Source organism: Streptomyces sp. NPDC034037 (assembly GCF_055575715.1).
Window position 1 is genome coordinate 164,534 of the sequence record NZ_JBVISC010000004.1, and the last position, 56,159, is coordinate 220,692.

The 56,159-nt window shown below is 73.5% G+C and carries 50 protein-coding genes (1 of these 50 cut by a window edge); 22 read left to right on the top strand and 28 right to left on the bottom strand.

The features are described 5' to 3' along the window. Window positions 1–16 precede the first annotated feature (16 nt). Together ACZ516_RS16010 and ACZ516_RS16015 are read left to right on the top strand one after the other, a co-directional pair. Entirely contained in the window at window positions 17–229 is a 213-nt protein-coding gene (locus tag ACZ516_RS16010; protein ID WP_358697075.1) for a hypothetical protein, read from the top strand. After that, window positions 226–453, top strand: a complete 228-nt coding sequence (locus ACZ516_RS16015) for a hypothetical protein (RefSeq protein ID WP_358587241.1) — start codon at window positions 226–228, stop codon at window positions 451–453. Before ACZ516_RS16010 ends, ACZ516_RS16015 begins: the two co-directional genes overlap by 4 nt. Before the next feature lie 16 nt (window positions 454–469). On the opposite strand, the gene ACZ516_RS16020 is transcribed toward ACZ516_RS16015, so the two are convergent. The 4 genes from ACZ516_RS16020 to ACZ516_RS16035 form a co-directional block, all read right to left on the bottom strand. Next, complete coding sequence (locus tag ACZ516_RS16020; RefSeq protein WP_358587243.1) at window positions 470–739, bottom strand: type II toxin-antitoxin system RelE family toxin; 270 nt, start codon at window positions 737–739, stop codon at window positions 470–472. Continuing rightward, window positions 736–1,017, bottom strand: a complete 282-nt coding sequence (locus ACZ516_RS16025; protein WP_361083770.1) for a type II toxin-antitoxin system Phd/YefM family antitoxin — start codon at window positions 1,015–1,017, stop codon at window positions 736–738. Before ACZ516_RS16025 ends, ACZ516_RS16020 begins: the two co-directional genes overlap by 4 nt. 59 nt (window positions 1,018–1,076) lie before the next feature. Next, window positions 1,077–2,018, bottom strand: a complete 942-nt coding sequence (gene murQ / locus ACZ516_RS16030) for an N-acetylmuramic acid 6-phosphate etherase (RefSeq protein WP_358587248.1) — start codon at window positions 2,016–2,018, stop codon at window positions 1,077–1,079. A gap of 89 nt (window positions 2,019–2,107) precedes the next feature. Continuing rightward, window positions 2,108–3,040: a MurR/RpiR family transcriptional regulator gene (locus ACZ516_RS16035; protein ID WP_358587250.1), complete on the bottom strand. Its 933-nt coding sequence runs from the start codon at window positions 3,038–3,040 to the stop codon at window positions 2,108–2,110. Window positions 3,041–3,173: 133 nt separating this feature from the next. Between ACZ516_RS16035 and ACZ516_RS16040 the strand changes: the two genes are divergently transcribed. Continuing rightward, entirely contained in the window at window positions 3,174–3,530 is a 357-nt protein-coding gene (locus ACZ516_RS16040) for a hypothetical protein (protein ID WP_358587252.1), read from the top strand. Further along, a complete protein-coding gene (locus ACZ516_RS16045; protein ID WP_469010646.1) occupies window positions 3,527–3,850 on the top strand; it encodes a DUF4031 domain-containing protein in 324 nt (107 codons plus the stop codon). Before ACZ516_RS16040 ends, ACZ516_RS16045 begins: the two co-directional genes overlap by 4 nt. On the opposite strand, the gene ACZ516_RS16050 is transcribed toward ACZ516_RS16045, so the two are convergent. From ACZ516_RS16050 to ACZ516_RS16070, 5 genes are all read right to left on the bottom strand, one after another. After that, the gene (locus ACZ516_RS16050) at window positions 3,750–8,570 is read right to left on the bottom strand and encodes a caspase family protein (RefSeq protein WP_469010648.1); all 4,821 of its coding nucleotides are present in this window, start codon (window positions 8,568–8,570) and stop codon (window positions 3,750–3,752) included. The two genes, ACZ516_RS16045 and ACZ516_RS16050, sit on opposite strands and share 101 nt — an antisense overlap. A gap of 10 nt (window positions 8,571–8,580) precedes the next feature. Further along, window positions 8,581–8,943: a Pepco domain-containing protein gene (locus ACZ516_RS16055; RefSeq protein WP_469010650.1), complete on the bottom strand. Its 363-nt coding sequence runs from the start codon at window positions 8,941–8,943 to the stop codon at window positions 8,581–8,583. Between the two features lie 57 nt (window positions 8,944–9,000). Continuing rightward, on the bottom strand, window positions 9,001–10,236 hold the full coding sequence (locus ACZ516_RS16060; protein WP_469010652.1) for a Cmx/CmrA family chloramphenicol efflux MFS transporter: 1,236 nt from the start codon (window positions 10,234–10,236) through the stop codon (window positions 9,001–9,003). 167 nt (window positions 10,237–10,403) lie between these two features. Continuing rightward, entirely contained in the window at window positions 10,404–11,474 is a 1,071-nt protein-coding gene (locus tag ACZ516_RS16065) for a GNAT family N-acetyltransferase (RefSeq protein ID WP_469010653.1), read from the bottom strand. 99 nt (window positions 11,475–11,573) lie between these two features. Beyond that, the gene (locus ACZ516_RS16070; RefSeq protein WP_361088483.1) at window positions 11,574–12,248 is read right to left on the bottom strand and encodes an HD domain-containing protein; all 675 of its coding nucleotides are present in this window, start codon (window positions 12,246–12,248) and stop codon (window positions 11,574–11,576) included. Window positions 12,249–12,395: 147 nt separating this feature from the next. Between ACZ516_RS16070 and ACZ516_RS16075 the strand changes: the two genes are divergently transcribed. Together ACZ516_RS16075 and ACZ516_RS16080 are read left to right on the top strand one after the other, a co-directional pair. Further along, on the top strand, window positions 12,396–13,079 hold the full coding sequence (locus ACZ516_RS16075) for a maleylpyruvate isomerase family mycothiol-dependent enzyme (protein ID WP_469010654.1): 684 nt from the start codon (window positions 12,396–12,398) through the stop codon (window positions 13,077–13,079). Between the two features lie 232 nt (window positions 13,080–13,311). Continuing rightward, complete coding sequence (locus ACZ516_RS16080) at window positions 13,312–13,971, top strand: CatB-related O-acetyltransferase (RefSeq protein WP_469010655.1); 660 nt, start codon at window positions 13,312–13,314, stop codon at window positions 13,969–13,971. A gap of 41 nt (window positions 13,972–14,012) precedes the next feature. On the opposite strand, the gene ACZ516_RS16085 is transcribed toward ACZ516_RS16080, so the two are convergent. Beyond that, window positions 14,013–15,014 (bottom strand): hypothetical protein, encoded by a 1,002-nt coding sequence (locus tag ACZ516_RS16085; protein WP_469010657.1) that lies wholly within the window; start codon window positions 15,012–15,014, stop codon window positions 14,013–14,015. Window positions 15,015–15,223: 209 nt separating this feature from the next. Between ACZ516_RS16085 and ACZ516_RS16090 the strand changes: the two genes are divergently transcribed. The 3 genes from ACZ516_RS16090 to ACZ516_RS16100 all read left to right on the top strand — a co-directional run bounded on the left by ACZ516_RS16090 (window position 15,224) and on the right by ACZ516_RS16100 (window position 19,143). Next, window positions 15,224–17,539, top strand: coding sequence for a heavy metal translocating P-type ATPase (locus ACZ516_RS16090; RefSeq protein WP_469010658.1), 2,316 nt, complete (start codon window positions 15,224–15,226; stop codon window positions 17,537–17,539). Window positions 17,540–17,735: 196 nt separating this feature from the next. Continuing rightward, entirely contained in the window at window positions 17,736–18,425 is a 690-nt protein-coding gene (locus ACZ516_RS16095; RefSeq protein WP_361088495.1) for a copper homeostasis protein CutC, read from the top strand. A 178-nt stretch (window positions 18,426–18,603) separates the two neighbouring features. Next, on the top strand, window positions 18,604–19,143 hold the full coding sequence (locus ACZ516_RS16100) for a DUF2165 domain-containing protein (RefSeq protein WP_469010660.1): 540 nt from the start codon (window positions 18,604–18,606) through the stop codon (window positions 19,141–19,143). On the opposite strand, the gene ACZ516_RS16105 is transcribed toward ACZ516_RS16100, so the two are convergent. Together ACZ516_RS16105 and ACZ516_RS16110 are read right to left on the bottom strand one after the other, a co-directional pair. After that, entirely contained in the window at window positions 19,140–21,200 is a 2,061-nt protein-coding gene (locus ACZ516_RS16105) for a HelD family protein (RefSeq protein WP_469010661.1), read from the bottom strand. The genes ACZ516_RS16100 and ACZ516_RS16105 overlap by 4 nt on opposite strands. A gap of 392 nt (window positions 21,201–21,592) precedes the next feature. Next, entirely contained in the window at window positions 21,593–24,091 is a 2,499-nt protein-coding gene (locus ACZ516_RS16110) for a helicase-associated domain-containing protein (RefSeq protein ID WP_469010663.1), read from the bottom strand. A gap of 336 nt (window positions 24,092–24,427) precedes the next feature. On the opposite strand from ACZ516_RS16110, the gene ACZ516_RS16115 reads away from it, so the two are divergent. Next, window positions 24,428–26,071 carry a DNA repair helicase XPB gene (locus ACZ516_RS16115; RefSeq protein WP_358589726.1) on the top strand — a complete coding sequence of 548 codons (1,644 nt, stop codon included), beginning with the start codon at window positions 24,428–24,430 and terminating at the stop codon, window positions 26,069–26,071. A 10-nt stretch (window positions 26,072–26,081) separates the two neighbouring features. On the opposite strand, the gene ACZ516_RS16120 is transcribed toward ACZ516_RS16115, so the two are convergent. Continuing rightward, window positions 26,082–26,483, bottom strand: coding sequence for a hypothetical protein (locus tag ACZ516_RS16120; protein ID WP_469010665.1), 402 nt, complete (start codon window positions 26,481–26,483; stop codon window positions 26,082–26,084). Next, window positions 26,407–27,651, bottom strand: a complete 1,245-nt coding sequence (locus tag ACZ516_RS16125) for a glycosyltransferase 87 family protein (protein ID WP_469010667.1) — start codon at window positions 27,649–27,651, stop codon at window positions 26,407–26,409. Before ACZ516_RS16125 ends, ACZ516_RS16120 begins: the two co-directional genes overlap by 77 nt. 141 nt (window positions 27,652–27,792) lie before the next feature. Here ACZ516_RS16125 and ACZ516_RS16130 point away from each other — a divergent pair, with 141 nt between their 5' ends. Beyond that, on the top strand, window positions 27,793–29,130 hold the full coding sequence (locus tag ACZ516_RS16130) for a hypothetical protein (RefSeq protein WP_469010668.1): 1,338 nt from the start codon (window positions 27,793–27,795) through the stop codon (window positions 29,128–29,130). Between the two features lie 9 nt (window positions 29,131–29,139). Here ACZ516_RS16130 and ACZ516_RS16135 read toward each other — a convergent pair whose 3' ends face one another. The 4 genes from ACZ516_RS16135 to ACZ516_RS16150 are packed head-to-tail and all read right to left on the bottom strand — an operon-like array spanning window position 29,140 to window position 33,055. After that, on the bottom strand, window positions 29,140–30,138 hold the full coding sequence (locus tag ACZ516_RS16135) for an ABC transporter substrate-binding protein (protein ID WP_469010670.1): 999 nt from the start codon (window positions 30,136–30,138) through the stop codon (window positions 29,140–29,142). A 21-nt stretch (window positions 30,139–30,159) separates the two neighbouring features. Continuing rightward, window positions 30,160–30,996, bottom strand: a complete 837-nt coding sequence (locus ACZ516_RS16140; protein WP_361078333.1) for an ABC transporter ATP-binding protein — start codon at window positions 30,994–30,996, stop codon at window positions 30,160–30,162. Further along, the gene (locus ACZ516_RS16145) at window positions 30,993–32,060 is read right to left on the bottom strand and encodes a FecCD family ABC transporter permease (RefSeq protein WP_469010672.1); all 1,068 of its coding nucleotides are present in this window, start codon (window positions 32,058–32,060) and stop codon (window positions 30,993–30,995) included. Before ACZ516_RS16145 ends, ACZ516_RS16140 begins: the two co-directional genes overlap by 4 nt. Beyond that, a complete protein-coding gene (locus ACZ516_RS16150; protein WP_361078330.1) occupies window positions 32,057–33,055 on the bottom strand; it encodes a FecCD family ABC transporter permease in 999 nt (332 codons plus the stop codon). Before ACZ516_RS16150 ends, ACZ516_RS16145 begins: the two co-directional genes overlap by 4 nt. Before the next feature lie 171 nt (window positions 33,056–33,226). Here ACZ516_RS16150 and ACZ516_RS16155 point away from each other — a divergent pair, with 171 nt between their 5' ends. Continuing rightward, the gene (locus tag ACZ516_RS16155) at window positions 33,227–33,853 is read left to right on the top strand and encodes an HAD family hydrolase (protein ID WP_361078327.1); all 627 of its coding nucleotides are present in this window, start codon (window positions 33,227–33,229) and stop codon (window positions 33,851–33,853) included. A gap of 17 nt (window positions 33,854–33,870) precedes the next feature. Here ACZ516_RS16155 and ACZ516_RS16160 read toward each other — a convergent pair whose 3' ends face one another. Beyond that, complete coding sequence (locus ACZ516_RS16160) at window positions 33,871–34,122, bottom strand: hypothetical protein (RefSeq protein WP_358588939.1); 252 nt, start codon at window positions 34,120–34,122, stop codon at window positions 33,871–33,873. A gap of 206 nt (window positions 34,123–34,328) precedes the next feature. On the opposite strand from ACZ516_RS16160, the gene ACZ516_RS16165 reads away from it, so the two are divergent. Next, window positions 34,329–34,712, top strand: coding sequence for a cold-shock protein (locus tag ACZ516_RS16165; protein WP_055701393.1), 384 nt, complete (start codon window positions 34,329–34,331; stop codon window positions 34,710–34,712). A 131-nt stretch (window positions 34,713–34,843) separates the two neighbouring features. Here ACZ516_RS16165 and ACZ516_RS16170 read toward each other — a convergent pair whose 3' ends face one another. The 4 genes from ACZ516_RS16170 to ACZ516_RS16185 form a co-directional block, all read right to left on the bottom strand. Further along, entirely contained in the window at window positions 34,844–35,752 is a 909-nt protein-coding gene (locus tag ACZ516_RS16170) for a 1,4-dihydroxy-6-naphthoate synthase (protein ID WP_358913082.1), read from the bottom strand. Then, complete coding sequence (locus ACZ516_RS16175; RefSeq protein ID WP_361078322.1) at window positions 35,745–36,455, bottom strand: futalosine hydrolase; 711 nt, start codon at window positions 36,453–36,455, stop codon at window positions 35,745–35,747. The genes ACZ516_RS16170 and ACZ516_RS16175 overlap by 8 nt, the downstream gene beginning before the upstream one ends. Continuing rightward, window positions 36,425–36,934 carry a DUF2771 domain-containing protein gene (locus ACZ516_RS16180; RefSeq protein WP_358588946.1) on the bottom strand — a complete coding sequence of 170 codons (510 nt, stop codon included), beginning with the start codon at window positions 36,932–36,934 and terminating at the stop codon, window positions 36,425–36,427. The genes ACZ516_RS16175 and ACZ516_RS16180 overlap by 31 nt, the downstream gene beginning before the upstream one ends. Before the next feature lie 121 nt (window positions 36,935–37,055). Beyond that, on the bottom strand, window positions 37,056–38,465 hold the full coding sequence (locus ACZ516_RS16185; protein ID WP_469010675.1) for an MFS transporter: 1,410 nt from the start codon (window positions 38,463–38,465) through the stop codon (window positions 37,056–37,058). A gap of 907 nt (window positions 38,466–39,372) precedes the next feature. On the opposite strand from ACZ516_RS16185, the gene ACZ516_RS16190 reads away from it, so the two are divergent. From ACZ516_RS16190 to ACZ516_RS16200, 3 genes are all read left to right on the top strand, one after another. Further along, window positions 39,373–40,323: a DUF3027 domain-containing protein gene (locus ACZ516_RS16190; protein ID WP_361078316.1), complete on the top strand. Its 951-nt coding sequence runs from the start codon at window positions 39,373–39,375 to the stop codon at window positions 40,321–40,323. 885 nt (window positions 40,324–41,208) lie between these two features. Beyond that, the gene (locus ACZ516_RS16195) at window positions 41,209–44,337 is read left to right on the top strand and encodes a sacsin N-terminal ATP-binding-like domain-containing protein (RefSeq protein ID WP_469010677.1); all 3,129 of its coding nucleotides are present in this window, start codon (window positions 41,209–41,211) and stop codon (window positions 44,335–44,337) included. A 257-nt stretch (window positions 44,338–44,594) separates the two neighbouring features. Further along, complete coding sequence (locus ACZ516_RS16200) at window positions 44,595–45,434, top strand: calcium-binding protein (protein ID WP_361078310.1); 840 nt, start codon at window positions 44,595–44,597, stop codon at window positions 45,432–45,434. 17 nt (window positions 45,435–45,451) lie between these two features. Here the strand turns inward: ACZ516_RS16200 and ACZ516_RS16205 are convergent, their stop codons facing one another. Both ACZ516_RS16205 and ACZ516_RS16210 read right to left on the bottom strand, forming a co-directional pair. Then, window positions 45,452–47,854, bottom strand: coding sequence for an HAD-IC family P-type ATPase (locus tag ACZ516_RS16205; RefSeq protein ID WP_469010678.1), 2,403 nt, complete (start codon window positions 47,852–47,854; stop codon window positions 45,452–45,454). Between the two features lie 119 nt (window positions 47,855–47,973). Then, a complete protein-coding gene (locus tag ACZ516_RS16210; protein ID WP_358585808.1) occupies window positions 47,974–48,240 on the bottom strand; it encodes a DUF2530 domain-containing protein in 267 nt (88 codons plus the stop codon). A 157-nt stretch (window positions 48,241–48,397) separates the two neighbouring features. Here ACZ516_RS16210 and ACZ516_RS16215 point away from each other — a divergent pair, with 157 nt between their 5' ends. The 4 genes from ACZ516_RS16215 to thpR all read left to right on the top strand — a co-directional run bounded on the left by ACZ516_RS16215 (window position 48,398) and on the right by thpR (window position 52,597). Beyond that, window positions 48,398–49,846, top strand: coding sequence for an NCS2 family permease (locus ACZ516_RS16215; RefSeq protein WP_469010680.1), 1,449 nt, complete (start codon window positions 48,398–48,400; stop codon window positions 49,844–49,846). Between the two features lie 185 nt (window positions 49,847–50,031). Beyond that, a complete protein-coding gene (locus tag ACZ516_RS16220) occupies window positions 50,032–50,469 on the top strand; it encodes a MarR family winged helix-turn-helix transcriptional regulator (RefSeq protein WP_055532087.1) in 438 nt (145 codons plus the stop codon). Window positions 50,470–50,599: 130 nt separating this feature from the next. Then, a complete protein-coding gene (locus ACZ516_RS16225; protein ID WP_361078301.1) occupies window positions 50,600–51,946 on the top strand; it encodes an MFS transporter in 1,347 nt (448 codons plus the stop codon). Window positions 51,947–52,006: 60 nt separating this feature from the next. Then, entirely contained in the window at window positions 52,007–52,597 is a 591-nt protein-coding gene (gene thpR / locus ACZ516_RS16230) for an RNA 2',3'-cyclic phosphodiesterase (protein WP_469010682.1), read from the top strand. A 202-nt stretch (window positions 52,598–52,799) separates the two neighbouring features. Here thpR and ACZ516_RS16235 read toward each other — a convergent pair whose 3' ends face one another. The 3 genes from ACZ516_RS16235 to ACZ516_RS16245 form a co-directional block, all read right to left on the bottom strand. After that, window positions 52,800–53,789 carry an aldo/keto reductase gene (locus ACZ516_RS16235; RefSeq protein ID WP_358913077.1) on the bottom strand — a complete coding sequence of 330 codons (990 nt, stop codon included), beginning with the start codon at window positions 53,787–53,789 and terminating at the stop codon, window positions 52,800–52,802. Window positions 53,790–53,838: 49 nt separating this feature from the next. Beyond that, on the bottom strand, window positions 53,839–54,429 hold the full coding sequence (locus tag ACZ516_RS16240) for a Uma2 family endonuclease (protein WP_361078295.1): 591 nt from the start codon (window positions 54,427–54,429) through the stop codon (window positions 53,839–53,841). 81 nt (window positions 54,430–54,510) lie between these two features. Continuing rightward, the gene (locus ACZ516_RS16245) at window positions 54,511–54,945 is read right to left on the bottom strand and encodes a MarR family winged helix-turn-helix transcriptional regulator (protein ID WP_469011025.1); all 435 of its coding nucleotides are present in this window, start codon (window positions 54,943–54,945) and stop codon (window positions 54,511–54,513) included. 189 nt (window positions 54,946–55,134) lie between these two features. On the opposite strand from ACZ516_RS16245, the gene ACZ516_RS16250 reads away from it, so the two are divergent. Next, window positions 55,135–55,641, top strand: a complete 507-nt coding sequence (locus tag ACZ516_RS16250; RefSeq protein ID WP_469010685.1) for a carboxymuconolactone decarboxylase family protein — start codon at window positions 55,135–55,137, stop codon at window positions 55,639–55,641. A gap of 128 nt (window positions 55,642–55,769) precedes the next feature. Then, on the top strand, window positions 55,770–56,159 hold the start of the coding sequence (locus ACZ516_RS16255) for a hypothetical protein (RefSeq protein WP_469010687.1). The gene runs 741 nt beyond the window's last position; the window shows 390 of its 1,131 coding nt (coding positions 1–390); the start codon lies at window positions 55,770–55,772; the stop codon falls past the right edge of the window.

Consider the following 56,159-nt stretch of genomic DNA (forward strand, 5'->3'; position numbering starts at 1 on the left):
GCGAAAGGCAAGGTTCATGGCACTCACGGCGGAGGAAAGGTTGCGGGCGGCGGAGGACGCCGTACGTCAGTTGAAGGCGGCCCTCGGAGAGGTCGGCGTCACGCTGCCGTCGCTGCGGATGGACCCGCTGAGCGCGGCCGACAAGGGCGCGCTGCCCCTGGTGGAGCTGGGGCGCTGCAACCTCGACACCGCGCTGCGGCTGGTGGCGGTCCTGGAGGGGGCGCGATGAACGCGGAGGACCCGGACGTGCCGGAGACGGGGACGTACGCCGTGGACTTCCGGGACGGCAGCGTCGGCGAGGTGATGGGCTGCGAGGGCGGCCTGGTGCAGCTCAGGCCGATCGGCGGCGGCCGGGAGTGGGACTGCCCGCCGGCGTCGGTGGGGGAGGCGCCGTCGGCGGAGGTGCTGCGGGCGAAAGTGCGCCAGGTCAACCGGGAGGCGCGCCGGCCTTGATGCCGAGGCGGCTGAACTACAGGTCGCGGTACACGTCGCGTCGGTTGCCGACGTGGACGACGAGGATGACCAGGACGTCGTTCTGAATCTCGTAGACCACGCGGAAGCTGCCGACGCGCAGTCGGTACAGGCCCTGGTGCCCGGTGAGCTTCTTGGTGTCGGCGTCCTCGCGATGCGGGTCGTCGCCGAGCAGGGCCAGGGATGTCAGGATGTGCAGCGCTTGTTGGCGGTCGATGGACCGGAGTTGGCGCTGGGCGTGCCTGGTGAAACGGAAGGCATACTTCACGCGGCGTCGCCGCCGGACTCGACGCCGGCGCCGTCACCTTCGAAGAGGTCCGCCAGGAGTTCGGCCATACCGACCGTCGGTTCACCCCGGTGCCGCTCCGCCTCGCGGGCCGCCAGTTCATCGGCTGCTTCATCCAGGGCGTCCAGCACCTCTATGGGCACAAGGGCAGCCACGCGCTTTCCCTTGCGGGTCAATACGGTCACCTCGCCGGCCTCGGCTCTGTCGACGACGTCGGCGAGGTGGGCACGCGCTTCCCGGATGGTGACGTTCTCGCTCATGGCTTCAGTGTACGCGTGAGTGTGTACACCCGCCGGGTATCCGCCGGGAGCCCGCGCGGTCAGGCGTCGCGGGCCAGGTCCAGGGCGGCGCGGAGCCGGCCGTCGGTCGCGCGCAGGAGTTCGGCGGCCCGGGGGCCGTCGACGTTGCCGAGGAGGGTGAGGATGGCGTCCTTCACCTCGCCGTCCGTCGCGGCCAGGGCGGCCTCGATGTCCTCGTCACCGGCGCCGGTGGCGAGGGCGACGATCCGGCGGGAGCGGGCGCGCAGCTTCTCGTTCGAGGCGCGTACGTCCACCATGAGGTTCCCGTACGTCTTGCCGAGGCGGATCATCGTGATCGTCGACAGCATGTTCAGGACGAGCTTCTGCGCCGTGCCCGCCTTCAGGCGGGTGGAGCCGGTCAGGAGCTCGGGGCCCACGACGACCTCGATGCCGTGGTCGGCGGCGGCCGCGAGCGCGCTGTCCGCGTTGCAGGACAGGCCGATGGTCAGCGCGCCGTACCGCTTCCGGGCGTGCGTGACGGCGCCGATCGCGTACGGGGTGCGGCCCGACGCCGAGATGCCGACCACCACGTCGTCCGCCGTCAGCTTCAGGCCGTCCAGGTCCTCGGCGGCCAGCTCCCCGCTGTCCTCCGCGCCCTCCACCGCCCGGATCAGCGCGCTCGGCCCGCCCGCGATGAGGCCGACGACCTCGCCCGGGTCGGTGTTGAAGGTGGGCGGGCACTCGGAGGCGTCCAGGACGCCGAGGCGGCCCGCCGTGCCCGCGCCCGCGTAGACCAGGCGCCCGCCCCGGGCCATCCGCTCGGCGGTGGCGTCGATCGCGGCGGCGATGGCGGGCAGCCGCTCGGCGACGGCCGCGGGCACGGAGGCGTCCTCGCCGTTCATGATCCGCGCGATCTCCAGGGTGTCCAGCCGGTCGATGTCGGACAGCTCGGGCCGGAACGCCTCGGTGGTGAGGGTGGCGAGCTGGGCGCGCAGCTCTCCGTAGTCTTCGGTCGAGGTCATGGTGGTGGTCACAGCTCTCTCGTCTGCGGGGCGGTGGGGGGTCGGTGGGCGGCGGGGCGGTGGGCGGTGGGCCAGCGAGGACGGCCGGTTCAGCGGCTGCCGTTGGTGCCGCCGCGCGGGCTGTGGCGGTGCGCGAGCGCTTCGTAGGAGGCCGCGAGCGCGGGCGCCGCCGTCTCGTACGTACGCTGGGCGACGCCCACGAACAGGCAGTCCACGACGAGCAGTTGACTCGTGCGGGACGACATCGCGGCCGGCCGCAGCTCGCTCTCGCGGGCCGTGGACGTGGTCAGTATGTGATCGGCGTACTGCGAGACGGCCCCGTCGGGGCGGCCGGTGATCGCGATCGTGGTGGCGCCGTGCTCGAAGGCGACCCGCAGCGGCTCTATGACGTCGCCCGTCGAACCGGAGTGCGTGATCGCGACGGCCACGTCCTTGGCGCGCAGCGTCACAGCGGTGGTGACCGCCAGGTGCGGGTCGGAGTGCGCGTGCGCGATGTGGCCGATGCGCAGCAGCTTCTGCGCCAGGTCCTGGGCGACCAGGCCGGAGGCGGCGACGCCGTAGACCTCCACGCGCCGCGCGGTGGCCAACGCGGCCACGGCGGCGCCCAGTTGCACGGTGTCCAGTGCGGCGGCGGTGTCGGCGAGGGTCTGCTGCTCGTCGTGGGCCAGCTTGGCGACGACGTCCGCGATGGGGTCGTCGACGGCGATGTCCGCGGTGACGGCGGGCGCCCGGCCGGACTGCTGCTGGGCGGCCAGGCCCGCGAGGGCGAGGCGCAGGTCGCGGTAGCCGGGGTAGCCGAGGAGGCGGGCGGTGCGGACCACCGTCGCCTCGCTGGTGCCGGTGAGTTCGGCGAGGCCGGTGACGGTGAGGGCGGCGCAGCCGGCGGGGTCGCCGGCGACGGCCTCGGCGACCCGCTGCATGGAGCGGGTCATCGACGGGGCGAGGGTGCGGACCTTGGCCGCGAGGGCGGCGGGGGCGGGGGGTGCGGCGCCCGCGAAAATTTCCTTCACGTCATGGGTCACCTCTGAAAGGTATTTTCAGGCCGGGGCGGGGTCAAGGTCTCGGCCACGCCCCCTGCCCGGTGGCCCCGGGGCCCCGGGGGCTCGGTGGCCCGGGGGAACGGGGGAACGGGGCGTGTGGGGTGACAATGGCTCCATGGACACGATCGACCCCCTGGAGCAGGCACTGCACGCCGCCCGCGCGCTCGTCCTCGCCGACCTCGTCGCCCGCGAGGTCGCCGAGGCCGAGGTCGTCTCGCTCGTCGAGGAGTCGGTGGCGCACCGCCGCTGGTGGGTCGAGCAGTGGCCCGAAGGCATCGACTACGTCGCCGGGCTCGTCGCCCAGGACGTACAGGACGCGCTCCTGGAACGGTACGGGCGCTGGCCGCTGTGCTCGGTCTGCGGCTCGGGCGACCCGCACGCCCTGGACGTGGAGCCGGAGCTGGGCCCCGACCCGCACTGGGTGTGCGGCAAGGCGGGCGTGGTGGTGGCGCCCGTGGGGAAACTGACGTGACCCTCTACATCGACCCGCCGACCTGGCCCGGCCACGGCCGCATGTGGTCCCACCTGGTCAGCGACGTCTCGTACGAGGAGCTGCACGCGTTCGCGGCGTCCATCGGCGCCCCGCCGCGCGCCTTCGACCGCGACCACTACGACATCCCCGCGCACCGGTACGAGGACGCGGTGCGGGCGGGCGCGGTCGAGATCGGCTCCAAGGAACTGGTCCGCAGGCTCACGGAGGCGGGGCTGCGCAGGCCCAAGGGGCGTCCGGCCCCGGGCGGCCCCGGTCCGGCGGCTCCTCCAGGGGCACCACCAGCGGCGCCTTCCGCGTGAGGGACTCTGGCCTGAACCACTCCTGCGCCTCGTGCCGCAGGCCCAGCTCCGTGGCCGACAGCGCCACGTCGTGGAACGGCATTGACAGGTGCACCGCGATCGAGGCGAGGGTGGCGAGGGAGACACGGGCCTCGGGCCGCCGCCAGTCGGATGCGGCGAGCGGTACGGGGCTCAGCGCTCCGAGCAGCACGTGCCCCGCCTCGCGCTCGCCGTACCAGTCCTGCGACGGCTCGGTCACCTCGTAGCCCAGCCCCGTCAGGTGGTGGGCCAGGACGGATGTGTCCGGAGTCGCAATGCCCTGCCCGTCGAGGTGCCCGTACGGCATCCCGGCGTGGAGCGCGGCGGCGAGGAGTTCGGCAGGACGGACGGGGTGGGCCGGGTCGGGGAACATGTCCTGGCGGATCACCTGGGCGTCCCGGTTCTGCAGCCGGGCCAGCACGTGGGCGTCCAGCTCGCACTCATAGCCCAGCGCGGCCAAGCGGGCCACGGCCGCCCTCGGTGTGATGTCGGCGGTGACGGCTCTCTCCGCGACCACGGCCAGGGAGAGCGGACAGTCCTCGTCGAACCGGTGGTACGACACCCCGAGGCCCAGGAAGGCGATGTCCTCGGCCGACGGCAACTCCTCCTCGGCGTCAGGCACCTCGGCCACCTCGTACCCCAGCGCGCGCAGCCGAGCCGCCGCGTCGTGCGGGGACTGGCCCGAACGCCGGGCGACCGCCGTCACGTACCGCAGCGGCACGGGGTGGTCGACCTCGGGCTTGGCGGAGTCGTGGCCCAGCAGGGCGTGGTCGTCGTCGGTGAGGGCGGGAACCATCGACGCGGCGTCCGGGACGACGAAGCCGAGCCCCTGGAGAATGCGGGTGATCCCGGTCAAGGCCATCCCGGTGGTGTAGGCGACGTCCGCCAACTGCGCGGGCAGCAGGACGTGGGCGGTGTCCGGGGGCGGCGGCTCGGCGAAGCCGTCCCACAGCCGGTCGACGACGTTGTGTTCCTCCTCGGTCCACGAGGTCCGCTCCGGGGGTCCGTCCGGCACGTCGAACCCCAGCTCGCGCAGCCGCCGGGCCGCGTCGGGCGCCGGACGGTCGGCGAGGACGGCGCTGACGCAGATCTGCGCCGTGTGCAGCGCGGCGCCCGGCGCCAGCCAGCCGGTGAGGTTACCGAGCGGGCGCAGCAGCGACACGTCCTCTGGGGTCACGCCCGCCGTGCCGCCCAGCGGGGCCGTGCGGTAGCCGAGCGCGGTCAGCCGCTCCACGATCTCGACGGCCCTCAGGCCGGTGGACCTGACCGCCTGGAACACCGCCGGCGGGTCGATCTCCTCGGCCGGGTCCCGCCAGGGGAAGAGCGCGCCGAGACTGACGAGACCGGTTTCGATGAGGGCGCGTGAGGGCTGGTCCGACAGCAGGACGCCATCGGGGCCGTCCAGCCAGAGCGTGAACCCGAGGTCCCAGCGTGGGAAGTCCTCCTCGGTGAGCCGGGTCAGCAGCGTCAGGTCGGAGGGACGCGCGCAGAGCGGCGCGCCCGGCTCACGCTCCTTCTCGGTGAGCGGCACGCCGAGCCCGGCGCGGTACAGGGCCAGCAGGCGCCAGCGCAGCACCGGCTCCGGCAAGTTGGTGAGGAAGGACGCCGCGTGGTGCCGCTGCTCCGCCGGATAGCGGCCGGTGACCAGGGGCAGCAGCGTCTCGTCCGGCGGGAAGAACCCGATCCGGCTGAACGGCACCACCACGTCCCCGAGCTGCCACGGGGCGTCGGTGAGCCGGGCCTGCTCGGCGATGTGGTCCGCGAGCGGGAGGACCGACGAACTGACGCCGGACAGCCACTTGGCCGTGGGCAGCGGCCCCTCGGCGGTGAGGAGGCCGGGCACGGCGGCCATCGCCCGCTCGATCGCGTGTGCCCGGTCGTAGGAGCGGATGCGCCGGCGGTCGACGCTCAGTTCGGGGCGCCGGCGCCCGTGCAGATTCAGCAGGATGCCGTACGGCACCATGGGACCGCCCCCACCCGCGTACAACCCGTCCGCGAGGACGTAACCGCGGCGGTCCACCCACCACAGGTCCGGGTCGTCGGAGGGGTGGCCCTCCGTGTCGCCCGGGGTGAACCCGCCGTGCCGCTCCAAGCCGCTCGGCGACAGTTCTCCCGGCAGCCACTGGTGACGCCGCGAGCCGTGCTCCGCCGTCGTGCGGTACGGCGCCACCCACAGTGTCCGCTGGAGTGCCTCCACGCACGACACGGGCGTCTCGTGCCGGGTGAGCAGCAGCTTCACCGAGGTGCCCGAGGCCGTACCGGGGCCCAGGTCCTCGACCCGGAAGAGGTTGCCGGGGCCGGCGATCGTCACCCGGAGCAGGTGTCCGGGGCGGCCGTCCCGGCCCAGGCGGCAGGTGAGGACGACGATCTCGTCGGCCAGCATGAAATAGCTCAGGACCCCGATCCCGAAGCGGGAGTTGGGGTGCAGCTCGATCCTCGGTTCGGGCAGCTCCGCCCACAAGGCCTGTTCCTCGATGTACTCGGGCAGGTCCACGAAGCGGGCGCCGCCCTGGGAGAAGACGTTGCTCAGCTCGTCGATGCCCATGCCGATGCCGTTGTCGCGGCACTCCAGATAGGGGCGCCCCTTGTCGTCGATGCCCTGGAAGAAGTCGATCCGCCTCTCCCCGGCGTCGACCCGGTGCCCGGTGCGCCGCAGGTACTGGAGGCGGCAGTCGCTGTAGCGGACGGCGTCCAGCGCGTTCTGGTACAGCTCGCGCACCGCCAGCTCACGTTCGCCGTACAGCTCCTCGCCCATGAGGAGTTCCTGGACGCGGTCCTCGGCGAGCTGGAAGCGAATGCCGTCCGAGAGCTGGTCGGGGGTGTTCTCGCTGAGCCGCACCCGAGAGCCGTCCGCGTACGGCGGTAGACCGCTCAGCGGGGTCAGCGCCGGACTCTTCGCGCCGTTGATGTCCCGCAGCAGGCCGTCCACCCGGGCGGCGTGCTCGCGCAGGGCGATCTGCACCGCCGGGTGCCCGCACACCGCGTTCATGGAGCGGCCCATGCCCGACGTGCGCCAGTCCGAGCCGCGCACCGTGGCCACCAGCTCGGCGAGGTCGACACTGTCCGAGATGCCGAGGTGCTCCACGACGATCTCCGGCAGGTCCACGGGGTCCACCGCCATCGCGTACGCGGCCTTGGTAAGCGCCGCGACCAGCGGCTCGCGCACCTCGTGGTCGTCGCCGGTGCTCGCGGCGACCTCGTCGTGGTCCCGCAGGCCGCCGCCGCGGGGCGTGGCGAAGGGCGCCGCTCGATGTTCCTGGAGGAAGCGCATCAGACGGTTCTCCGAGAGGGCCTGCGCCACCCACCCCGGATGGTCCGAATCGTCCGCGGAACTCTCGGCGGGCGCCCGCGGTGAACCTTCGAGAAGCTCCTTCAACGACGCCGCGGAGTACACCGAAGGCTGCTGGATCAGCCAGCGGTGGAAGAGCCACCACCGGATCCGCGCCAGCGAGCCGTCGGTGGACTTGGCCTGCTCCAGGGCGCGCAGCCTGCGCCTGACGCGCGGAAAGCCCTGGGTGAAGTTCTCGAAGCGGTCCCGGTCGGGTCCCGTTACCGCCTTCGCGTCGGCGAGGACACCGGCGTGCCGGTTCGCCTCCTGCGCCCAGAAGGCCTGCTCGACCAGCGGCAGCAGTACGGCGAGTGCGGCCTCGGACGGCGAGAGCTGCACGTCGTCGGCGAGCCGGCGGGCCAGGAAGCCGAGCCGGCCGTGGGCGCGCAGCGCCAGTTCCGCGTCGTGCCACGGGTCCTCGCGCAGCGCCGGCGCCGCCGCCTCGTAACCGGCGGCGAGCCGCCCCGCGAGGGTGACGCACAGTTCGTGGAGGGTGTCGCGGACCGGGCCCGGCCGGGTGCGCTGCCACACCGGATGCTTGCGGACGGAGCGGATCCAGGGGTGCGCCTCGATGTGCCGGTCGGGGCCCGGGAGCAGCGGGAAGTCCCGCTCGCCGGGATCCAGTTCGCAGATCACCTTCAGTTGCTGCGGGTCGCGGCCCGGCTTGTAAGCGCGGTGCAGCGTCTCGACCCGGCGCTGTGTCTGTTCGGAGAACTCCCCCAGCCGCATCGCGTGCGGGTGGCGTGCGATGACGTCTGCCGCGGCACGTGAGAAGAGGCTGAACGACTCGCCCGGCTGGATGTCGGTGGCGGTGCCGGGCGCCGCGGTGTCCGACTCGCGGACGAACAGGGCCTGCTGGGCCGCCGAACAGGCGTAGACGTAGGCGACCTTGCGGCGCAGCGTGTCGTGGACCTTGCGCCGGGACCAGCGCCGGATGCCGGGCGGGTCGCCCTTGGTGTCCCGCTGGACGCCCTCGCGGCATGCGTCGACCAGGAAGACGACGTGGCCCGCGCGCGACTCCTCCAGCTCCTTGCGCCAGCCGATCTCGACGCAGCTGTCGGAGAACGGCTCGACGTCGAACGTGGCGTCCTCCGGGATCAGGAAGTCCTTGCCGTCGAAGTGGTGGCCGTGCCCGCTGAGCAGGATCAGCAACGTGTCGTCCGCCCTGGCGTCCCGCAGGAAGCCGCGGACCTGGGCGTGGATGACGCTCGGGATGATGCCCCGCTTGTTCTCGACGATCTCTACCGACGCGAAGCCGCGGTCGGTGAGGACATCGCGCATCCGCACCAGGTCGTCCTGGATGAAGGGAAGATGGTCGATCAGCGGATCGTCGTACTCGCTCGCCCCGATGAGCAGGGCCTTGTGCTGGGGCACGGCTGCGGCCTCAGCCGGTGGGACGCTTGAACGTAAGGGTCAGGCCTCGCGTGCCCTGCACCTGGCCGGTGCCGATGAGCTGGATGGCGCCGCTCGCGGTGACCTGGAAGGACAGCTGGGCCTCCGCCAGTGGCAGGGTGCCCTGGCGCGCGGAGATGTCCGCGAAGACCTGCTGAAGGGCATCGACGGTCTCCGCGAGGTTCTTGCGGAGCGGGCCGAGCGGGACAGAGCGCAGCACCGCGTCGCCGTCCCGGCCGAACAGGCCCATCGAATCGGCGTCGGCCGGGTCGTCCTCGTCCGTGGCGGCCACCCAGAAGGGCAGGGACCGGCCTTCGACGCGGTCCACCGCGTCTGCCCCGTCAGTCTCGTTCATCGCGTCCCCTGACCCGTGTGCCGCCCGCCGCCGACGCGGGTGGATCTCGGGCCAACTCTAGTTCCGGCAAGCGTCCTTGGTGGTGTCCTCGGCCGGATCGGGGGAGGCGGGCACGGTGGTGGCGGACGCGGTGACCACGCGGCTCGGGGTCCGGCGGTGCAGGCGCAGCGACACCACGACCGCCGCGATCGCGACCGCCGTCATCGCGGCGCCCGCCCACGCCGTGGCCGCGTAGCCGAAGTCGAGGTCGATGACCGTGCCGCCGAGCCAGGGGCCGCCCGTGTTGCCGAGGTTGAACGCGGCCGTCGCCGTCGCGCCCGCCAGGGTGGGGGCGGCGCCCGCGACCTCGAACATGCGGGCGTTCAGCGCGGGGGCCGTGTAGAAGGAGGAGACCCCGAGGAGGAACGACAGGCTGATCGCGGCGGCCGGGGTCGCGGCGAACAGGGCCAGCGAGGCGAGGAAGACCGTGGACGCGGCGATGCCGCTGAGCAGCACCCCGAAGAGGTGGGCGTCCGCGACCCGGCCGCCGATCGCCGTCCCCACCAGGGCGCCCGCGCCGAAGAGGCCGAGGACCGTCGGGACCCAGCCCTCGGACAGGCCGGCCACATCCGTCAGGAGCGGCGAGAGGTAGGAGAACGCGCAGAAGACGCCGCCCGCCGCGAGCGCCGTCACCGTGATGGACAGCCAGACCTGGCGGTCGGCGTAGATCGACAGCTCCTTCCGCAGCCGCGGCCGCTCGGCGGCGAGCGGGATGCGGGGGATGAGCGTCAGGACACCGGCGAGGGCGACCGCCGAGGCCGCGCCGACCGCCCAGAACGCCGAGCGCCAGCCGAAGTGCTCGCCGAGGAAGGCGCCCGCCGGGACGCCCAGCACGTTCGCGATGGACAGGCCACCGATCATCACCGCCATCGCGCGGGCACGCTGCCCGAAGTCGACCATCGCGACGGCCACGGCGGCGCCGACCGCCCAGAACCCGGCGCAGGCCAGCGCGCTGAGCACGCGGGACGCGAAGAGGATCTCGTACGAGGGTGCCAGGGCGCCGGCGACCTGGCCGAGGCCGAAGACGGTGATCAGCGCGATGAGGGTCGTCCGGCGCGGCAGCCGCAGGGTCGCCGCGGCGAGCAGGGGCGCGCCGATGACCATGCCGATCGCGAAGGCCGAGATGAGCAGGCCCGCGCGGGGGATGGAGACGTCCATGTCGTCGGCGATGGGGGGCAGCAGGCCGGAGAGCATGAACTCGCTGGTGCCGAGCGCGAACACGGCGAGGCCGAGCATGTACACGGCTATGGGCATCCGAGCGGCGCGGGGCGGAGCGGAGAGCGGCGGCATGACTGGCGAGAACACCGGGACGGCGCGGAGCATTCCCTGCGGGGCTGCGAGCGGGCCCGGGGTATTCCCCGCCGGACCGCCGAGGTGCCGCCCGGCGTCGCGGGCGGCTTGGGGGGGCGCCGAGGTCCGGGTCAGGGGCGGCGCAGTTCGTAGGTCCGGTGGGGGGTCCGGTCGGGGAGGCGGGTGAAGCCGGCGCGGGTGAGGACCGACTGGGAGGGGGTGTTGTCGGCGTCCGTCAGGGCCATGATGACGGTGATCTCGGGGTAGGTCAGGGCCCACCGCGTAAGGGCCCGCAGGGCGGTCGTGGCGTAGCCGTTGCCCCGGGCCGCCTCCACCAGGTCGTAGCCGACCTCCACGCGGCCCTCGTCGTCCGGCGGCCCGTGGAACCCCATCGCGCCGACGGCCAGTTCGTCCTCCGTGCGGACCAGGGCGTACATCCCCCACTCGGGCCGGTGCAGCCCCTCGACGTAACCCTCCGCCAGCTTCCCGGCGCCGACCCGCGTCCCCTCCATCGGGCCGCCTTCGAGCCAGGTCAGCCCGCCCGTGCCGCCCGCGGCGAGGTCCGTGGCCGCCGCCGGTGTCACCTCGCGCAGCGCCAGCTCCCCGGCGGGCAGGGAGCGGGCGTTGTGCCAGCGCCAGTGCGTGAGCGGCGCGCGTCCCGGCAGCTCGCCGCGGCCCGTGGCCCACAGCAGGACCTCCCACGGCGAGCCCCCCGTCGGCGGCACGTGCGGGAAGAGGTGCCCGAGCACCGCCGCGCACAGCGGCGCGGGCGGCTCCGCGTCGACGCCGAGCGCCCGCGCGATGTCGTACGTGTGGAGAAGGATCTCGGCGACCCCCATCGCGGCGAAGCCCGCCGCGTCCGCGCTGCCCTGCGGGTAGGGGTGGAAGGCGCGGACGCCGCGCGGTGTCGTGCGGACCACGGAGGCGAGGATGCCGCCGGTCGCCTCGATCACCCGGATCGCGCCCTCGGGGTCGGTGTCCTCGTCCAGCGTGACCTCGAAGGGGAGGTAGGACTCGGTGGACCGGCCGGTCAACTGGCTCGCGTATCCCATGAGGGCGCCCGTGACGTGCTCCGCCGTCCGCAGACAGCTCCAGTCGAGCCCGCCCGCCTTCACCTCCCAGTCGCGGTCCGCCGCCGCGCGCAGCACCCGTGTCGCGTGCGCGACGGCCTCGTCGATCCTGTCCCCACCCATGAGCAGCATGCGAGGAGCGTACGGAGTCCCGCGCGGCGGCGCCCGGCAATTTTCCGGCGTCCACTTTCCGGCGTCGATTTACGGGCGTCGATTTGCGGGCGCCGATCCTCAGGCGTCGAGCAGCGCCAGTTCCGTCGTGAGGTTCTCGCGCGCCGGTGCCTCCCAGTGGGCCGCTCCGTGCGGGGTCCGGAACAGGCGGGGCAGGGCGAGGAGTTGACGCAGGACGTCCGCCCGGCCCGCGCGGAACACCTCGTCCGGCACGAAGCCGTACTCCTCGCGGACGGCGGCGGCGTAGGCGGCGTACGCGTCCGGGGCCGCCGCCAGGATCGCCAGGTCGGCGTCGCACAGCGCCTCGCCGTTGTGGTCGCCCTCGGCGGGGTCGTGGGTGACGGTCAGGCGGACCAGGCGGGCCACCTCGGACGTCTGAGCGGGCGTCAGGCCCGCCTCGGGCAGGGCGCGTTCGGCCAGGCGGGCCGAGCGTTCCTCGTTCTCGGAGCGCTCGGGCGCGTACACCGCGTCGTGGAACCAGGCCGCGAGCCGGACCAGGTCCGGGTCCCGCGCGTGGTCCTCCAGGGTGTCGAGGTGGTCCAGGACCGCCGTGAGGTGGGCGGTCGTGTGGTAGCGGCGCTGGGGTTCGGCCCAGCGGGCGAGGAGGTCGTCGGCGAAGCGGTACGGGTCGTAGACGCAGCGGTCGGTGTCCTGCGCGCGCAGGAGCGTCGCGAGCCAGCGGTCGCGCAGCGCGCGGCCGCGGTTCGGGTCGTCGGCGGTCTCGTCGTGGGCCATGGGGGGAGGGTAGCCCCTCTGTACCCCCTAGGGGTATCCCGGGCGGTATCCCCAGGGGGCGGGGTGGGGTTGTCTGTGTGCGGGCCGGGCCGGGTGGGTGCCGCTGCGCCATTGCCAGGTGCGGGTCCCTGGGGGTTGGCTTCCGGCATGACCACTGTTGCCGAAGAGACATATGAGCCCGAGCGCGCCGGACGACTCCTGCTCGCCGAGCGCGACGCCCTGATCCCCCTGTTGCGGTCCGCGCCCGACGAGGCGTACGCCGTGCGGACCTGTTGCCCCGGCTGGACCGTGCGGCACGTGCTCGCGCACTGCGGCTCCGCGCTGATGCGGGTCGTCGAGAACCGGTTCGGCGAGGACGTGTTCAGCGCCGAGAGCAACGACCGGGACATCGCCGAACGCGCCGACTGGTCCCACTCCCGCGTCGTGGACGAACTGGAGCGCGGCATGACCGAGGCGGGGCCCGTCATGGCCGCCGCCAAGGGAAGGCTGGACGGCGTGGCGCTCGGCGAATGGGTGCACGCCGGCGACGTCCGCGAGGCGTGGGGGAAGCCGGGGGCGTACGGGGGCGAGGGGCTCGGGGACGCGCTGACGCTGCTCGGGCAGTTCAGCAGGGGAGGGTTCAGCGCGGCGGCGCCCGGCCTCGCGGTGCACGCGGACGTGGACGGCCGGGACGAGCCGCTGGTCCTCGGCGCCACGGACGGCCGGCGGCCCCCCGCCCGCTACATCGGTGACGGGCCGACCCTCGTCCGGATCTGCGCGGGACGGCCGCTGACGGGCACGCGGTACGAGTTGGCGGGCGCCACGGAAAAGGAGCTGACAGTGTTCGGCTGACGAGGATCATGGGGGGATGACCCCCGCATCCCCCGGTTCCTCGGCGTCCCCCGGTTCCTCGGCGTCCTCCGGTTCCTCGGCGTCCCCCGGTTCCTCGGCGTCCTCCGGTTCCTCGGCGTCCTCCGGTTCGGCCGCGTCCGCCGCGTCGTCCGACTCCCCTGCTTCTGCCGGGACTTCCGGGACTTCCGGGTCTTCCGGCTCCCCGGCGTCCCCCGGCGCGCCCGGACCTCTCGTGGCCGCCGATCCGGACGTGCTGCACCCCGTGCCGGGGCAGGAGCGCGTGGTGCTGCTCAAGCCGCTCGTCACGTCACCGCTGATCGAGGTCGGTGACTTCTCCTACTACGACGACCCCGACGACCCGACCGCCTTCGAGACCCGCAACGTCCTCTACCACTACGGCCCGGAACGGCTGGTCATCGGCAAGTTCTGCGCACTGGGCCAGGGCGTGCGGTTCATCATGAACGGCGCCAACCACCGCATGGACGGGCCCTCCACGTTCCCCTTCCCGATCATGGGCGGGTCGTGGAGCGACCACTTCGACCTGATCACCGGGCTGCCGGGGCGGGGCGACACCGTCGTCGGCCACGACGTGTGGTTCGGCTACGGCGCCACGGTCATGCCGGGCGTCAGGATCGGCCACGGCGCGGTCATCGCCTCGCGCGCGGTGGTCGTGGACGACGTGCCGGACTACGGCGTCGTCGGCGGCAACCCGGCCCGGCTCATCCGCCGCCGCTTCGGCGACGAGGACATCGCCCGGCTGCTCGAACTGGCCTGGTGGGACTGGCCGGCCGACCACCTGACCCGGCACGTCCGCGCGGTCATGTCGGGCAGCGTGGACGAACTGGCGGCCGTGGCACCGCGTACGGACCCGGCTCTCCCGAAGGCCGACTGACCTTCGGGAGGGGCTTTCCGGCGCCCGCCCCGCACCGGGTGTCAGTGCCGGTGGCCGTCGCTCGTCCCGGGGGCGGTACCGGTGTCCGCCCCGGCGCGGCCGGCGCCTTTCGCGTACACCGTGAACGCCGCCGTGCGGACCTTCCCGTCGTGCTTGAAGTCCAGGAACAGGCGGTACGCGCCCGGGCTCGGCGCCGCCGCCGTGAAGGAGACGCCGGGGCCCGCCGCCGTCCTCCCGTCGCCGGGCCCGCCGTTCGGGTGGACGTGGAGGTAGGCCAGGTCCCCGGAGCGCAGGGCCACCAGATGGCCGTACGCGCCCAGGTAGGGCTGGAGGTCGGTGACCGGCTCGCCGTCCTTCGCCACGTTCAGCGTGAGCGCGCCGCCGGCGCCCGTCCGCAGCTCGCCCTTCAGCGTCACGTCGTACCCGTCGACCGTCGCGGTCGTGCTGTGCGCGGGCAGCTTCCGCGGCCTGGAGTCGCCCGCCACCGCGAGGTCCGCGCCGAGCGTCAGGCCCTCCTTCGCGCCCTCGGGGCGGAAGTCGGCGAAGACGCGGTAACCGCCCGCCTCGGGCAGCTTCACCTCGGTGGACCAGGTGCCGTCCGCCGCCCGGACCGGGTGCAGATGGCGGTAGGTGGTCAGGTCGCGGGAGGCGACGATGAGGTGCAGCTCCTTGCCGTGCTGCGCGCGGTACGCGGTGACCTCGCGGCCCGTGGCGTCCTTGACGACGGCGAACCGCAGCTTCTGCTCGCGGCCCGCGGTGAGCCGCGAGGTCTTCAGGTCCAGCGTGTAGCCGCGCTCGGAGATCTGGAGGCCGCCCGGGACGGCGGCGCCGCGCTCCTCGTGCTTTCCGTGGCCCGCGTGTGCCGCGCCTTCTTCCCCGCCGTGCGCCTGCTCGCCCTCCGGCCGGTCGCCGCCGTGTCCGCCGTGCTGGGCCGCCGGCGCCTTGTCCGTGACCGGGTCGACGGCCTTGCCCACCCCGTACGCCGTACCGAAGGTCGCGGCGACGGCGGCGGCGAATGCGGTGATCTTCAGTCCGGTGTTCATGACGACTCCCTGAGTGATCCCCGGCCGGCTGTTCCGGTCGGACGGACTCGATGCCTTCGACCATACCCCCTGGGGGTATGACGTCAAGTCCTGGTCCGCCTCGTTCGCTCCTTGCGTCCGATACCCCCCAGGGGTATAAAGGATCTCGTACGACGGATACCCCGGCCCGGTATCGCACCTCTCGCCCACGATCCGAGGAGCCCGCAGACATGTCCACCACCACTCCCGGCACCCCCGAGGCGGCCTCACCCGCCTCTCCCGCCGCCACCGCAGAAGTGGAACTCGCCATCGGTGGCATGACCTGCGCCTCGTGCGCCGCCCGGATCGAGAAGAAGCTCAACCGCATGGACGGCGTCGAGGCGAGCGTCAACTACGCCACCGAGAAGGCCAAGGTCAGCTACCGCGGCGCGGACGTCTCCGTACAGGACCTGATCGCGACCGTGGAGGCCACCGGGTACACCGCCCGGGAGCCCGCGCCCGTACGACAGGACGGCGCGACCGAGCCGGCCGGCCCGGACGGCGAGGAGCGGCGGGCCGACGACGCGCTGCGGCCGCTGCGCGGAAGGCTGATCACCGCCGTGCTGCTCTCCGTGCCGGTCATCGCCATGGCGATGGTCCCCGCCCTCCAGTTCGAGTACTGGCAGTGGCTCTCCCTCACCCTGGCCGCGCCCGTCGTCACCTACGCCGCCTGGCCCTTCCACAAGGCGGCCGTCACCAACGCCCGGCACGGCGCCGCCACCATGGACACGCTGATCTCGGTCGGCACCTCGGCGGCGTTCCTCTGGTCGCTGTGGGCCCTGTTCCTCGGCAGCGCGGGCACGCCCGGCATGACCCACCCCTTCGAACTGACCATCGCCCGCAGCGACGGCGCCGGGAACATCTACCTGGAGGCCGCCGCCGGGGTCACCGCCTTCATCCTCGCCGGGCGCTACTTCGAGGCCCGCTCCAAGCGGAAGGCCGGCGCCGCCCTCAAGGCGCTGCTCCAGCTCGGCGCCAAGGACGTCACCGTGCTGCGCGCCGGCGGCCGCGAGGAGACCGTCCCGGTCGGCGAGCTGACGACCGGCGACCGCTTCCTGGTCCGGCCCGGCGAGAAGATCGCCACGGACGGCAGGGTCGTCGAGGGCGCGTCCGCCGTCGACGCCTCCATGCTCACCGGCGAGTCCGTGCCCGTCGAGGTCGGCGAGGGCGACTCCGTCACCGGCGCCACCCTCAACGTCGGCGGCCGGCTCGTCGTGGAGGCCACCCGCGTCGGCGCCGACACCCAGCTCGCCCGCATGGCGCGGCTCGTGGAGGACGCGCAGAACGGCAAGGCCGCCGCCCAGCGCCTCGCCGACAAGATCTCCGCGGTGTTCGTGCCGGTCGTCATCGGCCTCGCGCTCGCCACCCTCGGCTTCTGGCTCGGCAACGGCGCCGGTCTCACCGCCGCCTTCACCGCCGCCGTGGCCGTCCTGATCATCGCCTGCCCCTGCGCCCTCGGCCTCGCCACCCCGACCGCCCTCATGGTCGGCACCGGCCGCGGCGCCCAGCTCGGCATCCTCATCAAGGGCCCGGAGGTGCTGGAGTCCACCCGCGAGGTCGACACCATCGTCCTGGACAAGACCGGCACCGTCACCACCGGCCGGATGACCTTGCTCGCCACCCACACCGCCCCCGGCACCGAGGCCGTCGACGTACTGCGCCTCGCCGGCGCCCTGGAGCACTCCTCCGAACACCCCATCGCCCGTGCCGTCGCCGCCGGGGCGGCCGAGCGGGTCGGCGCGCTGCCCGCCCCGGAGGACTTCGCGAACGTGGCGGGTCTCGGCGTGCAGGGCGTCGTGGAGGGGCACGCCGTCCTGGTCGGCCGCGAACAGCTGCTCGCGGAGTGGGCGATCCACCTGCCGGTGGAGCTGGAGCGGGCCAAGTCGCAGGCCGAGGCGGCGGGGCGTACGGCCATCGCGGTCGCCTGGGACGGCGAGGCGCGGGCGGTCCTGGAGGTCGCCGACGCGGTGAAGGACACCAGCGCCGAGGCGATCACGCGGCTGCGGGCGCTCGGTCTGACCCCGATCCTGCTCACCGGGGACAACAAGGCGGTCGCCGCTTCGGTGGCCGCGGAGGTCGGCATCTCCCCGGAGCACGTGATCGCCGAGGTCATGCCGCAGGACAAGGTCGACGTCGTCAAGCGGCTCCAGGCCGAGGGCCGGTCGGTGGCCATGGTCGGGGACGGCGTCAACGACGCCGCGGCCCTCGCCCAGGCCGACCTCGGCCTCGCCATGGGCACGGGCACGGACGCCGCGATCGAGGCGGGCGACCTGACACTCGTCCGGGGTGACCTGCGGGCGGCGGCCGACGCGATCCGGCTCGCCCGGCGGACCCTGGGCACGATCAGGACGAACCTCTTCTGGGCCTTCGCCTACAACGTCGGCGCGCTGCCGCTGGCCGCGTCCGGCCTGCTCAACCCGATGATCGCGGGGGCGGCCATGGCCTTCTCCTCGGTCTTCGTCGTCGGCAACAGCCTGCGGCTGCGGGGGTTCCAGCCGCTGGCCTGACGGGCCCGGGCGTGGCCTGAGAGGGCCGGGCGGGGTGACCGGGCGGGGTGTTCTGCGCGTAGGCTGGTCAATTGGACTAGACCTGTGTGACGGTGTGGCCCGTGCGGGCCGTGTGACCCGTACGGGCCGTGTGGGCCGGGACCCCGACGAGAGGGGTGCCGACGAGAAGGCCCCCGACGAGAGGGAAGAGACAGCCATGAGCAAGCGTGCAGTCCTGGAGGTGATCGCCCTCGACGCCGAGGACGCCGTCGCCGCCCGGGCCGGGGGTGCGGACCGCCTCGAATTGGTGACCGACATGGCCGCGGACGGCCTCACGCCGACGCGTGAGACGTTCGCCGCGATCCGGTCCCGCGTCGACATCCCGCTGCGCGTCATGCTGCGACTTGCCGACGGGTTCGCCGCCGGCGACGTCGACGCGCTCGTGCGCCGCGCCCGCGAACTCCGGGCGGAGGGCGCCGACGCGTTCGTCCTCGGCTTCCTCGACGAGGCGGGCGGCGCCGACCTCGGCGCGGTCGAGACGCTGGTGGCCGCCCTCGACGGCTGCCCCTGGACCTTCCACCGGGCCATCGACCGCGCCGCCGACCGCGACGCCCTGCGCAAGCAGCTCGCCGACCTGCCCGGCCTGGACACCTACCTCACGGCGGGCGCCCCGGGCGGGGTCGACGACGGTCTGCCGACGCTGCTCGCCGAGGCGGGGCGCCGGGACGAACCGGGCTACGGGCCCCGGCTCCTGGTGGGCGGCGGACTGCGCCTCGACCACCTGCCGCGCCTGAAGGCGGCGGGCATCGACGCGTTCCACATCGGCGGCGCGGCACGGCCCGGGGGCTGGTCGGAGCCGGTCTCGCCGGGGGCGGTCGAGCGGTGGCGGGCGGCGGTCGACGCGTGAACTCGCCGTGGGCGTCACGGGGGGTCTGCGGTGGTGGGTGTGGTCCGGTTCTTTCGCCGCGGGACTGTGGGGGCTGAGCGCGCAGTTCCCCGCGCCCCTGGGGGGTCTCCGCTGGGCCCCTGCCTTTCCCGCGCCCGGGGGCGCTGAGGTACAACTGAAGGTCGAGGGAGGGAAGTTCATGAACGCTCACGCCAGTCGTACGTTGCCCCTCGCCGTCACGCTGCTCACCGGGACCGTCGCGCTCTACATGGCCCTCGTCGCCTTCGGGAACATCACCGACTTCGGCACCAACCAGCAGTTCGTCCGGCATGTCCTCGCGATGGACACCACCTTCAAGGACGACGACCTGATGTGGCGCGCGGTGGAGTCCACCGCGCTCCAGGACGCCGCGTACGTCGCGATCATCGCGTGGGAGAGCGTCGCCGCGCTGCTCCTCGTCGCCGCGACGGTCCTGTGGGCCGGGGTCCTGCGGCGCCGCACGGATCACCGGCGCGCCCAACGCGTCGGCGCCGCCGGTCTCCTGATGGTGCTGCTGCTCTTCGGCGCCGGCTTCATCGGCGTCGGCGGCGAGTGGTTCGCCATGTGGCAGTCCGAGGACTGGAACGGCCTGGACGCGGCGACCCGCGTCGTGACGCTCGCGGGCCTCGTGCTGCTCGTGACCCTGCTGCCGTCCGCCGCGGGGGCCGCGCCGGACGGCGACAAGGGGCCTGCGGACTAAGCGAGTTGCGTCGGCAGCGGCGCCGCGTGCACGACGGTCAGGCCCGACACGGCACGGGTCAGCGCCACGTACAGCCGGCGCAGGCCCGTCCGCTCGTCGGGCTCGCCGTCGACCACGGCGGCGGGCTCGTCCAGGACCACGTAGTCGTACTCAAGGCCCTTCGCCAGGGACGCGGGCACGAGCGTGAGCCGGGTGTCGGGCGTGGTCTCCTCGCCGGGGTCGAGGTACGTCATCCCGGCCGCCGTCAGTGCCTTCGCCAGCGCCGGAACGCGCGCGTCCGCGGCGATCAGCCCGATGGAGCCCTCCCGCCGCAGCGACTCGGCGCACGCCTCCAGGCAGGCGGCGTCCGGACCGGCCGGATCCTCGTGGGGCACCCGTCGCACCGCGAGCGAGCCAGGGGACTCGCGCACCGAGGCGACCGGCGTGAGGCCCGGCGCGATGTCCGGCAGCAGCCGGGAGGCGTACGCGATGACCTCGCGCGGCACACGGAAACCGGCCGTCAGCTCCTCCACGACCGCGTCCGCCTTGCCGAGGTGGGCGAGGGCCTCGGCCCAACTGCGCGTCGCCCAGGGCGTCGTGCCCTGCGCCAGGTCGCCGAGGACGGTCGCCGAACCGGTCGTGCAGCGGCGCCCCACCGCGCGGTACTGCATGGGGGACAGGTCCTGCGCCTCGTCCAGCACCACGTGCCCCAGCGAGTGCGTGCGCGCGACCAGGTCGGTGGCCTCGTCGATCAGCACCGCGTCGGCGGCCGACCACTTGGCCGACTTCACGCTCCGGGCCGGCTTCGCCCACAGCAGGGCCTTCTGCTCGTCCGCGTCCAGGATCCCGTCCGCGTGCGCGGCCAGGAACGCGGCGTCGGACAGCAGCCGCAGCACCAGTTTCGCCGGGTCGACCGGCGGCCAGACGGCCTTCACGGCCGCCTTCACCGCCGTATCGCGCGCCACCGCGTTCTGCACCCGGTCGTCGGGGGCCTCGCCCGCCTCCTCCATGCGGACCAGGACGGCATGGGCGATGCGCTGCGGCAGCGCGTCGCGGGCGGCGCCGTAACGGATGTCGCGGTCCAGCAACTCCCGCACGATCTCCGCCAGTTCGTACGCCGGTACGCGCCACCGGCGGGAGCCGCGCACGACCATCAGGGGCTCGGTCGGCTCGGTGACGTGCGAGCGCACGGCCCTGCGCAGCACCTGGGCCATCCGGGCGTCGCCCTTGACCAGGGCGGTGGCGGAGTCGTCGGTGCCGCGGACCTCCACGTGCGCCACGAGGTCGTCCACGGTGGCCTGCTTGGCCTCCAACTCGCCGAGCGCGGGCAGTACTTGCTCGATGTAGTGCAGGAAGGACGCGTTGGGCCCGATGACGAGCGTCCCGGTGCGGGCGAGCCGCTCCCGGTGGGCGTAGAGGAGGTAGGCGACGCGGTGGAGGCCGACGGCGGTCTTGCCGGTACCGGGGCCGCCCTGCACGCACACGCTGCCGTTCAGGCCGCCGCGGACGATCTCGTCCTGCTCCGGCTGGATGGTGGCGACGATGTCCCGCATCGGGCCGACGCGCGGCCGCTCGATCTCCTGCTGGAGGAGCCGGCCGGTCCGCTCGTCCTCGGCGGGGTCGCTGAGGTTCTCGTCCTCGTACGCGGTGAGGTCACCGCCCGTGTACCCGAAGCGGCGGCGCAGCGCGACGTCCATCGGGTCCTTCTTGGACGCCCGGTAGAACGGCTGGGAGACGGGCGCGCGCCAGTCGATGACCATCGGGTCGCCGTCGGCGTCGTGCACATGGCGCCGCCCGATGTAGAACTGCTCGCCCTCGGCGCCCTCGGCCTGCTCGGCGCCGGGGGCGTGCAGGTAGTCCAGCCGCCCGAAGAACAGGGGCGTGTGGGCGAGGTCGGCGAGGGACTTGATGCGGTCGTCGATCTGCCGTTCCAGGACGGCGGCGTTCACCCAGTTCGCGGTGACGTCGCGGATGTCGAGGGCCTCGGCGTCCGCGCGCATGGCGCGCAGCGCGGCACGGGACGCGGCGAGGTGCCCGCGTTCGCGGGCGAGGGGGTCGGTCGGGTCGTGCGCCTGCACGGGGTGCCTCCGGCGGTTCAGCGGGGGTGGTCTGTTGCTGCCGCCCGGTTTCCGTCCGGCCGGCGGCGCTCCGCGGGGGAGGCCGGGGAGGGGGCATCCTAGGCGCCGAGGGGCGGCCGTGCCATCGGTTTCTGGCCGGGGGCCTTGGGGGGTGACCTTTCCCTGCGGGTCGGTGGGGGCTGGCCGCGCAGTTCCCCGCGCCCCTAGGGGGTTTCGGCGGGGCTGTTGATGTGCGGTGCCGGGGGTTTGCCTCAGGGGCGCGGGGAACTGCGCGATCAGCCACGACGCACCTGCGGGGGCGGGCCGGGGTCTTGTTTCCGCGCGGGTCGGTGGGGGCTGGCCGCGCAGTTCCCCGCGCTCCTAGGGGGTTTCGGTGAGGCCCCTCGGCAGGCTCAGTCCTCGGCCAGTTCGGCTACGCCGGTTACGCGGTGGAGGGGGAACGTGCGGACCTCGTCCGCCGTGTGGTCGTACGCCGTCACGTAGCCGCCCTCCACCCGGACGGGCGCGATGACCCGCTGGCTCGCGGCACCCTCCGCGTTGACGAAGCCGATCCACACCGCCTCCCCCGTCATCACCGCCGCCTGCATCGTGGCGAGGGTCTCCGCGGACGTCGTACGGGGCAACGCGCCCCCCGGCGTACGGGGGCTCTCCTTGCGGGGCGCCGTCGAGGCCAGATCGCCCGCCCGGATCGCCCGGACGGCCGCGCCGATGAGCGTGGCGTCGGGCAGCGGCGGCCCGTCCGGCACCGGCTCGGGAGCCGAGCGGGGCGGAGTGCGGTGCGCGTGGGCCCGGGTGATCAGGACGTCCCCGTCCGCCGACTCCGCGGCAGGCGCGAAGCCCATCGTGCGGAGCCCTTCGAGGAGCGTGCCGGGGTCCGCCTGCGCGGCCAGCACGGTCGGCGCGAGGCGGCGCAGCCGCAGCCCCTGGGAGCGCTTGTCGGCCAGGATCTCGTTCAGCAGCGCCTCGTCGTCGCAGCGCACATAGGCGGAGGCGGCCCCGATACGCAGGTGCCCGTGCCGACGGGCCACGTCGTCGATCAGATAGGCCAGCGGCTGGGGGACCGGCGTACGGGAGTGCGCCGCGAGGAACGCGTGCAGGTCGGACGCCGACTGCCCGGCGTCGAGCGCCCGCCGCACCGAACCGGGCGTGAAGCGGTACACCGTGGCGCCGCCCTTGGACTCCACGTCGGCGAGCACGGCGAGGGCCTCGGCGAGCGGCCGCTCCAGCGGGCCCGGCGCCACGGCCGTGAGGTCGGCCTGGAGCAGGACGTGATCGAGCGGCTCGGGCAGCAGCGGGGTGAGGATCTCCACCGCCCGGTCGGCGGCTGCGGCCTGCTCGGCAGCGGTCGGCGGACGGACCCCGAGGGTGCCGGGCATCCCCTCCGGGGCGCCGCCGATCAGCGCCCTGCCGTGCGCCGACAGGGCCCCGCGACCGGTGACGCCCAGCAGTTCGGCCTCGTTCAGCGTCCACTGGGCGATGCGGGTCCGCAGGTCGTGCGCGGCCGGCGAGGGCCGCTCCCAGTGCAGGCGGGCCAGGAGGGAGTCGGGGTCGGGCGCCGCGCCCTCGGGGAGCCCCGCGAGGAGGGAGAGGACCCGCCGGCGCACCTCGGGCGCCACCGACCGGTCCAGGTGCGGGCCGAGCGCCGACAGCGTGCGGTCCTTGCCGTCGCGGCCGCCGATCAGGCCCGCCGTGCGGGTCGCCGCGAGCCACGCGGTGGCCAGTACGGCCCAGCGCCGCGGCGCGGGCAGCTCCTGCCACTCGTCGTACGCGGGTGTCGCCGCGTACCGCTCGTCGGCCTCGCCGTCGGAGGCCACCAGGCCGGCCGCGTAGGACAGCTCCACCCAGAAGGCGGCCATCGGCTCGGGCATGTCGAGCGCCACCGCCGTCCGCTTCAGGTCGCGCACGCTCAGACCGCCGGCGCGCAGCACGGCCGGGCCGCCCTCGTCCCACTCCTTGAGGAGTTCCTCGACGGTGGCCAGGGCCGTGTACGCCTGGCCGGCCGCCGTGGCGTCCACAACCTGTGGACGGTGCTCGCGGCCCGGCGCGACGGGCGGCGGCGTCGGCGCGGGCGAGCGGTGGGCGCGGCCCGCGCGCAGGTGCAGGGCCGCCTCGCGCGGCAGCACGACCGTGCCCGGCGCGGTGGGCAGGAGCAGGCCGCGGTCCAGCAGCCAGCGCAGATGGCGGGCCGGGTCCGCGGTGACCTGGCCGTAGGGAGGACCCCAGACCAGGCGGGAGAGGACCTCCACGGACTCGGCGGGCGCCTCGTCCAGGAGCGCCGACATGCGGGCGCGGTCCGTGAACAGCGCGGTGAGGGCCTCGACCGCCGAGACCGCGTCATGCGTGGTGGGCAGGCCCGCCGCCGCGACGATGTCCTGCATCCGGGTCGGCGACATGCCGGCCGTGGCCTCGGCGACGGTCGGGCCCAGACCGGTCGGGGAGGGGTGCTGGGGGCTCGGGGCGAGCAGCTCGCGGGCGGTGCGGACCAGGCGGAGCCGGTCGTCCGTGCCCCACACCAGGGCCTGCCCGTGCAGGGTGCGCAGGGCGCCGGGCAGGGCGTCGGCGACCGCCGCGTCGCCGTCGTCCCCGGCGAGCAGGCCGAACAGCTCCTCGTACGACGTGGGCTCCGGGGCCACCGCCAGGGTCTGCGCCACCTGCTGCGTGAACAGGTCCAGGCGCTCCAGGGCGCGCACCACGGAGGCGCGGGTGCCGGCGCGGGCGGCGAGCTGCGTCAGGTCCGTGGGGACGGGGTTGAGGAGGTCCGGGCGGGCGTGCAGCAGCTCCGCGAGGGCGTCGTCCTCGCGGGTACGGAGCGCTTCGGCGAGGGAGCGGGGGGTGTCCCCCTTTTGGGGGGGACGGCTCTCCTGGGGGTGCGGCGGCTCGTCGGTGCTCATCCGGCTCACGTTAGCGGGTCTTGGGCGTGGGGCGGGGGGTCTGAGGGCTGGGGGCTTGTTCTTCGCCTGCGGGTGGGCGGGGGCTGGCCGCGCAGTTCCCCGCGCCCCTAGGGGGTTTCGGCGAGGGCTGTTGATGGGGGGTGCCCGGGGTTTGCCTCAGGGGCGCGGGGAACTGCGCGAGCGGCCACGACGTGCCCGCGGGGGCTGGCCGCGCCGTTCCCCGCGCACCTTGGGGCCTTCCTAGGGGGCCGGCCAGGCGTCCGGTGAGGGTTATGGCGTGGGGCCAAGACGGCGATGCGGCACACTGGACGTTTGGGCTAGGGAAAGGGCGGGCGCGTGAACGGTCCCCTTATCGTGCAGTCGGACAAGACACTCCTGCTGGAGGTGGACCACGAGCGGGCCGACGCCTGCCGTCGTGCCATCGCCCCGTTCGCGGAGCTGGAGCGCGCCCCGGAGCACATCCACACCTACCGCGTGACCCCGCTCGGCCTGTGGAACGCCCGGGCCGCCGGGCACGACGCCGAGCAGGTCGTGGACGCGCTCGTGGAGTTCTCGCGCTACCCCGTCCCGCACGCCCTGCTCGTCGACGTCGCCGAGACGATGGCGCGCTACGGCCGCCTCACCCTCTCCAAGCACCCCACCCACGGGCTCGTCCTGACGACCACCGACCGGCCCGTCCTCGAAGAGATCCTGCGGTCCAAGAAGGTCCAGCCGCTCGTCGGGGAGCGGCTCGACCCGGACACCGTCGCCGTCCACCCCTCCGAACGCGGGCAGATCAAGCAGACCCTGCTGAAGCTGGGCTGGCCCGCCGAGGACCTCGCCGGGTACGTCGACGGCGAGGCGCACAAGATCGACCTGGACGAGAGCGGCTGGACGCTGCGGCCCTACCAGCAGCAGGCCGTCGAGGGCTTCTGGCACGGCGGCAGCGGAGTGGTCGTGCTGCCCTGCGGCGCCGGGAAGACCCTCGTCGGCGCCGGAGCCATGGCGCAGGCCAAGGCGACCACGCTCATCCTCGTCACCAACACCGTCTCCGCCCGCCAGTGGAAGCACGAGCTGGTGAAGCGGACCTCCCTCACCGAGGACGAGATCGGCGAGTACAGCGGGACCAGGAAAGAGATCCGTCCCGTCACCATCGCCACGTACCAGGTCCTGACGACGAAGCGGAAGGGCATCTACCCGCACCTGGAGCTGTTCGACTCCCGCGACTGGGGCCTGGTCATCTACGACGAGGTGCATCTGCTGCCCGCGCCCGTCTTCAAGTTCACCGCCGACCTCCAGGCGCGCCGCCGCCTCGGCCTGACCGCGACCCTCGTACGGGAGGACGGGCGCGAGTCCGACGTCTTCTCGCTCATCGGGCCCAAGCGGTTCGACGCCCCGTGGAAGGAGATCGAGGCGCAGGGCTACATCGCGCCCGCCGACTGCGTGGAGGTGCGGGTCAACCTGACCGACGGCGAGCGGCTCGCGTACGCCACGGCCGAGGCCGAGGAGAAGTACCGCTTCTGCGCGACGACGGCGACCAAGCGGAAGGTGACCGAGGCGCTGGTCAAGAAGCACCAGGGCGAGCAGACCCTGGTCATCGGCCAGTACATCGACCAGCTCGACGAGCTGGGCGCCCACCTGGACGCGCCCGTCATCAAGGGCGAGACGACCAACGCGCAGCGCGAGAAGCTCTTCGAGGCCTTCCGGCAGGGCGAGATCTCCGTCCTCGTCGTGTCCAAGGTCGCGAACTTCTCCATCGACCTGCCGGAGGCCACCGTCGCCATCCAGGTGTCGGGCACCTTCGGCTCACGCCAGGAGGAGGCGCAGCGGCTCGGCCGGGTGCTGCGGCCCAAGGCGGACGGGCACGAGGCCCGCTTCTACTCCGTCGTCGCGCGGGACACCATCGACCAGGACTTCGCCGCGCACCGGCAGCGGTTCCTCGCCGAGCAGGGGTACGCGTACCGGATCGTCGACGCGGACGAACTGCTCGCCGGCGACTGAACCGGCCCCCTCACGCGCCGATCAGGAGCGCGGCGGGGACCGCCACGACCGACGCCCAGGCGAACGCCGTCCGCAGCCACGCCGCGCCCGTGTCGCGCGGCGTGCACCAGCCCGCCGTCAGGCAGCCGAGGCCCGTGAACGCCGCCAGGACATAGCGGGCCACCAGCTCCCGGTGCGCGGGCGTCGACGCGCCGCCGAGGTCCGCGTCGAGCCGGACGACCAGCAGACCGACCCCCAGGAGCAGCAGGACGGCCGGGGTGGCGAGGGCCAGGCCCATGACACGGGACGGCGCCGGGTCGGGGCGGGCGGTGTCACCGGCGGCGTCACGGGCGGTGTCACCGGCGGGGGAGTGCGTGGCCGGGGCGCGGGTGTGCGGGTCGGCGGTCGTCCTGCTCGGCCAAGTTCGTTCCATGGGGCGAGTCAACCTCGGGGCGTGGCGGCGGCACCTCGGTGCGCGTACTCAGACGCGTACTCAACAAGAGCGGCAGTACGAGGGCGAGCAGGGCGTACGGCGACGCCAACGGCTGCTGCCACCAGGGCAGCCGCAGGTCCAGGTCGCCCTGGTGGGGCAGGAGCCAGAAGGTGCGGGCCGTGAAGAGCGCGGCCACGGCGGCGGCCGGGCGCGGCCGGCCCTCGGCGACCAGGAGGACCAGCAGCGGCACGCACCACACCCAGTGGTGCGACCAGCTGATCGGGCAGACCAGCAGGGTCGTGAACGCGGCCAGGAGCACGGCGCGGGGCCCGTCGGGCGTACGGCGGATCAGCCACAGCCCGGCGGCCGCCGTCAGGGCGGCGGGGACCGCCCAGGCGAGGCCCGGTTCCGCCGTGTGCAGGGCCCGCGCGAGCAGGCCCTGGAGCGACTGGTTGTCGACGATCCACGCCTTGCCGACCCGGCCCGTCTCGAAGACGCGGCGCGTCCAGAAGTCGACGCCGGCGCCGGGCAGCACCAGCACGCCGGCGAGGACGGTCCCGGCGAACGTTCCCAGAGCGGTGACGGCCTCCCGCGTCCGCCCGACGACGAAGAGGTACGCGACGAAGAACACCGGGGTCAGTTTGATCCCGGCGGCCACGCCCAGCGCGACGCCCCGGCCGGGGGCGCCCCTCGGCCGGGTCAGGTCCCACAGGACCAGACAAGCCACGGCGAGGTTGACCTGCCCGAACACGACGGTCTGGAAGACCGGTTCCAGCCACAGCGCGAGGGCGGTGGCCGCGCACAGCCGGCGGGGGCGGAGGCGCAGGCCTGCCAGCCGGCAGGAGAGGTGCAGGAGCAGCCCACAGAGGGCGGTGTTGCCGACCAGGAAGAGGAGCTTCAGGGCGGGCACGGGGAGCCAGGCCGCCGGTACGAAGAGGAGCGCGGCGAACGGCGGGTAGGTGGCGGGGAGTTCCCACGCGGTGACCGTGAACCCGTACAGATCGCCGCCGTCGAGCACGGCCCGGCCCTCGGCGCGGTAGACGAGGGCGTCGGCCATGGGGACGTGCCGGACGACGCAGAGCGCGGCGAGGGCGGCCAGGGAGAGCGGCGGGGCGAGGAGGGTGAAGGTCGCCGTGGGGGAGGGGCGCGGGACGCGGGGGTACTTCACGGGGGGACGGTAACGGCTCCCGGCGGGCCGCCCGGGGACCGGCGCACACCGCCGCGCGGGCCGGTGTTGGAGGCACCCCCGTCCCAACCGGTACCGTCGGGGCCGGGGAAGAACCAACGCAGCCGCCCCGGAGGGGACTTCGTGGGGATCGAGAGCGATCAGCTGGTCTACGACTATCTGAGCCGGGTCGGGGACCTGGCCCAGCAGCGGCAGTTGACGTCCGGCGACCGTATGCGCCTGGTCGCCGACCTGCGCCTGCGGATCGACCGCGACCGCGCCGGGGCGACGGCCGACACCCCCGCCGCCGTCCGCCGCATCCTGGCCCGGCTCGGCACCCCCGAGGACGTCGTCGACGCGGCGGGCGGCCCCCCGGGCCCCACCACCCCCTCCCCGCCCCCCGCACCCCGGCCGAGCACCCCCCACCCGGCCGTCCCCACCCAACGAGCCCCCCGCCCACGCCGCAAGCCGGCGCCGAACCCGCCGAGACAGACACCCGAAGCCGAAGCCCGGGACACGGACGGCGCCACCGGAAGCGGGGGCACGGGCGGGGCCGGAAGCGGGAGCCTGCGCGGCGACAGCGGCAGGAACGCGGGCAGCGGCGCGGGCGGTGGCGGGCGTAGGGGCCTGGACGGCGACGGCGGCAGGAACGCGGGCGCCGGCGGGCGCGGGGGCCTGGACGGCGACGGCGGCAGGAACCCGGGCGGCGGTGAAGGCGGTGGGGGCGAGGCGGTCAAAGGGCTGCGGCGGCTCGTGCCGCGGCCCCGCCGCGCTCCCAAGGCCCCGCCCCTGGAGGGACTGGAGGGCCTCGCGGGGCTGGAGGGGCTGGACGGGTCCCGCCCGTCCCCGCCGCACCTCGCGGGCTCGCACGAGCTGGGACCGAGCGGCTCCGAGCCCGACTGGTGGCGCCTGGACAGCAGCCCCTTCGGCCTCGCCGACAGCGTCCCCGGCTTCGTCGGCGGCGTGGAGATCCCCGAGATACTGAAACCGCCGCCGGCCCCGGACGACCCCGTACGCCCGGCCAAGGACGGCAGCGCGAAGGGCGACGCGGTCGACGGGCCCCTGGACGCCGACGAGTTCGGCGAGGACGACGAAGCCGAGGGGCGCCGGTGGTGGCGGCCCCGGCTCGGCGGCGAGGGCGTGCGGTTCGCCAACCCCCTGCTCCTGTGCGCCGCGGCACTGCTCCTCGTGGGCGCCGTCCTCGGCAGCCTGCCCGCCCTCGGCGGCGGCTGGCTCATCGCCTACCTCTCCCGCAGGCTCACCCGCGCCGAGGCGAAGTGGGCCGTGTTCGGGATGCCGGGGCTCGCGGTGGCCGCCGGTCTGGCCTGGCTGTGGGGGCGTACGGACGGCAGGTGGGGCGAGCCGGTCCGGGAGGGCCACATGAGCGACGCCATCGCCGGGACCTGGCCGTGGGTGGTACGCGGCGCGGCCGTCGCCTCCGCGCTCTTCCTGGTGTGGAGATCGCAGCGGCGACGGCTGTGAGCGCCCGGCCTACTTCTCGGTGAGGTCCGCCCGCAGCTCGTCCAGGATCCGGTCCGCCGCGGTGTAGCCGATGCCCTGGATCCACAGCTCGTCGTCCACGGTGTGGACGTTGCCCGATTTCACCGCCTTCATGTTCTTCCACAGGCCGCTGCTCGTGGTCCGCGTCTGCTTGGCCTTCTTCGGGTCGCCGTACGTGGACCGGAAGATGACGTCGGTGTCCGCGAGGTCGATCTTCTCGGGGGAGAGGTCGTAGGAGAAGCCGTCCTTCGCCTTCGCGGAGATCGGGGCGCGGCCGAGACCGACGTCCTTGAGGATGGTGGCGATGTAGCTCTGCTCGCCGTAGAGCCGGATGTCGGCGCCTTCCACGAAGCGGATGACGTTGACCTTCGTGCGCTCGGCCTTCGCGGGCCCGCCGATGGCCTCGGTGACCTTCCGGGCGTGCGCGCGGTAGTCGGCGACGACCTTCTTCGCCTCCGCCTTCTTGCCCAGCGCGTCCGCGTGCACCTGGAAGTTCTCCTTCCAGGGGTAGCCGGTCGTCTCGGTCATGACCGTCGGCGCGATCTGCTTGAGCTGGTCGTACTTGGCCGCGTGCCGGATCTTCGAGGTGAGGATCAGGTCCGGTTCGAGCGCCGCGATGGCCTCCAGGTCGGGGTTCAGCATCTCCCCGACGTCCTTGACGCCGCTGACCTTGTTCCTGGGCAGGTAGCCGGGGAAGCCCGAGCCGGCCTCGACGTGCGTGGCGCCGACCGGTGTGACGCCGAGTGAGATCGCGGAGTCCAGCTCGGCGGTGTCCAGGACGACGACCCGCTTCGGGGCGACGGGGACCGACACGTCCCCCATGGCGGTGCGCACCGTGTGCGTCCTGCCCCCACCGGAGCCCTTGCCGGAGCCGGAGGAGTCGGAGGAGCCGCAGGCGCCGAGCGCGAGCGCGCCGGTCAGCGCCAGGGAGGCGGTGAGGAGCGCGCGACGGCGAGGCGAGGAGCGGAAGCGGGAGACGGTCAGGGGCATGGGGACGCCTTTCGGGCTGCGTTACACGGGGGCGGGGGCGGGCGCCGACCACGGCGCGCCGGGGACGACCAGGGGGGAGCCGGTCACGGGGTCCGGCACCACCACGCACTCCAGGCCGAAGACCTCGCGCACGAGTTCCTCGGTGACGACCTGCGACGGGGGCCCCTCGGCGACGACCTCGCCGTCCTTCATGGCGACCAGGTGATCGGCGTAGCGCGCGGCCTGGTTGAGGTCGTGCAGGACGACGACGACCGTGCGGCCCCGGTCGTGGTTGAGCCGGCGCACCAGGTCGAGGACCTCCACCTGGTGGGAGATGTCCAGGTACGTCGTCGGCTCGTCCAGGAGCAGCAGGCCGGTGTCCTGGGCGAGGGCCATCGCGATCCACACGCGCTGGCGCTGGCCGCCGGAGAGTTCGTCGACGGGGCGCTCGGCGAGCGCGGTCACGTCGGTGCGCTCCATCGCCTCCGTCACCGCCTTCTCGTCCTCATCGGACCACTGCCGCCACCAGTGCTGGTGCGGCTGGCGGCCGCGGGCGACGAGGTCGGCGACGGTGATCGCCTCGGGCGCCACGGGGGTCTGCGGGAGCAGCCCTATCTGCTGGGCGATCTTCTTCGTCGGCAGCTTGCCGAGGGCCTCGCCGTCCAGGAGGACCGCGCCGCTCTTCGGCTTCAGGAGCCGGCCGAGGGCCCGCAGGGTCGTGGACTTGCCGCACGCGTTGGGGCCGACGATGACGGTGACCCTGCCGTCGGGGACGGCGAGGTCGAGACGGTCGACGACCGTGCGGTCCTCGTATGCGAGGGTCAGCCGGTGGGCCGCGAGACGGGCCGGGCGGGGGCCGGGCGGCGGGTGGGCGGTCACGACGTGCCTCCCTTGCGGACGGAGCGGCCGCGGACGATGAGCCAGATCAGGTACGGGGCGCCGACGGCCGCCGTCAGCACGCCGACCGGCAGCTCCGTCGGCGCGAACATCCGGCGGGCGAGCAGATCGGCGAGGACGACGACCAGCGCTCCCACCAGCGCCGAGCACAGCAGGGGGAGCTGCGCGGTGCGGGTCAGCCTGCGGGCGATCTGCGGGGCGGCGAGCGCCACGAAGTCGATGGGCCCGGCGGCGCTGGTCGCCACGGAGGCGAGGACGACACCGAGCAGGACCAGGCCGAGGCGTACGTGTCCCAGGCGCACCCCGAGAGCCGTCGCCGTGTCGTCGTCCAGGGTGACCGAGCGCTGCGCGTGGGCCGCCCAGCACAGGCCGGGCAGCAGCACGAGCAGGGTCAGGGCGAGCGGGTCCGCCTCCGTCCAGCCGCGGCCGTTGAGGGAGCCCGTCATCCAGATCTGCGCCTGCTGGGCGACGAGGTAGTCGCCCTTGGTCATGAAGAGCGTCGTCACCGAGCGCAGGGCGACGGCGAAGCCGATGCCGATGAGCACGAACCGGGTGGCGTGCAGGCCGCCGCGCCACGCGAAGACGTACACGAGGGCGGCCGCGGCCATGCCGCCGAGCACCGACAGGTAGGGCAGCACGGCGTACGAGGTGACCCCGAAGGTCAGCGCGCCGACGGTCAGCGCGCTCGCGCCCTGGCTGATGCCGATGACGTCCGGCCCGGCCAGCGGATTGCGGGCCACGGTCTGGATCAGCGCACCGGCCACGCCGAACGCGGCGCCGACGAGGAGCCCCACCACCATGCGGGGTGCGCGCAGCGTGCCCACGACCAGCGCGTCGGGGGAGGGCTGTCCGAGGACGACCTTCACCGCCTCGACGGGCGGGACGTACGACGCGCCGGCACAGAGGTACGCCAGACAGCTCGCGGCCAGCAGAGCGCCGAGGCCGAGGGCGACGAGGGCGGCACGGCGGTGCAGCAGGAAGGCGGCACGGCGCAGCCGGACCACGGTGTAGCCGGCGGGCCGCAGCCGCGGGGAGGCGAGGCTCACGCGGCCACCGCCTTGCGGCGTACGAGAGTGACGAGGAACGGCACCCCGATGAGCGCGGTCATCACCCCGGCGGGCACCTCGCTCGGCGGGAACACGATCCGCCCCACCACGTCGGAGACGAGCAGCATCACGGGCCCGAGGACGGCCGCCATGGGCAGCGTCCAGCGGTGGTCGCCGCCCACCACCGCGCGGGCGATGTGCGGCACGGCGAGGCCGATGAAGGCGAGGGGCCCGGCGGCCGCGACCCCCGCCCCGGTCAGGACTGTCGCCCCGAGCCCGCCGACCACCCGCACCGCCGCCACGTTCTGCCCGAGGCCCTTGGCGACGTCCTCGCCGAGCGCCAGCGCGTCGAGGCCGCGCGCGACCGAGAGGACGAGCACCAGGCCCACGAGCAGGAACGGCCAGATCCGGCCGGCGATGTCGGCGTCCCGCCCGGAGAGCGAGCCGACCTGCCAGAACCGGAACTCGTCCAGCGCAAAGGCCCTGGTGGTGAGGATCGCCGTGGTCACCGAGACCAGCAGGGCGTTGACGGCGGCGCCGCCCAGCGCGAGCTTCACCGGCGTCGCCCCGCCCCGCCCGCCGGCGGCGATGGCGTGGACGGCCAGCGCCGCGACACCGGCGCCGGCGAACGCGTACCAGACGTAGCCGGTCAGCGTGTGGACGCCGGCGAAGGCGATGGCGAGGACCACGCCCACCGAGGCGCCCTGGCTGATGCCGAGGACGCCGGGGTCCGCGATGGGGTTGCGGGTGAGGCCCTGGAGCACCGTGCCGGCCAGCGCGAGTGCCGCGCCGACCATCAGGCCGACGGCGGTGCGCGGCACCCGCATCTCGCGGACCACCTCGGCGGAGTCGCCGTGCCCGCCGTGCAGCAGCGCGTCCAGGACGGCGGAGGGCGCGATGGCGCGGGCGCCGACGGCGAGGCTGAGCGAGGCCGCGAGCAGCAGGGCCACGACGGCCGCCGCCATCAGGGCGGCGCGTCGGACGGGCACACGCATCGGCTGGCTCGTTTCGGGAGGGGGGAGTCGGGGCGGCACGTGCGGAAGTCGGGTCTCGGAGTGGGGGAGTCGGGGCGGCGCGTCGGGAAGTCGGGGGGCCGCGGGCGGCAGTTGGTAAGGCTTGGCTAAGTCTAAGCCGGGGGTGGGGGGCCGCCTCGGCACAATGGGCGCATGACCTCACGCGCGCTGACCGTCGGCTTCGACCTCGACATGACCCTGATCGACTCCCGGCCGGGCATCAAGGCCACCTACCAGGCGCTCTCCGCGGAGACGGGCACCTACATAGACGCGGAGCTGGCCGTCACGCGCCTCGGGCCGCCGCTGGAGCAGGAGCTGCGGAACTGGTTCCCGGAGGAGGAGATCCAGGAGATGGGTGACCGCTACCGTGAGATCTATCCCACATACGCCATCGCGCCGACGCTCGCGCTGCCCGGCGCCCGCGAGGCGGTGGCCGCGGTCCGCGCGCGCGGCGGCCGCGCGATCGTGGTGACCGCCAAGCACGAGCCCAACGCGAAGCTGCACCTGTCGCACCTCGGCATCGAGGCCGACGCGGTCATCGGCTGGCTGTGGGCCGAGGCGAAGGCGGTGGCGCTGCGCGAGCACGAGGCGGCCGTGTACGTCGGCGACCACACCGGGGACGTGCGCGGCGCGCGTACGGCGGGCGCGCTGTCCGTGGCGGTGGCGACCGGCCCGTGCGACGCGGCGGAACTGCGCGCGGCGGGCGCGGACGTGGTCCTGGCCGAGCTGACGCAGTTCCCCGCGTGGCTCGACGCGTACGCCGCCGGACAGGGCCGCTGACGCGCGCGAGGCAGGTGTCAGCCGGCCGCGGACCTCGCCCGGCGCCGCTGGACGGCGATGCCGCGCAGCACCCCGGCGGCGGCGACGACGAACCCGACGCCCATCAGCATGCACACGGCATACGCGACGGGCGGGAAGGGCTCGGTGCCGAGAAAGAGGGGTGCCACGGTGACCAATGTGGCCACCGCGCCGATGAAGAAGACGATTGCTCCGATCCGGACCATCCCGTCGCCGGGCCCGGCCGAATTCGCTTGGGTTTTGTCACGCACCCCACCAGGGTAGTTCCCTGCGCGAAGGAGGAACCCGGAGGAAGAGATTCGGGGACGTCTTGTCACCGGGCGCCGGACCAATAGGCTTGGTTCCGGCGGGTCGGGCGACCCGCTGTAGTGCTATCCAGAGCCGTTTTCGCCCCGTCATTTCCGGTGGGGCGGACCGGCACAGACGAGTACGACGAGTACGAGGACGAGGACTTCACGTGCCTACCGGCAAGGTCAAGTGGTTCAACAGCGAGAAGGGCTTCGGCTTTCTCTCCCGCGACGACGGCGGCGACGTCTTCGTGCACTCCTCCGTACTGCCCGCCGGCGTCGACACACTCAAGCCCGGCCAGCGCGTGGAATTCGGTGTGGTCGCGGGGCAGCGCGGCGATCAGGCCCTTTCCGTCACCATTCTCGACCCGACCCCTTCGGTGGCGGCCGCGCAGCGCCGCAAGCCGGACGAACTCGCGTCGATCGTCCAGGATTTGACGACCCTCCTGGAGAACATCACGCCGATGCTGGAGAAGGGCCGCTACCCCGACAAGGCGTCGGGCGCGAAGATCGCGGGACTGCTGAGGGCGGTCGCGGACCAACTGGACGTGTGACGGCATGACCCCGCGCACTGGACGTATGACGGCATGACCCCGCGCCGGACGGGCTCTTCGGCCCGTCCGGCGGCGAGGGGCGGGCCCCTCAGGCGGCAGGACGGACGGTCAGGCGACGGTCATTCGACGGGTCAGGGGAAGGCCAGGGCCCCCGGCGGCAGGGCGGGCACGAGTCCCTCCGCCGCCGCCCGCGTCAGCAGCCCCCGCACGGCCGCGTAACCGTCCTCGCCGAGGTCGGCGGTGAACTCGTTCACGTACAGGCCGATGTGCTGGTCGGCGACCGACGGGTCCATCTCCTGCGCGTGGGCCAGGACGTAGGGCCGGGACGCCTCGGGGTCGTCCCAGGCCATGCGGACCGAGGCGCGGGCCGCCCGGGCGAGCTGTTCGAGCGCCGCGGGGCCGAGGCTCCGCTTCGCGATGATCGCGCCCAGCGGGATCGGCAGACCCGTCGTGGCCTCCCAGTGCTCACCCATGTCGGCGAGGCGGTGCAGGCCGTAGTTCCGGTAGGTGAAGCGGGCCTCGTGGATGACCAGGCCCGCGTCGACCTTGCCGTCGCGCACCGCGGGCATGATCTGGTCGAAGGGCAGGACGACGATCTCACCGACGCCCTCGCCGCCGAGCGTGTCCGCCGCCCACAGCCGGAACAGCAGATACGCCGTGGACTTCTCGCTCGGCACCGCGACCGTCCTGCCCCGGAGGTCCGCGTCGGGCTCGCGGGTCAGGACGAGGGGCCCGCAGCCCCGGCCGAGCGCGCCGCCGCAGGGCAGCAGCGCGTAGGTGTCGAGGACGTAGGGCAGGACGGCGTACGAGACCTTCAGCACGTCGAGATCGGGGTCCGCGGCCGTCGCCGCCGAGGTCGCGGCGCGCTCGGCGATGCCGTTGGTGACGTCGATGTCCGCGAACGTCACGTCGAGGGCGGGGGCGCCCGGCACCCGGCCGTGCGCCCACGCGTCGAAGACGAACGTGTCGTTGGGGCAGGGCGAGTACGCGATGCGCAGCGTGCCGTCGGCGGGCGCCGCGGGGGCCTGGTGTTCAGTCATGCGTGTTCCAACTCTCCAATACCGGCGCGAACTTCCCGAACGCGTCGCTCAGCGCGGTCAGCGCCTCACCGATCCGCCAGGCGGCGCGGTCGCGCGGGCCGACGGGATTGGAGACCGCGCGGACCTCCAGGACGGGCAGCCCGTGCAGGGCGGCCGCCTCGGCCACACCGAAACCCTCCATCGCCTCGGCCAGGGCCCGGGGATGGCGCCGGCGCAGCTCGGCGGCGCGGGCGGCGCTGCCGGTGACGGTGGAGACCGTCAGGACGGTGCCCCGCGCGGCGCCACAGGCGGCGGCGACCCCTCGTACGAGGGAACGCGGCGGGACATGGGTGACGGCGCCGAAGCCCAGTTCGGTGACGGGCGCGAAGCCCTCGGGGGTCTCGGCGCCCAGATCGGCGACGGTGATCTCGTCGGCGACGACGAGGGAGCCCACCGGGGCGGCGGGCGGGAAGCCGCCGCCGATGCCCGCCGAGACGACCAGGCCGTAGGGCCGGCCGTCGGCGGCGGCGCGGGCGAGCGCGGTGGCCGTGCCCGCTGCTGCGGCGGCGGGGCCCACGCCGACGGCCAGCGCGTCGATGCCCGGGGTCGGGGGCAGCGCGCGGGCCACCGCGTCCCGTTCGGCGGGGACGGCGGTGGCCACCAGGACGCGCGGGTGGGGCACGGGAGCGGAGGTCAGGCGTCCTTCTTGAACTTGAACGACCACAGGCCGGTGGCCTTCTGCGTGCCGCCCTTGCCGCCTTCGAGGAGGCTGACGGTCGACTTGTCGCCGCCACCGCCGTACTGCTGGTTGAAGAAGACGCTGCCGGGGATGACGACGTACGTCTTCTTGCTGGCCTCGGTCAGCGGCTGACCGTTCATCAGCAGCGTCCAGCCCTTGTCGGCGACCTCGGGGTCGACGCCGAACCGGACCTTCTCATCGGGGTCGATCTTGACGGTCTTCACGTCCTTGTCCTGGAGGCAGGACTTGAGCTGCGACTTCTTCAGCTCCTTGCCGTCGTTGTAGCAGGAGGCCTCGGTGTGCACCGAGTCGCCGCCGACCGTCACGGTGGCCAGCGGCGTCGGCTTGTCACAGGCCGAGAGGACGAGGAGTCCGGCGGAGACGGCGCCAAGGGCGGCCACGGTGCGGCGGCGGCGCGCCGCGCTGTTCACATTCGCGGCTCCGCCGCGGAGCAGGGAGGTCATGGGCGAAGGCTATCGGGCGGGCCTCGGGGTGCTGTTACGCGGGGGTCGCGGGCGCGTTGCCCCGCTGGGTCGCGGGGGCCGTTCGGGCGGGGCCCCGGGCGCCACGGGCGGGGGCCGGGGGTCACTCCACGCGGGGGCGCGGGCCGCTGTGGCGGGCGGCGGCGAGAAGGCCCCGGGCGGTCGAGAGCCAGCCGAGGGCGAGGATCCCGGCGGCCACCGACAGGCCGAGCGAGCCGTTCAGCGGCAGGGCGATGCCGATGCCGCCGCCGATCACCCAGGCGACCTGGAGCAGCGTCTCGGAGCGGGCGAAGGCGGAGGTGCGGACCTGCTCCGGGACGTCCCGCTGGATCAGCGCGTCCAGGGACAGCTTGGAGAGGGCCTGCGCGAAGCCCGCGCAGGCGCCGAGGCAGGCGACGCCCACGGCGCCGAAGAACACCGCGGAGGTGATCGCCACGCCCAGGACCACGGCGACGACGGTCACGATGATCATTTCGGGGGCGCGGGACTTCAGCCAGGCGCCCACGGCCGTGCCGAGCGCGTTGCCGGTGCCCGCCGCGACGCCCACTATCCCGAGCGAGACCGCCGCGCTCTGCCCGCCCAGCGGATGCTCGCGCAGCAGGAACGCCAGGAAGAAGATGAGGAACCCGGAGAGCATGCGCAGCGCGGCGTTGGCGGCCAGGGCGTGCGTGACGGCCGGGCCGACGGTCCGCAGCCCGAGCAGGCCCTTGCGGGTGGTGTCGTGGGCGGCCTCGGCGCGGGCGTGCAGACGCAGGTGCTCCTCGTCGGCGGCGAGCAGCGCCTTGCTCTCCCCCTTCGCCGAGTCGACCTTGCGGGGCAGCGAGAACGACAGGAACATCCCCGACACGAAGATGACGAAGGCGCCGTACAGGGGCCAGCGCGGGCCGAGCGCCTGGAGGCCCGCGCCCGCGGGCGCGGCCACCGCGGTCGCGAGGAGACCGCCGAGGGTGACCCGGGAATTGGCCTTGACCAGGGAGAACCCGGGTGGCAGCAGGCGTGGCACGACGGCGCTTCGCACCACTCCGTACGCCTTGGACGCCACCAGGACGCCGAGCGCGGCGGGATACAGCTCGACGCTGCCGGTGGCGACGGCGCCGGAGAGCACCAGCGCGAGAAGGGCGCGGGCCAGCATCGAGCCGGCCATCGCGGCGCGGCGGCCGTGCGGGAGGCGGTCGAGGAGGGGGCCGATGACGGGGGCGAGGAGGGTGAAGGGGGCCATCGTGATGGCGAGATAGAGCGCGACGCGGCCGCGGGCCTCGTCCGTCGGCACGGAGAAGAACACGGTGGAGGCCAGGGCGACAGTGATCATCACGTCGCCCGCGCCGTTCACCGCGTGCAGCTCGATCAGCTTGCCGAGACCCGACTCGCCCGCTCCGTGGGCGTGGGTGGCCTTGCGGATGCCGCGGGCGGTACCGGTGAAGGGGAAGTGCAGGGCGCGGCCCAGCGCGCGAACGGTCCGCCGCGCGGGGCCCGGCGCGGCGGTTCCTACGGACGTCGACCTGGTGGGGGCCATTTGGTCATAGTGCCCTGTTGAGGGGGTTACTAGCGGGAAACTGGCTGTGAGCCTTGGGGGCGCTCTCGCAGCGGGGCGGGTCGGTCTCGTGCCGTCGGTCCCGGGCCCCGTCTTTCGCCGCTTCGCGGCGGTTGTCCCACCCGCCCACCCGATTGCCCCGCACCGGGCTGCGCTGTTTGGGGTCGGTCTTGCAGGGGGGGGCGGTCGGTTTCGTGCTCCCGGTTCTCGGTGCCGTCTTTCGCCGCTGCGCGGCGGGGTTTCCCACCCACCCGCCCGATTGCCCCGCGTTGGGCCGCGCCGTTTGGGGTCGGTCTCGTGCCGAGAAAGGGCGGGTGGGTGGGGAGAACGCCGCGAAGCGGCGACGCGGTCACGGATCGAGCCGGGGTCATCAGGGGCCGGGCCCCCGCCCCCACACCCCGACGGTCACGGGTCTAGCCGGGGTGATCAGGGGCCGGGCTCCCGTCCCTGCACCCCGAGGGCAAGAAGAGGCGGCGGGGTCTTCGCCCGTGCGGCCCAGGGGAAGTGTGGCTTCCGGGCATGTGGCGTGGGGGTGGGATTTCGTCGGGTGGGCGAGGCACGCGGGGCGCCGCCTCGGCGCGTCGGGGCGCAGGTTTCGGCCAACCGTCCAGGGGCCGCAGACCAGTGCGGAACGGGGGCGCCGACGAGGGCGAGGGACGCTCGTGCGTACGTCGGTGTAGGCCCAGGGGCCAGGAGAAGGTAGCGTGCGTAGCGCGCCTGCGGCGGTTGTTCTTGGCCGCGCGCCTCTCGGTCATCCCGCAGAATGGGTGACGTAGGTGCGCCCGAGAACGTCGGGCGCGGACGTTGACGCGGCCCCCTGGTCCGCTCCGTCCGCCCCCCGCGTAAAGGTGGCGCACTCGTGAGACGGCGTAGGAGAGAAGCGATACCTGTGAGCGCAGCGACAACGCGAAGCCGTACCCCGCGCACCCCGCGTACCCCCGACCGCCTGTGCGCCGAGGCGGTCGGCTTGGCGCGCGCCGCGGCAGAGGAGGCCGCCGCGCCCGGGGTGGTCGGTGAGCATGTCGAGGTCGTCGTCGAGGGCGACCGCGTCGTCACGCACCTCTTCGAGTGCAAGGACTTCGGCTACCGCGGCTGGCGTTGGGCGGTGACGGTCGCCCGGGCCTCGCGGGCGAAGATCGTCACGCTCGACGAGACGGTCCTGCTGCCGGGTCCGGACGCGCTGCTGGCCCCCGAGTGGGTGCCGTGGAGCGAGCGGCTGCGCCCGGGTGACATGGGCCCCGGTGATCTGCTGCCGACCGACGCCGAGGATCTCCGCCTGGAGCCGGGATTCACCGGTGAGGAGGAGCCGCCGCCGAACTCGATCGTGTCGCAGGAGATGGCGGCGCTCGTCGAGGCCGAGGACGCCGAGGTCACGGTGGGCTCGCCCGCCGAGTTGCCGGTGGCGCCCGCCCGGGGCTCGATCGCGTCCATCGCCGACGAGCTGGGCATGCGCAGGGCGCGGGTCCTGTCCCGGTACGGGCTGCATGTCGCCGCGGACCGCTGGGAGGAGACGCACGGAGCGAAGACCGCGATGGCGCAGGCGGCGCCGGCGGCGTGTGTCAGCTGCGGGTTCCTGGTGGCGATCGGTGGCTCGCTCGGGCAGGCGTTCGGTGTGTGCGCCAATGAGTTCGGGCCCGCGGACGGGCATGTCGTCTCCCTCTCCTACGGCTGCGGGGGCCACTCCGAGGCCGCCGTCATGCCGAAGCCGCCGCGGCCGGCGCCGCCGGTTCTGGACGAGACGCGGGTGGATGTGCTGCCGCTTCGGCCTTCGGCGGATTCGGGGTCGGTATCGGTCGAGGGGCCTGGGGCGGGGCCGGACGAGGACCTGGGTCACAGCTAGTTCCGGGGGCGGCGGTCGGCGTACGGACCTGCCGCCCGGGCCTCCGCCCGCTCCACCCTCTTCCCGCGCCCCTGGCCCTTGGGGCCGCGCAGACGAAAGCCCCCTGAGCCACGCTCCCCGGCTCCCCGGGTCGCACGGACGCAGACCCCGCCGCCTCTTCTTGCCCTCGGGGTATGGGGGCGGGAGCCCGGCCCCTGATCACCCCGGCTCGACCCGTGCCCGCGTCGCCGCTTCGCGGCGTTCTCCCCACCCACCCGCCCTTTCTTGCCGCCTGACGGGCTGGGTAGAACGGTCGCCCCCTGGAGGTAATTACCAGCGGGACCGGAAGGCCCGCCGCGCAGCGGCGAAACACTGACTCGCACGGGCGGCCCAGCCCCGGCCGGTCCCGCCGCAGAGCGGTGACCGGGAGGGAGTGCGCGGGTCCGACCCGTCCCCGTTGCAAGAGCGGCCCCGAACGGTGCGGCTCGGTGCGGGGTAATCGGGTGGGTGGGTGGGAGATCCCGCCGCGAAGCGGCGGAACGGGGTGGCCGTTGTGGAGAGCGGGAGCCTGCCCTGCCGCGCAGCGGCGAAGGACGGTGCCGGGCGCGGGGCCGATCGATCCCCCCGCTGTAGGAGCGGGTCCGAACGGTGCGGCTCGGTGCGGGGCAATCGGGTGGGTGGGTGGGAGAACCCGCCGCGCAGCGGCGAAGCACTGGCCCCCGCACCGAGGGCCGCCCGCCAACAGCCCCCCACCAAGCACCCCCCACCACCCCCCACCAGGACGCGATACCGTTCGCCCCCGAGCCGAACCCACCCGACAGTGGTGGAGAGGCGAACCCCCAGCCGAGCCCAGCCCAGCAAACCCCGCCAAGCCCAGCGCAGCGCCCCGCAGAGGAGAAAGCCCCCGTGAGCAAGCCCGTGCGGCCGGCGGCCGAAGGTACGGATCCCTTCGGTACCGCCCGCCTCCGCCGCGGAGTCCTCGACGCCTGGGCGGCAGCCCCCGCCCGCTTCCGCGAGGACGCCAACGCCGAGGAAGACCTCGCCCTCGGCGGCTACCGCGACCGCCTGGTCGTCGAGCTGGCCCAGAACGCCTCCGACGCCGCCGCCCGCGCCGGCGTCCCCGGGCGCCTCGCCCTGACGCTGCGCGACGGCGTCCTCGCCGCCGCCAACCGCGGCGCGCCCCTCGACGCCGCCGGCGTGGAGTCCCTGGCCACCCTCCGCGCCTCCGCCAAGCGCGAGGACGGCCCGGCCCAGCAGGGCCACAGCGTCGGCCGGTTCGGCGTCGGCTTCGCCGCCGTGCTCGCCGTCAGCGACGAGCCAGCCGTCGTCGGTCGCACCGGCGGCGTCCGCTGGTCGCTCTCCGAGGCCCGCGAGCTCGCCGCGGAGACCGCCCGGTTCAGCCCGGGCCTCGGGGACGAGATCCGGCGCCGCGACGGCCACGTACCGCTCCTGCGGCTCCCCCTCGCCGCCGAGGGCACCGCCCCCGAGGGATACGACACGGTCGTCATCCTGCCCCTGCGCGACGCCGCCGCCGAGGATCTCGTCGCCCGGCTCCTCGACGGCATCGACGACGCCCTGCTCCTCGCCCTGCCGGGGCTCGCGGAGGTCACCGTCCAGACCCCGGACGGCGCCACCCGCACCCTGCGCCGCCGCGCCGAGACCCCGTACACCGTCGTGGAGGACAGCCGCGACGGCACGACCCGCTGGCGCATCGCCGACCGGCAGGGCCCCCTCGACCCCGCCCTCCTGAAGGACCGGCCCGTCGAGGAGCGGCTGCGCCCTCACTGGTCGGTCACCTGGGCCGTCCCCGCGGACCACGCCGGCGCCCCGGCGCGGCCCCGCACCACCCCCGTCCTGCACGCCCCCACCCCCAGCGACGAACCGCTCGGCCTGCCCGCGCTGCTCATCGCCTCGTTCCCGCTGGACACCGCCCGGCGGCACGCCGCCCCGGGGCCGCTGACCGACTTCCTCGTGCAGCGCGCCGCGGACGCGTACGTCGAACTCCTCACCGCCTGGCGCCCGGTGGCCGAGGAGATCATCGGCCTGGTCCCCGGCCCGCTCGGGCAGAGCGAGCTGGACGGCGCCCTGCGCCAGGCCGTCCTGGAGCGGCTGCCGCGCGCCGCGTTCCTGCCGCCCGCCCTGCCCCGGCGCGGCGAGGACGAGGACGAGCTGCCCGAGGCCCTGCGGCCCCGCGACGCGGAGGTCGTGGAGGGCGCCGGCGCGGACACCGTGCGCGTCCTCGCCGAGGTGCTGCCCAGCCTGCTGCCCGCGGGCCTGGAGCGCCGCGCGGAGCTGCGCACCCTCGGCGTGGCCCGCGTCCCGCTGACCGAGGCGGTCGACCGTCTCGCCGGTCTGGAGAAGGAACCCGGCTGGTGGCGGCGGCTGTACGACGCCCTCGCCGGGGTCGACCCCGACCGGCTCTCGGGGCTCCCGGTGCCGCTGGCCGACGGGCGTACGACGATCGGACCCCGCCAGGTGCTGCTGCCCGCCCCCGGCGACGAACGCGACCCCGCCTCCCTGGCCCGGCTCGGCCTGAAGGTCGCCCACCCGGACGCCGTGCATCCGCTGCTCGAAAAGCTCGGCGCGCTGCCCGCGACGCCCCGCGCGGTCCTGACCACGCCCCAGGTGCGCGCCGCGGTCGCCGCCTCCCTGGACGACGACACGTGGGACGAGGACGCGTTGGACGCCGAGGAGTTGGCGGACATCGTCCTCACACTGGTGCGGGACGCCGATCTCGCGCCGGGCGACGAGCCGTGGCTCGGCGCGCTCGCCCTGCCCGACGAGGACGGCGAGCCGGCGCCCGCCGGTGAGCTGGTCCTGCCCGGCAGCGCCTTCGCCGAGGTCATGCGGGACGACGAACTGGCGCTGGTGGACCAGGAGCTGGCCGACCGCTGGGGCGAGCAGCCGCTGGCCGCCTGCGGGGTGCTGGCCACCTTCGCGCTCGTACGCGCCACCGATGTCGTGCTCGACCCCGACGAACTGGAGCCGCGTGACGGTGACTTCGCCGAGCCCGACGACGCCGGTCTGCTGGACGCCGTGGACGTGTGGTGCGAGGACTTCCTCGACGGGCTGCCGGACACCCCGGTGCCACCGGTCGCCACGGAGATCGTCGCCGTACGGGACCTGGACCTGGTCGACGACGAGCACTGGCCGCAGGCGCTGGCGATGCTCTCGCGCCCCCCGCTGCGGGACGCGCTGACGCAGCCGCTGCGGGTGCTGCTGCCGGACGGCACGACGCGGACCGTCCGCTCGTACACCGCCTGGTGGCTGCGCGGGCACCCCGTCCTCGACGGCCGCCGGCCGGCCGGGCTGCGCGCGGCGGGCGGCGATCCGCTCCTGGTGGGTCTGTACGACGCGGCGGACGCCTCCGGGTTCGGCGACGAGGAGGTGCTGCGGGCCCTCGGCGTACGGACGTCGGTGGCCGCGCTGCTCGCGGAGCCGGGCGGCGCGGCCGAGCTGCTGGACCGGCTCGCGGACCCGGAGCGGCCCGTGTCCGCCGCCCAGCTGCACGCCCTGTACGGCGCGCTGGCCGATCTCGACCCGGAGCGGGTGACGCTCCCCGACGAGCTGCGCGCGGTGGTGGACGGCGAGGTGGTGGTGGTCGACGCGGCGGACGCGGTGATCGCCGACGCCCCCGATCTGCTGCCGCTGGCCGGCGGTGTGGCGCTGCTGCCCGTGGAGCCGCGCCGGGCCGCCGACCTGGCGGAGCTGTTCCAGGTGCGCAGGCTGAGTGAGACGGCGGCGGTGGAGCCCGCGGGGCAGGGCGTCGAGCGCGCGGTGCCGGAGCCGGTGCGGACCCTGCTGGGGGCGGCGACCCCGCGTACGTACGTGGAGCACGACGAGCTGGTGGCGGGCGGTGTGGAGCTGGACTGGCGGCGCACCCCGGACGGCACGGTGCACGCGGCGACCTTGGAGGGTGTCGCGGCCGCTCTGGCCTGGGCGGCGGGGCAGTGGCCGCGCCGCTTCGAGGTGGCGGCGCTCCTCGAGGACCCCTCCCGGACGGCCGAGCTGGCCCGCGACCGCTGGTTCGACTGACCTCCGGGGCCGCGGTCGCGTTCGACTGACCTCCGGGGCCGCGGTCGCCGGGTTCCGTCCCGCCAAAGGGGGCGGAACCCGGCATTCCGTGGCGGGGGCTCGTATTCCAGGGCGGCAGCGAACCAATTCGCCCGCGTCGTACAACCGTTCGCCCCTGGTGGGGGTCTGATCTCGCGAGTCAACAGACTCCTAGATCACCCGGATCTCGCGTGACGGCACCTGCACCGCGAGGTCCCCTTCTCCACTTGGGGAAACACATGCGCATCCGCGCCACCGTGGCCGCACTGTCCGGCACCCTGGCCCTGTCCGCACTGGCTGTTCCGGCCGCCCAGGCCGCCGACGCCCCGAAGGTCCCGAACCTCGCCTCCATCGCCGAGCGCGGCCCGGGCGACGAGACCGTGGGCGACACCAAGATCACGAAGGTCACCGTCAACGGCGGCAAGGACATCGTGGTCGGCACCTCCGTCAAGAAGACGGTCGTCATCAGCGTCACCGCCACGGACCCCAAGGGCATCAACGACGGCGCCGCGGCCCTGTGGCACGGCACGGAGTTCTCCGACGAGAACATCGACAGCTACATGGTCCCGGGCGAGGACGAGGAGGCCGACTGCAAGGCCGTCAACGCCACCACGGGCACCTGCACCATCAAGGTCGTCGCCGACCCGAAGACGAACATCTACGGCAACATCCTCGCCGGCAAGTGGAAGGTCCTGGCGGGCGCCCAGGGCAAGGACGGCGACTACATCATCCGCGACTCGTACGCGAGCGTCTCGGTGAAGCGCGCCGCCAAGCTCACCACCAACGCCTCCCCGGAGCCCGTCAAGAAGGGCAAGACGCTCACGGTCACCGGCGCCCTGACCCGCGCCAACTGGGACACCAAGGCGTACGCGGGCTACACCGGCCAGTCGGTGAAGCTCCAGTTCAAGAAGAAGGGCGCCAGCGCCTACACCACCGTCAAGACGGTGAAGTCGGGCTCCCGGGGCGCGCTGAAGACGACCGTCACGGCCTCCGCCGACGGCTACTTCCGCTACTCCTTCGCCGGCACGTCCACCACCCCGTCGGTGACGGCCACCAGCGACTACGTCGACGTCCAGTAGATCCCGCGGGTAGGGGACTACGCCGGAAAGCGGCGGTCCAGTACGCGGTAGGCGGCCTCGACGGCCAGTGAGGCCACCGCCGCGATCGCGACCGCCGCCCACGGCATCACCGTGCCCACCAGCCTCAGCTGGAAGAAGTCCTGGAGCCAGGGCACGGTCAGCACGAGCAGGAAGCCGAGACCCATCGCGCCGATCAGGGCGACCCGCCACCACGTGTAGGGGCGGGCGATGATGGCGAGGACCCACATGGCGATCAGGAACAGCGCCAGGGTCGCCGCGCTGGTCTCGGCCTCCCGCGCGCCCGCCCCCGCATAGTGGTGCCGGGCCAGCAGATACGTCACGAAGGTGGCGACGCCCGCGATGACGCCGCCGGGAATCGCGTACCGCATGACCCTGCGCACGAAGTGCGGCCTGGCGCGCTCCTTGTTGGGGGCGAGGGCGAGGAAGAACGCGGGCACGCCGATCGTCAGGGTGGAGAGCAGCGTCAGGTGCCGGGGCAGGAAGGGGTACTCGACCTGCGAGCAGACCACGAGCAGCGCGATGACCACCGAGTAGACGGTCTTGACCAGGAACAGCGTGGCCACGCGCGTGATGTTGCCGATGACGCGGCGGCCCTCGGCGACCACCGAGGGCAGCGTCGCGAAGCTGTTGTCGAGCAGCACGATCTGGGCGACCGCCCGCGTCGCCTCCGAGCCCGACCCCATCGAGACGCCGATGTCGGCGTCCTTCAGGGCCAGCACGTCGTTCACGCCGTCGCCCGTCATCGCGACCGTGTGCCCGCGTGACTGGAGGGCGCCGACCATGTCGCGCTTCTGCTGCGGGGTGACGCGGCCGAAGACGGAGTTGTCGTCGAGCGCCCGCCCCATCTCCTCCGGTTTGCCCGGCAGCCGGCGCGCGTCCACGGCGTTCTCGGCGCCGGGCAGCCCGAGCTTGCCCGCGACGGCGCCCACCGAGACGGCGTTGTCGCCCGAGATGACCTTGGCCGCGACGTCCTGTTCCGCGAAGTAGCGCAGGGTGTCGGCGGCGTCGGGGCGCAGCCGCTGCTCCAGGACGACCAGGGCGGTGGCGTGCGCCGAGGCGGCCACGTCGGGGGCGTCGAGGTCGCCGGCCGCGCGGGCCAGGAGCAGCACGCGCAGGCCCTGCCGGTTGAGCTCCTCGATCTCGGCGAGGGCCGGGTCGCCGTCGGGCAGCAGCACGTCGGGCGCGCCGAGCAGCCAGGCGGACGTGGTGCCGTCCCCCTCGCTGAAGGAGGCGCCGCTGTACTTGCGGGCCGAGGAGAACGGCAGCGACTCGGTGCAGCGCCAGTCCTCACTGTCGGGGCAGGCGTCGATGATCGCCTGGAGCGAGGCGTTCGGCCGGGGGTCGGACTCGCCGAGCGCGCCGAGGACCTTGCGTACGTACGCCTCGTCGCTGTCGTTCAGGGGGCGCAGCTCGGTGACGTCCATGCCGCCCTCGGTGAGCGTGCCGGTCTTGTCCAGGCAGACGGTGTCGACGCGGGCCAGGCCCTCGATGGCGGGCAGCTCCTGGACGAGGCACTGCTTGCGGCCGAGCCGGATCACGCCGATCGCGAAGGCCACGGAGGTCAGCAGCACGAGCCCCTCCGGGATCATGGGGACGATCCCGCCGACGGTGTAGGCGATGGACTCCTTGAAGTCGTCGTCCTTGACGACGAGCTGGGAGATCACCAGGCCGATGGAGGTCGGCACCATCAGCCACGTCACGTACTTGAGGATCGTGGAGATGCCCGAGCGCAGCTCGGAGTGGACGAGGGTGAAGCGCGAGGCCTCTTCGGCGAGCTGCGCGGCGTACGCCTCGCGGCCGACCTTGGTGGCGGTGAACGCGCCGCCGCCCGCGACCACGAACGAGCCGGACATCATCTTGTCGCCGGGCTTCTTGACGACCGGGTCGGCCTCACCGGTGAGGAGGGACTCGTCGATCTCCAGGCTGTCGGCCTCGACGGTCTCGCCGTCGACCGGGATCTTGTCGCCGGGCCCCAGCTCCACCAGGTCGCCGAGGACGATCTCTGAGGCGGAGATCTCGGTGGCCCCGCCGTCGCGTCGCACGGTCGGTTTCGCCTCGCCGATGACGGCGAGGGAGTCCAGGGTCTTCTTGGCGCGCCACTCCTGGAGGATGCCGATGCCGGTGTTGGCGACGATGACGAAGCCGAAGAGGCTGTCCTGGATCGGCGCCACGAAGAGCATGATCACCCAGAGCACGCCGATGATCGCGTTGAAGCGGGTGAAGACGTTGGCCCGGACGATCTCGGGCAGGGACCGGGAGCTGCGCACCGGTACGTCGTTGACCTCGCCGCGGGCCACCCGCTCGGCCACCTCGGCGGCCGTCAGGCCGGTGGCCCGGGGCGCGGAGGGCGCCGCCGGGTGGGCCGGTTCGGCTTCGGCGCCCGCGTCGATATGCGTCATGCATTCGACGGTAAGGGGGGCGGTGGGGGTTCACCCCTTGAGTGCGGCGAAGATCCGACCTCAGTAGGACATGTCCGGTCCTGTGGTCGTACGCGGCCGCCCGGGAGGGCGGGACCTTGTTACCGGGACTCGGTGACCTTCGCCCTCTTGAGGGCGGCGTCGCGGCGGCGTACGTACCAGATGCCGATGAGGCCGAGGCCGCCGCCGGCCAGGCAGGTCCACACCCACCAGGTCGTGTCGCGCTCGTCGAACCAGCCGTAGAAGGGCAGCTGGACCAGGAAGAGGACGAACCAGAGGATCGTGCCGCCGGTGATGGTGGCGACCACGGGGCCCTCCAGGGGCTCCGGCGCCTCGTGCTGGGGGGATCCCGAAGAAGGTGCGGCCATGGGCACAGCTTACGAGGCGGGTCCAGTACCGCCTACACCCGTTGCGGCACCTGGGTCTACGCGCGGAGATAGCGATTTTCTCCTCATGTATTCATACTGAAACGGCTTATGAATGGCCGGTTGCTTTCGTACGAACATACAAGTCACGAGGTTTTTCATGTCCCCCTCGGCCAGTGCCCCGGTCGACGCCGGCAACGAGCCCGCGAAGCCCCCGCAGGGCGGTCTCGACGGCTACTTCAAGATCACTGAGCGCGGTTCGACCCTGGCCAGGGAAGTCCGTGGCGGCTTCGCCACCTTCTTCGCGATGGCCTACATCATCGTGCTGAACCCGATCATCCTCGGCAGCGCGAAGGACATGTACGGGCACCAGCTCGACAACAAGCAGCTGGTCACCGCGACCGTGCTCACCGCCGCCTTCACCACGCTCCTGATGGGCGTCATCGGCAACGTCCCGATCGCGCTCGCCGCGGGCCTCGGCGTGAACACCGTCGTCGCCCTCCAGCTCGCCCCCCGCATGTCGTGGCCCGACGCCATGGGCATGGTGGTCCTCGCGGGCTTCGTCGTCATGCTGCTGGTCGCCACCGGGCTGCGGGAGCGCGTGATGAGCGCCGTGCCGCTCGGCCTGCGCAAGGGCATCGCGATCGGCATCGGCCTGTTCATCATGCTGATCGGCCTCGTCGACTCCGGCTTCGTCTCGCGCATCCCGGACGCCGCCCACACCACCGTCCCGCTCCAGCTCGGCGGCGACGGCCACCTCAACGGCTGGCCCGTCCTGGTCTTCGCCCTCGGCGTGCTGCTCACGCTGGCGCTCCTGGTGCGCAAGGTGCCGGGCGCCATCCTCATCAGCATCGTCGTCATGACGGTCGTCGCGATGGTCGTCAACGCCGTCGCCACCGTGCCCAGCTGGGGCCTGACCACCCCGAAGTGGCCGGGCAACCCCGTCTCGACGCCCGACTTCGGGCTCGTCGGCGAGATCAGCCTGTTCGGCGGCTTCGAAAAGGTCGGCGTCCTGACCGGCGTCCTGTTCGTCTTCACCGTGCTGCTCTCGTGCTTCTTCGACGCGATGGGCACGATCATGGGCATCGGCGACGAGGCCGGGCTGACCGACGCGGGCGGCAACATGCCCGGCATCAACAAGGTGCTCTTCGTCGACGGCATCGCGGTCGCCGCGGGCGGCGCCTCGTCCTCCTCTGCCACCACCTGCTTCGTGGAGTCCACGGCAGGCGTCGGCGAGGGCGCGCGCACCGGCCTCGCGAACGTCGTCACCGGCGGACTGTTCGCCGTCGCGCTGTTCCTCACGCCGCTCGCCACGATGGTGCCGTCCCAGGCGGCCACGCCCGCGCTGCTCGCGGTGGGTTTCCTGATCCTGTCCGGCTCCATCCGGCAGATCGACTGGGCCGACCCCACCATCGCCATCCCCGCGTTCGTGACGATGCTGATGATGCCGTTCACGTACTCGATCACCAACGGCATCGGCATGGGCTTCATCACGTTCACCGTGCTGCGGCTGGCCGCGGGCCGGGGGCGCGAGGTGCCGGCCGCGATGTACGCGGTGTCGGCGGTGTTCGCCTTCTACTACCTGATGCCGGCGCTGCAACTCACCTGATCACGCGGCCCCGGTCGGGGTTCCCCGCAGCCGTCCCGGATGAGCGTCCGGACCACCTGGTCCCGGGCGCTCATCCGTTTTTCGGCGGCCGTCGGCAGACGCGTGGGAGACGTGGGGGAGGCGTCGCGGGAGACGTCCGGGAAACAAGTGGTCCTTAGCCAGGGTAATGAGTTATGCTAACGACCATGCCGGACCTCTCCCATGGTGACGACGCCGTCGCCGTGAACGCCTTGCGCTCCGCTGTGATGCGCCTGTCCCGTCGACTCAAGCACCAGCGGGTCGACGAGTCGCTGAGCCCCACCGAGATGTCGGTGCTCGGCACCCTCGCCCGCTGCGGCCACGCCACCCCGGGCGAGCTCGCCCGCAAGGAGCACGTGCAGCCGCCGTCGATGACCCGCATCGTCGCCCTGCTCGAGGCCAAGGGCCTGGTCCGGCTGGAGCCGCACCCCGAGGACCGCCGCCAGAAGGTGGTCACCCAGACCGAGACCGCCGAGGCCATGCTCGAGGAGAGCCGCCGCAAGCGGAACGCCTGGCTGGCCGGGCTGGTCGAGCATCTCGACGAGGACGAGTGGGCGCGCCTGCGCGCCGCCGCCCCTGTCCTGGAGAAGCTCGCCCACCTCTAGGCCCCGCCCGGTCCTCGCGCCCGCGGGAGACGGCCCCGCACCCCGCGGGGAGGCGGCTCCCGCACCCCGCGGAACACGACCCGCGTACGACCGATCGACCCTTCGTACGTCCAAAGGAGGCGAACGCACTTTGAGTACGGGATCCGGAGCACCCTCCGCCCCCGCACCAACCACCCACGACACCCCTGGCCACACCCGTAAGTCCTCGATGTTCAGCTCGCTGAGGATCCGCAACTACCGGCTCTTCGCGACCGGGGCCGTCGTCTCCAACACCGGCACCTGGATGGCCCGCATCACCCAGGACTGGCTGGTGCTCAGCCTCACCGGGTCCTCCGCGGCCGTCGGCATCACCACCGCCATGCAGTTCCTGCCGATGCTGCTCCTCGGCCTCTACGGCGGCGTGATCGCCGACCGGTTCACCAAGCGGAACCTGCTCTTCTGCACTCAGGGCGCGATGAGCCTCAGCGGCCTCTTCCTCGCCGCGCTCACGCTCACCGGACACGTCCAGGTCTGGCACGTCTACGCCGCGGCCTTCTTCACCGGCCTCGTCACCGTCGTCGACAACCCGACGCGGCAGTCCTTCGTGCCCGAGATGGTCGGACCCGACCAGGTCCGCAACGCCGTCTCGCTGAACTCCGCGAACTTCCAGTCCGCCCGCCTCGTCGGCCCCGCCGTGGCCAGCGCCCTGACGGCGGCCGTCGGACCCGGCTGGGCGTTCCTCGCCAACGGCCTGTCCTTCCTCGCGCCGCTCACCGGCCTGCTCCTGATGCGCCCCGCCGAACTGCACCCCACCCCGCGCAAGCCGCGCGGCAAGGGGCAGCTGCGGGAAGGCCTCACCTACGTCTCCCGGCACCCCGAGCTGATCTGGCCCATCGTCCTCGTCGGCTTCGTCGGCACGTTCGGGTTCAACTTCCCGATCTGGCTGAGCGCCTTCGCGGACGACGTCTTCCACGGCGGCGTCGGGATGTACGGCCTCTTCAACACCCTGATGGCCATCGGCTCCCTGGCCGGGGCGCTCCTAGCCGCCCGGCGCGGCACCTCCCGGCTGCGGCTGCTCGCCGGGGCGGCGGTCGCCTTCGGCGTGCTGCAGATCGTGGCGGCCTTCGCGCCCGAGCTGTGGATGTTCGTCGCGCTGATCGTGCCCATCGGCATCCTCGGCCTGACGGTGAACGTCACCGCCAACTCGGCGGTCCAGATGTCCACCGACCCCGAGATGCGGGGCCGCGTCATGTCGCTGTTCATGATGGTCTTCACCGGCGGCACGCCGCTCGGCGGACCGCTCTTCGGCTGGCTCGCCGACGCCTACGGCGTGCGGGTCAGCATGGCCGTCGGCGGCCTGGTCTGCGCGCTCGCCGCGGTCGGCGTCGGCCTGATGCTGGCGCGCGCGGCGAACCTGCGGCTCAAGGTGGACCTGCGCCGCGGCCGGCAGCACGTGCGGTTCGTGCCGAGGGAGCGGGAGCTGGCGACGGCGGCGTGACGCCCGCCCGCGCGGGTTCCTCCCCTCGGGCCTTTCCCGGCACGCCCTATCGTCGGACCCATGAGACTCTTCGCGGCCGTGCTGCCCCCGGACGCCGTCGTCGCCGAACTCGCGGCGGCGGCGTCCGGGCCGCGACGGCTGCCGGGCGCCGACACCCTGCGCTGGGCGCCCCCGGCGAACTGGCACTTCACGCTGGCCTTCCTGGCCGAGGTGCCGGCGGAGACCGTGCCCGACCTCACCGCCCGCCTGGCACGCGCCGCGCACCGCACCCCGCCGTTCACCCTCGCCCTGCGCGGCGGCGGCCATTTCGGGGACCGCGTCCTGTGGGCGGGCGTCACGGGGGAGACGGCCGCGCTGCGGCTGCTGGCCGGGCGGGCGGAGGCGGCGGCGCGCAAGGCGGGCCTCGTGCGGGAGGAGGCCCGGCCCTACCGCCCGCACCTGACGCTGGCGCGCGGGGGCGGGGGCACGGACCTTCGGCCGTACGCCGACGCGCTCGCGTCCTTCGCGGGCACGCCGTGGACGGTGGACGCGCTGACCCTCGTACGCAGTGAACTTCCTCGGAGCGGCGTGCCGGGGGAGCGGCCCCGGTACGAGGCGGTCGGGCACTGGCCGCTGGGAGGCGCCGCCCGGCCGGCGGACCCGGCCGGTTAACCTCGACGCTGTGGACCCGAAGACAAGAAACCGGATCATGGCCGGTGTGCTCGTGATGATGTTCGTCGTGGTCGCGGTGGCGGCCGCGCTCGGCGGCTAGGACCTACTCGACCCCGCCGGGCCTGCCCGGCCCGGCTCGGCCCCGCCCGGACCCCGCCGGGACAGACAGCGGGCCGCCCCGCGTACCCCTGGTGCCCGTGGGCTACCAGGCGAAGGACTCCGGTGCCGGGCCGGGGCCGGGGAAGATCTCGTCCAGGGAGTCGAGCAGCTCCCGCGACAGCTCCAGTTCGACGGCGCGCAGCGCGGAGGCGAGCTGTTCGGCGGTGCGCGGGCCGACGATCGGCGCGGTGACGCCGGGCCGGGTGAGCAGCCAGGCCAGGGCGACCTCGCCGGGTTCCAGGCCGTGCTTGTCGACCAGGTCCTCGTACGCCTGGACGCGCGCGCGGACCTCCGGCTTGGCCAGCTCCGCCGCGGCTCGTCCGCCGCTGCGGCGGGCGCCCTCCTGCTTCTTCAGCGCGCCGCCGAGCAGCCCGCCGTGCAGCGGTGACCAGGGGATGACGCCGACGCCGTAGTCCAGCGACGCCGGCAGGACCTCCGTCTCGGCGTCGCGCACGGCGAGGTTGTACAGGCACTGCTCGCTGACGAGACCTAGACTGCCGCGCCGCGCGGCGGCCTCGTTGGCCTGGGCGATCTTGTAGCCGGGGAAGTTGGAGGACCCGGCGTAGAGGATCTTCCCCTGCTGGACCAGGACGTCGACGGCCTGCCAGATCTCCTCGAACGGCGTCTGCCGGTCGATGTGGTGGAACTGGTAGATGTCGATGTAGTCGGTCTGCAGGCGCTTGAGCGACGCCTCGACGGCGCGCCGGATGTTGAGCGCGGAGAGCCGGTCGTGGTTCGGCCAGACGCTCTCGCCCTGCGCCGTCATGTTCCCGTACACCTTGGTGGCGAGGACGACCTTGTCGCGGCGCTCGCCGCCCTGGGCGAACCAGGTTCCGATGATCTCCTCGGTGCGGCCCTTGCCGGCGCCCTGGCCGTACACGTTGGCCGTGTCGAAGTAGTTGACGCCCGCGTCGAGCGCGGTGTCCATGAGCGAGTGGCTGTCGGGTTCATTGGTGAACGGCCCGAAGTTCATGGTGCCGAGCGTGAGCCGGCTGACCTTGAGCCCTGTGCGTCCCAGCTGCGTGTACTTCATGAGGCCCTAGCCAAGTGGCTGGAGTGGGCTCCAGGCAAGGGGGGTCGGGTCAGTCGCGGGGAAACCTGTCGGTCTTGAGGGTGAGGCCCAGAGGCGTACCGGTGAGATCGATGTCTTCACCGAAGCTGTACTTCGACTGGGTCGTGTACTCGCCGTCCTTGGGGTCGAAGTGGACGTAGACCCTTCCCTGGTACGGGTCAGCGATGAGGTAGACGGGGACCTCGGCATCGGCGTAGGCGGTCTTCTTGGGGCCGTAGTCGTTCATCGCCGTGCTCTTGGAGATCACTTCGGCGACGAACACGACGTCCTGGTGGAGCCACTGTCCCTTGTCGTTCATGACGGCGTCCTCCGCCACCAGTGTCACGTCGCTGGCGAAGCCGTTGAGATGCCCCGGGTAGTCGATGCGAACGTCGGACTTCTGGCATTCCATCGGGAAATGGGCACTGAGCTGGGTCAGGATGCTGAAGGTGATGGTCCAGTGGGTGTCTCGCTGTGGCGACACGAAGATATGTCCCCCGACGATCTCGGTCTTGATTCCCTCGGGGACGGGCATCCTCTCAAGCCACTCGAACATCTTGTCCAAGGTGAGCTCGTTGCCGATCTCAGCCATCTCGATCCTGTCGGTCTCCGCGACGGTCATCGTGGCGCTCCTCCCCGACCACCCTCGGTCGAAGGCGGCCGCGCAGTACAACGATACGCACGGCGGCAAGGTCACGTCCGGTCACGAGCCGCCCAGCCACCCCGCCGCGTCGAGGCGGAACGCCTCCGGCGGCACGACCGCGCGCAGGCCGGATTCGAGGTCGCGCAGGCGGTCGGCGCCGAGGGACGCCGCCCACTCCGCCCGCAGCTCGTCGAAGACGACCGCCGAGCGGCGCAGCGCGTCGATGCCGTGCGGGGTGACGCGGACCAGCTTGCGGCGGGCGTCGGCGGGGTCCTCGGCGCGGGCCGCGTAGCCGAGGGCGACGAGGCGGTCGACCGTCTTGCCCGCGGCCTGCTTGGAGACGCCGAGGCGGCGGCCGATCTCGCTGGCGGTGGCGCCCCGGGCGCCGATGGCCTGGAGGGCGAAGCCGTGGGCGGGGCGCATGTCGGGGTGGCCCTGGTGGGCGAGTTCGGCGTGCACGCGGTCGATGAGGGAGCGGAAGCCGGCGAGGAGCAGGAAGGGAAGTTCGTAGCCCCTGCCGTGGGCCCCGTCGGCTCCGGCGACTCCGTCGGCCGCGTCGGCTCCGGCGGCCCCGTCAGCTCCGGCGCGCCCGTCCTCCCCGCTTCCCTGGATCCCCTTGTGCAGATCGTCAACCTGGTTTACCTTTTGTTCGTCAACCATGTTGTCGATAGTAGGGGGTACACCTTGTTCGCCGACCACACCGTGGAGACCGCACCGGCCGAGTCCCGCCCCGCCATGGAGCGGGTGACCCAGGCCTTCGGGCGGCTCCCGAACGCCGTCGCGCGGCTCGCCGAGTCCCCCGAACTCCTCAACAACTTCCTGGAGTCGAGCGCCGCCTTCGAGCGCACGACGCTGGAGCCCGTCGCCCGCGAGGTCGTCATCATGACGGTCGCCACCCGTAACGACTGCCACATCTGCGTCACCATGCACACCGGCAAGCTGCGCGAGCTGGGCGCGGGGGCGGAGCTGATCACGGCCCTGCGCGAGGAGCGTGAGCTGCCCGACGAACGGCTCGAAGCGGTACGGCAGTTCACGCTGGCGGTGCTGGCCACGGCGGGCGGCGTCGGCGACGACGAGCTGAAGGCGTTTCTGTCCCACGGCCACACCGAGCGCAACGCCCTCGAAGTCGTCCTCGGCATCGGTACGTACACGATGTCGACGCTGGCGAACCGGCTGACGCGGGCGGCCTGACCGAGCCGGTCGGGCGGGCCGGGTCTTGGTGCCGGCACCGCCAACGCCCTTACATATGCGCGTGGTTGACCGACAATGGGGGTCTCGGCATGAGCCTGATGGCATGCCCATGACTCGGGGGTGGTGGCGTGGGGTCCGTGGACGTGGTCGCGGAAGCGGTGCGCGTGATGGCGGGGTTCGCAGGTGGCGCGGCGGGCGCGGTGGGGGCGGAGGTGGGACAGACCGTCTCCGATCTCGTACGGCAGCGCGTCGGCGGGAGCCCCTCCGGGCAGGCGGCGCTGGACGTCGTGGAGGAGAGGCCGCAGGACCCCCAGGCGCTGGCCGCGCTGCGGGAAGCGGTCCGGGAGCTTGCCGCGGCGGATCCGGAGTTCGCCGCCCGGCTCGCGGAGGCGCTGGCGGGCCCGCCTCCGGCCGGCCCTCCCACGGCTGGTCCGCCACCGGCCGAGCCCCCTCGGGAGTACACGGGCAGCATCGTGATCGACGGCGGTGCGAGGGTGCGGGGCAGCACCCTGTCGCTG

Excerpts from the sequence above, each read along its gene's own strand:
- ACZ516_RS16010 (WP_358697075.1), top strand. The coding sequence starts at position 17 with ATGGCACTCACGGCGGAGGAAAGGTTGCGGGCGGCGGAGGACGCCGTA.
- ACZ516_RS16015 (WP_358587241.1), top strand. The coding sequence starts at position 226 with ATGAACGCGGAGGACCCGGACGTGCCGGAGACGGGGACGTACGCCGTG.
- ACZ516_RS16025 (WP_361083770.1), bottom strand. The coding sequence starts at position 1,017 with ATGAGCGAGAACGTCACCATCCGGGAAGCGCGTGCCCACCTCGCCGAC.
- murQ (WP_358587248.1), bottom strand. The coding sequence starts at position 2,018 with ATGACCTCGACCGAAGACTACGGAGAGCTGCGCGCCCAGCTCGCCACC.
- ACZ516_RS16040 (WP_358587252.1), top strand. The coding sequence starts at position 3,174 with ATGGACACGATCGACCCCCTGGAGCAGGCACTGCACGCCGCCCGCGCG.
- ACZ516_RS16055 (WP_469010650.1), bottom strand. The coding sequence starts at position 8,943 with ATGAACGAGACTGACGGGGCAGACGCGGTGGACCGCGTCGAAGGCCGG.
- ACZ516_RS16060 (WP_469010652.1), bottom strand. The coding sequence starts at position 10,236 with ATGCCCATAGCCGTGTACATGCTCGGCCTCGCCGTGTTCGCGCTCGGC.
- ACZ516_RS16065 (WP_469010653.1), bottom strand. The coding sequence starts at position 11,474 with ATGCTGCTCATGGGTGGGGACAGGATCGACGAGGCCGTCGCGCACGCG.
- ACZ516_RS16070 (WP_361088483.1), bottom strand. The coding sequence starts at position 12,248 with ATGGCCCACGACGAGACCGCCGACGACCCGAACCGCGGCCGCGCGCTG.
- ACZ516_RS16075 (WP_469010654.1), top strand. The coding sequence starts at position 12,396 with ATGACCACTGTTGCCGAAGAGACATATGAGCCCGAGCGCGCCGGACGA.
- ACZ516_RS16085 (WP_469010657.1), bottom strand. The coding sequence starts at position 15,014 with ATGAACACCGGACTGAAGATCACCGCATTCGCCGCCGCCGTCGCCGCG.
- ACZ516_RS16090 (WP_469010658.1), top strand. The coding sequence starts at position 15,224 with ATGTCCACCACCACTCCCGGCACCCCCGAGGCGGCCTCACCCGCCTCT.
- ACZ516_RS16095 (WP_361088495.1), top strand. The coding sequence starts at position 17,736 with ATGAGCAAGCGTGCAGTCCTGGAGGTGATCGCCCTCGACGCCGAGGAC.
- ACZ516_RS16100 (WP_469010660.1), top strand. The coding sequence starts at position 18,604 with ATGAACGCTCACGCCAGTCGTACGTTGCCCCTCGCCGTCACGCTGCTC.
- ACZ516_RS16110 (WP_469010663.1), bottom strand. The coding sequence starts at position 24,091 with ATGAGCACCGACGAGCCGCCGCACCCCCAGGAGAGCCGTCCCCCCCAA.
- ACZ516_RS16120 (WP_469010665.1), bottom strand. The coding sequence starts at position 26,483 with ATGGAACGAACTTGGCCGAGCAGGACGACCGCCGACCCGCACACCCGC.
- ACZ516_RS16135 (WP_469010670.1), bottom strand. The coding sequence starts at position 30,138 with ATGCCCCTGACCGTCTCCCGCTTCCGCTCCTCGCCTCGCCGTCGCGCG.
- ACZ516_RS16150 (WP_361078330.1), bottom strand. The coding sequence starts at position 33,055 with ATGCGTGTGCCCGTCCGACGCGCCGCCCTGATGGCGGCGGCCGTCGTG.
- ACZ516_RS16155 (WP_361078327.1), top strand. The coding sequence starts at position 33,227 with ATGACCTCACGCGCGCTGACCGTCGGCTTCGACCTCGACATGACCCTG.
- ACZ516_RS16170 (WP_358913082.1), bottom strand. The coding sequence starts at position 35,752 with ATGACTGAACACCAGGCCCCCGCGGCGCCCGCCGACGGCACGCTGCGC.
- ACZ516_RS16180 (WP_358588946.1), bottom strand. The coding sequence starts at position 36,934 with ATGACCTCCCTGCTCCGCGGCGGAGCCGCGAATGTGAACAGCGCGGCG.
- ACZ516_RS16185 (WP_469010675.1), bottom strand. The coding sequence starts at position 38,465 with ATGGCCCCCACCAGGTCGACGTCCGTAGGAACCGCCGCGCCGGGCCCC.
- ACZ516_RS16200 (WP_361078310.1), top strand. The coding sequence starts at position 44,595 with ATGCGCATCCGCGCCACCGTGGCCGCACTGTCCGGCACCCTGGCCCTG.
- ACZ516_RS16205 (WP_469010678.1), bottom strand. The coding sequence starts at position 47,854 with ATGACGCATATCGACGCGGGCGCCGAAGCCGAACCGGCCCACCCGGCG.
- ACZ516_RS16210 (WP_358585808.1), bottom strand. The coding sequence starts at position 48,240 with ATGGCCGCACCTTCTTCGGGATCCCCCCAGCACGAGGCGCCGGAGCCC.
- ACZ516_RS16215 (WP_469010680.1), top strand. The coding sequence starts at position 48,398 with ATGTCCCCCTCGGCCAGTGCCCCGGTCGACGCCGGCAACGAGCCCGCG.
- ACZ516_RS16220 (WP_055532087.1), top strand. The coding sequence starts at position 50,032 with ATGCCGGACCTCTCCCATGGTGACGACGCCGTCGCCGTGAACGCCTTG.
- thpR (WP_469010682.1), top strand. The coding sequence starts at position 52,007 with ATGAGACTCTTCGCGGCCGTGCTGCCCCCGGACGCCGTCGTCGCCGAA.
- ACZ516_RS16235 (WP_358913077.1), bottom strand. The coding sequence starts at position 53,789 with ATGAAGTACACGCAGCTGGGACGCACAGGGCTCAAGGTCAGCCGGCTC.
- ACZ516_RS16240 (WP_361078295.1), bottom strand. The coding sequence starts at position 54,429 with ATGACCGTCGCGGAGACCGACAGGATCGAGATGGCTGAGATCGGCAAC.